This window comes from Streptomyces sp. NPDC088817 (assembly GCF_044750345.1).
Lineage (GTDB): Bacteria > Actinomycetota > Actinomycetes > Streptomycetales > Streptomycetaceae > Streptomyces.
Genome location: NZ_JBIVJN010000009.1, coordinates 1 through 57,671 on the forward strand (window position 1 = coordinate 1; position 57,671 = coordinate 57,671).

Here is a 57,671-nt window from a genome sequence, read left to right on the forward strand (position 1 = left end):
CTCAACCCTCTCGCCCGCGTCGTCCCGGCCGTCCACGGCCGCGTGAAGGCCGGCGACGTACTGGGCACCCGGCTGTTCGACCTGGAACGCGCCCAACAGGCCCCCGGCTGGGTGATGGAACTCAACGGCGACCACGTCCCCGAGACGGAGGAGTACGGGATCTCCTCGACCGTCTTCCGCGCCGAACCGCCCTTCCACCCCGGCCGGCTGTGGACGTTCGTGACCAAAGAACTCGACAGCGGCGCGTACGGGCAGATCCTGCGCTCCAAGGGGTTCTTCACGCTGGCCGGCCGCCCGCAGGTGACGGGCCTGTGGTCACAGGCCGGGTCCGTCGCACGTTTCGAACCCTCCGCCGCCCGTGACACCGACAGCCCCGACGGCCAGGAACTGGTCTTCATCGGCACGCACCTGCGTGCGGACGCACTGCACGCTGCACTGACCGACTGCCTCATGACCGACGGCGAAAGCCTGCCGCCCGTAGACCCGTTCCCCGCCTGGGACACCTACGGCATCGACGACACCTGCGAGCACGAGCATCCCGAACCCATGGCGGGCGTCTGAAGACCCCGGGTCGGGCGGCGAACGCAGCCACGGCGCCGCCCGACCCGGTACGGACACCGATCCGCCAGACCGCCAAGGCCCCACGAGCCCCGAAGAGACCGGCGCACAGCCTCCGTCGCTACTATGCGGCGCGTGCGTGGTGTCGTACGGCGAAGCGAGTGACGTGAGCGATCAGGAGTACATCGAGAGCCGGTACGGGTTCCTCGACACCGTCCGCCTCGCCGTCCGAACGCTCGTGCAGGTCGTCGTCGGCGGTGTCGCGCTCGCCACGATCGTCGCGGTCGCGCTGATCCTCGGCCCGGTGATCGCAGCCGACCTCTACACCCCACCCGTCGCCGCCTGGTGGACGGTGTTCACCGCCGTCGTCGTCCAGGGAGTTCCCTTCCTGCTGCTGGGCACGCTGGTCTCCGCCGCCATCGGCGCCTTCGTGCCCGAGCGCGTCTTCAGCCGGCTGCTGCCACGCAGGACGGCGCTCGCCGTGTCCGTCGCGGGGGCGGCCGGCGTCGTGCTGCCCGGGTGCGAGTGCGCGTCCGTACCGGTGGCCAGAAGCCTGATGCGGCGCGGGGTCGCCCCGGCCGCAGCGCTCGCGTTCCTGCTGTCCGCACCGGCGATCAACCCCGTGGTGCTGGTCGCCACGTCCATCGCCTTCCCCGGCCGGCCGCTGATGGTGGCCGCCCGGCTCGTCGCCTCCCTCGCCACCGCCGTCGTCATGGGGTGGCTGTGGGCCCGTTTCGGGCGTGAGGAGTGGCTGCGGCTGCCAACGGAGCGTATGAGGCCGCCCGGAACCTCGCGCGGGCGTGCCTTCGCGGCCGGGCTGCAGCACGACTTCCTGCATGCCGGGGGCTTCCTGGTGCTCGGCTCGGCCGCTGCGGCGACCTTCGACATCACCGTGCCGCGCTCGGTCCTGGACCTCTTCACCGGATCGCTCTGGCTGTCGGTTCTGCTGCTGGCGCTGCTCGCCGTGGCGCTGTGCGTATGCAGCGAGGCCGACGCGTTCGTTGCCGCGTCGCTGAGCGGGTTCTCTCCGATGGCACAGCTGGCGTTCATGGTGGTCGGGCCGATGGTCGACCTGAAGCTGATCGCGCTTCAGGCGGGCACGTTCGGCCGGGCCTTCACCATCCGCTTCTCGTCGGCGACCTGGGTGGTCGCCATGGTGAGCAGTGTGCTCGTGGGGTGGTGGCTGCTGTGAGGCGGTACGGGCAGGCCGTGCTGATGCTGCTGGTGGGCGCCGCCGTGCTGCGTATCTCGCTGTTCAGTGCCCTGTATCTGCGGTACGTGCAGTCCGGGCTGCGGCCGTACCTGATCGCGTCGGGGGCGCTGCTGGTGCTGCTGGGGGTGGCGGCGGGAGTGCGGGCCGCACGGGAGGTTCCCTACGAGGACGACGACAAGGACGAGGACGAGGCCGAGGACCGGCACGGGCACGGGCACACCCACACGACCGGCCCGCGCCTCGCCTGGCTGCTCACCCTTCCCGCCACCGCGCTGCTGCTCTTCCCGCCGCCCGCGCTCGGCTCCTACAGTGCGGACCGGGAGGACGCGCAGCACGCGGCCCAGGGCGTCGGAACGTTCACGCCACTGCCGTCCGGCGACCCGGTGGACCTGAGCGTCGCTGCCTTCACCTCCCGGGCGGTCTACGACAGCGATCGCTCGTTGAAGGGCCGTACGGTCCGGCTGACCGGCTTCGTCACTCACGGGGACGACGGCACGTGGTACATCACCCGGCTCCTGGTCTCATGCTGCGCAGCCGATGCGACCACGAGCAAGGTGGAGGTCCGCGGCGCGGACGCCCCGGCGACGGACACGTGGGTGACGGTCACGGGCATCTGGCACCCCAAGGGCAGGCTGGGCTCCTCGGCGGCCTGGCCCCCGCTGCTGGACGCGAAGGCGGTCAGACGGGTCGAGGAGCCGTCGGACCCGTACGAGCAGCGTTGACTCAACGCTGTCCCGGTTATCGGGAACTGTAGGGAAGGAGTGCCATCTCGCGTGCGTTCTTGACGGCCTGCGCCACCTGCCGCTGCTGCTGACGCGTCACGCGGGTCACCCGACGGCTGCGGATCTTCCCGCGGTCGGGGATGAACTTCCGCAGCAGGTCGGTGTCCTTGTAGTCGACGTACGTGATGCCGGCGGCGTCCAGCGGGTTGACGCGCTGTGGCTTGGTGGTCTGCCGCCGGGTGCTTGGGCGTCGGGGCATGGTGGGATCCTGCCTTCCCCACCGCCAGGCGGTAACTGAAAATGATAATTATTATCAGAGTTACAGTGGCGTACTACGGAGGAAGTGACAGACGATGTACGACGTGATCGTGGTCGGCGGGGGGCCTGCGGGTCTCAACGCCGCGCTGGTGTCAGGGCGTCAGCGCAGGCGGGTCCTCCTGCTGGACTCGGGCCGCCCGCGCAACGCTCCCGCGGCGCAGATGCACATGTTTCTCAGCCGTGACGGGTTCCCGCCCGCAGAACTGCGCCGCATAGGCCGGGAGCAGCTCAGCGCCTACCCGAACGTGGTCGTACGTGAGGCGACCGTCACGGCTGCCGTGTCCGAGCCGCCGGGGTTCGCCCTGACGCTGGCGGACGGCGCGGTGGAGCGGACCCGCAAACTGGTCCTCGCCACGGGGCAGGTCGACGAGCTCGACGAGCAAGTGGAAGGGCTGTCCGCGCTGTTCGGCCGGGGGGTGTACCACTGCCCGTTCTGCCACGGCTGGGAGACCAGCGGGATGAGCCTGGCCGTCCTCGGGCATGAACTGCCGCAGGTCATGCAGGCCCTGTACGTGGCCGACCGCTTCAGTGACGACGTGGTCGTGTGCACCAACGGGCACCCGGTGCCCGAACAGGCCGCGGGCAAGCTCGCCGATGCCGGTATCACCGTGGAGGAGACGGCCGTGACCCGGATCGAGGGCGAGGCAGGTGCACTCCGCCTGGTCCTCGCCGACGGCCGGGTCCTCGAACGACAAGGCGTGTACCATCGGGCGCCCACCCGCCAGCACTCCCTGCTGGCCCAGCAGTTGGGGTGCCGAATCCTGCCGGACGGCTGTGTGCGGGTGGACGAGTTCCAGCGCACGTCCGTGCCGGGTGTGTACGCGGCCGGGGACACCGCCCGTCTGGAGGCGTTGCCGGACGCCCTCACCTTCGTGATCACGGGGGCCGCCGACGGCGCCCGTGCCGCGGTCTGGCTGGACCAGGAACTCTTCCGCGAGGACGCCGGCCTGGGCGGCTGACCCCGGAGTGCGGCGGGGACGGCCTCCGCCCCCGCCGCACTCCACTCACCGTTCGTCCGGTTCCCGCAACGCGGCGGCGAGTCCCGCCACCGTCGGCTGCCGGAGGAAGCGGCGCGGTGTCACCCGTCCCAGTCCCTCCCGGGCGAGTGATGCGAGCATCCGCACGGCGAGCAGCGAGTCGCCGCCGAGCGCGAAGAAGTCGGCGGTGCGCTCGTCCACCGCACAGTCCAGCAGCTTCTGCCAGTGCGCGGCGACGGCCCGTTCCACCTCGTCCCGGGGCGGTCCCGGCTCCGCTCCGTCGGCCGCCGTCGCGGGTACGGACAGGCGTCGTCCGGGTGCCGGCCGGGTCGTCTCCGCCTGCTCACCGTCGACCGCCTCCGGCAGTTCGACCAGGGCGGACCAGCCGTCCGGCTCGACCAGCGACTTCACGGTGGCCATGAGATCGCCGAACATACGGTCGACGTCCTTGCCCGCGAACAGCTCCTCCACCAGCGAGAAGGCGACGACGAGTTCGCCACGCAGCTCGAACAGCCGGACCTCCAGGGCCACCTGAGGCGTCCGCAGCTGCTGGTGGTGGCTCGGCAGGTCGATCACTCCGAGCGGTCCGGCCTCCTGCGGCACCTCGCTGCCCAGCGCCGCGTCCACGCCCAGGGTCGACTGGAAGACGACTGGGGCCACCGGGCGGTGGGTGCCTCGCCGGCGGCCCAGTTCGCGGGAGACCTCCACCCCGGTGATCAGGTTGTGGGCGAGCGCGCCGCCGATCTCCCGCTGGGCCCGGGTGGCGAGGTCGGCGAAGACCGGGGCCGGCGGCAGGTCGACGGGCAGCAGCATGGTGGAGGAGAAGGCTCCCACCAGCCTGGACACGTCGGGATGGAGCGGGAGCCGGTTCAGCTGCAGGGTGTTGAGCAGGAAGCGGCGGTGGCCGCAGGCCCGGGCGACGGCCGCGGAGAAGGCGGCGAACATCGCCGCCGACGGGGTCACGCCGTGTTCGGTGCACAGACGGCGCAGCGCCGACCAGCACTGCGGGTCCAGCACCGCCTGCCGGGTGCCCATGAGGGCAGGGCGCACCTCCCCGGGGTCGGCCACCAGCGGCAGGGCCGGCGGCAGGGGGAAGCCGTCGAGCCGGTCCCACCACCAGTCGCGGTCCTGCTGCCACGCCTGCGTGCCGGGCAGGTCCCGCAGGGTCGTCACGTAGTCGCCGTAGTCGATGTCCAGGGGGGCAAGGACGGCGTTGTAGTCGGAGACCAGGGCGAAAAGATCGCGGTAGAAGACGCTGGAGGACCAGCCGTCGATGATGAGCAGGCTGGTGGAGGAGTGCAGCCGCGCGCGGTGGCCGGGCATCAGAGTCAGGCGCATGTCCAGGCCGCAACCCTGGGACGGGTCGGGGCCCTCGGTGCTCATCTCGTGCCGGATCTCGGCGAGCCGTGCGGCGGCCGTCTCCTCGTCGGCGTCGCGCAGGTCGGTGACCCGCAGCTGCGGTATCGCCTGCGGATCGTCCAGGGGCAGGATGTGCTGCCGGCCGTCGGGCAGGATCCGGGCCCGCAGGACGGCCTGGTGCTCGGCCAGTCTCTCCAGGGCGTCCTGCAGCGCTTCGGGGGCTTCGTCGGCGTCGATGTCCTCCAGCCCGATGTCCACGTAGTGGTGGGCGGAGCGGTAGGACAGCTCCCAGGCGTCCTGCTGGCCCACGAAGTAGCCCTGCTGGAGCGGCAGGAGCGGGAACGGGGCGTCCGGGTCCTCGCGTCGGCGCAGGTCCAGGGGCAGCGGGCGCAGCGCGCCGGTTGCGGAGCCGGTGCTGCGTTCGTGGACGAGCGCGGCGAGCTGCGCGGCACTCTGTTCGACGCGGACGTCCGCGAGGGCCAGCGGCGTGCCCAGCCGCTTGCGCAGCATCGCAGCCATGCGGACGGCCAGGACGGAGTCGCCTCCCAGACTCAGGAAGCTGGCATGGGCCGGTACGGCGGTGAGGTCGGTCTCCAGGGCGTCGGCCCAGACGGCGCGGACGGCGTCGACGAGATCGGCCGGGGCCGTCCGCGCGTCGGCGGTGAGGTCGGGGGCGGAGGAGGAGGTCAACGGGAAGCTCCAGTCGGGAGGGTGGTGCGGATGATGTCGTCCACGGCGTGGACCCGTGGGAGGGGAACGGCAGGTGGCAGCCGGTCGGCGAGCGCGGCGCGCACGCGGCCGGGGTCCGGTCTGCCGCCGTGGGCCCTGACACGACCTGCGATGACACGCTGGCCCGCGGCCGCGGCCAGGGGATGTCTTTCGTGCGGCAGGACGGGGAGCGGGTCGAAGCCCGCCGCGTCCAGTTGCCGCGTCCACTCATCGGCGGTGAGGAAGACCCGGTCCTGGTCGGCTCGCAGGTCCGTGAACCAGCCCTGCTCGTCGGGCGCGGGCGACATCAGCAGGTACATGGAGGTGAGCGCCTGGTAGTGCTCCCGGCACGACTCCACCAGGACCAGCAGTCCGTCGGGGGCCAGCAGCTCCCGCAGGGCCGCCAGGGACCGGCCGGCGTGCCGTGCGTTGTGCAGGACGTTCGCCGCCAGGACGACGTCCTGGGAGCCTGCCTCGAAGCCCTGCGGGAGCGGGTCGGCCTGGATGTCGAACAGGGCGTGCCGCAGTCCGGGGCGGTCGCCGAAGACGTCCTTGGCCGCCCGCAGGAAGAACGGGGAGACGTCCGTGAAGAGATAGTCGACGGGAGTGTCGCCGAGGGCTTCCAGGACAGTGCCGGTGGTGCCGCCCACTCCGGCTCCCGCTTCCAGGACGCGCAGAGGAGTCGGTGCCGTCGGTCGGCGGGTCTCTCGGGCGATCAGGGACGCAGCTGCGTGGTTGGCCCAGCGGCTGGGGACGCTGTCGCGGTAGTTGCCCTGCGCGGTGTTCGTCTCCCCCTCGGGGAAGAGCACCTCGTGCAGGGTCGCGCGGTCCTGGAGGAGCAGCGGCAGCCGTTCGGCCGCGGCCCGGAAGAAGCGGGTCATGGACGCCGGGTAGCCCAGGCCCCGGCAGGCGGCGTCCAGCTCGCGCAGCGCCCGGGCGTGGTCGCGGCGGTCGGGCACCTCCAGGGAGTGGTGGCGGCTCGTCGCCGCGTCCAGGTCGAGCCGGCCCTCGGCGGTCAGGGTGCGCAGCCAGCGCCGTACGATCCACGCGTGCCGGGGTGCGACCGCCAGGGCGTCGAGAACATCCCCGGTGCCGGGCCGGCCGCCGTCGCGGAACAGGCGGGTCCGGTCCAGCACCCGGCCCATTGTCAGCAGTGCCGTCTCGTCGAGCTGCCGCATCAGTGCCGGGAGAGCGGTCAGGTCGGTACCGCGTACGGCCGCGTCACCGTCGTCTGCGGCCCGGCTCGCGGCGCGGGCGTCGTCCTGGCCCGCGGATATCTCCCCCGTGGCCGGAGGCGGTCCTGCCACCAACAGGATGTCCTGCTCGTCGTCACCAAGGAGCTGCCAGTCCCTCACTCCTGGCAGCCCGGTGAGGGCGGCGTCGGTGAGCGCCTCGTTCACGAGTGGCCGTCCTCGATGCCGTCCACCACCGTGATCGCCGGCGGTGTCGCGTACGGCTCGGCTTGGCGCAGGTGGTCACGCAGCACTTCGGGCAGGCGGCGCCGTACGAACAGGGGGAACGGCTCGTGCGCGGCCGAGCCGGAAGGCACCGGGGCGTCCTCGGCCGCGGTGGGGGCGCAGTGCGCGGGTGCCGCCACGGCCAGCATGCGGGGGTCGGCGACGTCGAGCAGTACGGCGGCGTCCGCTCCGTCCAGGGCCTGGCGCAGGGCGTACGGGGTCACCGCTCCCGGCGCGTCGCGGAGCAGGGCGTTGGGGATGCCGTGGACGACGACGGGGCCGCCGTGGAGCGCGGTGCGCAGTGCTTCCCGGGTACTGCTCCCCCGGTGTTCGTCCCAGGACGTCCGGCGGACACGTTGAGCGCCTGGTCCGCCGGTGTGCGGGCCGACGTGCAGGACGACGTCGTAGCGGTAGCGGGTGAGTTCGGTGTCCTCGGCCATGGTGCGGGCGTGGACGCTCATGCGGACCGGCCGCGGCTGGCCGGCGGCCGCGGCGGCGACAGCCGCGGGGGTGAAGGACAGTTCCTCGTCCGCCTCGGCGGCGGCCGCGGCCCTGGCGGCGATCGTCGTGTCGTCCGCCTCGGGGTCGCGCGCCCGTTCCAGCCGACCGAAGTGGTCGAGCAGCAGGCCGGAGTGCCGGATGTCCCCCACGACCACGGTGCCGCCGTCCTGGACGGCGGACAGCGCCCCGTGCACAACGGCCGTCAGATAGGCCAGATCGGGGAAGCACTGGGTGACCGAGTTGAGCAGTACGCAGTCGGGGAGCACATCGGGACCGAAGATGGCGTCCATGGCGTCCCACACCTGGGAGGAGGCCGTCTCGTGGGCGGCGGCCCGGACGAACCCGGTGCGGGGCAGGCCCGCGGCGGTGAGGCGGTCCACCGCGACCTGGGCGACGTCGGTGCCCACGTACCCGTCCAGGCGCGGGTGCAGGCGGTGGGCGAGCAGGCCGGTGCCGCAGCCGAGTTCCAGCAGTCTGGTCGGGTTCTGGGACAGTACGAGGTCCACGGTGCGGTCCACCCAGTCACGCATGTGGGCCTCGGGCAGCGGCGCCCCGGTGTCGGAGGCCCGCCATCCGGACAGGTCCAGGTCGTCGGCGTGCCGACCCTCCCCCGTTTCGTACACCCATTCGTAGACTTCGGCCCATTGTTCGAGGTGCTCGCGCAGCAGGGGGCCCGGCTGGGGTGAGGCGGCCACCGCGCTCGGGTGCGGGACGACCAGGACGCCGCCGTCGGGTGCGGGGCGTGCCCGCGCAACCCAGGGGTGGGCGGCCAGCAGGTCCGCGATCCGGCCTGCGTGTTCAGCCGTGCTGTTGTCGGACACCGGGGTGCTCCGTTCGATCGTGGTGGGGATGGTCGGGGGCCACGGGCGACCCCGTGGTCAGGCGGCGCCCGGTCAGGTGCAGGACGCGATCGGCACGGGCGGCCGTGTCGGCGTCGTGGGTGACGGTCAGGACCGCCGGGCCGCTCCTGCGCAGCCGGTCCAGCAGGTCGAGGACGACGCGCGCCGATGCCGGGTCCAGGCCCGCGGTGGGCTCGTCGAGGAGCAGCACGTCGGGGCCGGCGGCGAGGGCCCGGGCGAGGACGACCCGACGGCGCTGGCCACCGGAGAGCGTCGACGGTCTGCGGTCGGACAGTTCGGCGGCGAGTCCCACGGCTTCGAGGAGTTCTCTCGCCCGTTCCCGCCCGGCGGTTCCGTTCATGCCGTGGAACACCTTCAGCGGCCGGGCCACCGACCGGCCGGCGGTGTGCGCCGGGTTGAGTTCCGTCACCGCGTCCTGTCCGGCCAGTTGGACGGCTCGCAGCATCCGCCGGCCACGCAGGCGGGTGGCCCAGGGCAGCGGGCGTCCGTGCAGCAGCAACTGTCCGCCGGCCGGTGGGCGGCGGCCTGCCAGGGCGTGCAGCAGGGTCGTCTTTCCGGTGCCCGACGCTCCCATGACGGCAAGCCAGCCGCCTGCCGGCAGTTCAAGGTCACTGGGGTCGAGCAGCGGTGTGCCGTCCGGGGTGAGCAGAGTCAGGCCGTGCGCCGACAGCACGGGGGACGGTGACGGGACGGTGGGGGGACGCGCAGGCGGGGACGGATGCCCGGTCACCGGGACCGGGGATTGGGTGGTCGGCCGGATCGGCTTCCGTACCGAACATGCCTGGGGTGCCGGGCCGGGGGCCGGCTGCGGGTCGGCGGCGAGCACCAGGGTCCGGTCGGCCAGTTCCGCGGCCAGCCGGGCCTCGTGCGTGACCAGGACGACGCCCCGGCCGGGAACACCTCGCCGGGAGCGCACCACTTCGGCGACCAGATCGGCCGTGGCGCGGTCCAGCGCCGAGGTCGGCTCGTCCAGTACCAGCAGTTCGGGGTCGGCACACAGGGCCCGGGCCAGGGCGACCCGCTGGGCCTGCCCTCCGGAGAGTTCCCCCGCGCGCAGGGAGGCGAGCCCGGGCGGAAGGCCCAGCTGGTGCATCAGGGCCTCGACCCGCTGTGCGCGGGCGGCGGCGTCGCCGGTGAACTCCTCGCCGATCAGCCGGTCCACCCGCCACAGGGGGTTCAAGGCCGCGCCGGGGTCCTGGCCCAGCACGCCGCACCGGACACGCCGCCACCGCCTGGCCGCCCGGCCCCGCGGTACCGTCGCCCCGCTCCAGCGCACTGTGCCGGCCGCGCGGTGCAGGCCGTCCGGAAGGACGTCGAGCAGGGCGCGCAGCAGGGTGGTCTTTCCCCCGCCGGATGGGCCGGTGACAGCCAGTACCTCCCCGGAGCCGACAGTCACGTCGACCGGTGACAGCATCGTCGCGCCGTCACGGGTGCGGCGGACGGTCAGCCCCTCGGCCGTCAGCAGGGGCGTACGGGCGGTTGCGTCCGACGCAGTGGGGACGTGCGCCGTCATACCGCCTCCCCCAGCCTGCGGGCGGCCGTCCGGGCGGCCGCGGCGAACACCCAGGCACAGCCCGCCAGGGGAACAGCCGGGGCCAGCAGTGCCAGGGGGTTGAGCGCGGCGCCGGGAAGATTCTCACTGAGCATCAGGGCCCAGTCAGGGGCCGGGGGTTGGGGTCCCAGACCGAGGACGGCGAGGGCGGCCGCGATCTGTAGTGCGGTGACCAGCCGGAGTCCGACGTCGGCTGCCACCAGGCGGCGCAGGGCGGGCAGCACCTCGTGGAGCAGGACGGCAGGTGTGCGCTCGCCCCGTGCGACGGCGGCGTGCACATGACCGCTGTCGCGCAGCTGCGCGCACTGGGTGGCGACGACCCGTGCGGTCAGCGGCGCACCCGCGAGCACCGCCGCCACCATGACCGCCGTGGCCCCGGGCAGCGCCGTGGCCAGCACCAGCGCCAGGAGGAGGGCGGGGACCGCAAGCAGCAGATCGCACAGGGCCCGCACGGCACGGGCGGTGCGGCCGCACGACCAGCCCGCGGCGAGGCCGAGGGCCGTGCCGCAGACGACGGCGGCGGTCGCGGCGAGCAGGGACACGGTCAGGAGCTGGGTGCCCCCGGCCAGGACCCGGGACAGCACGTCGCGTCCCAGGACGTCGGTGCCCAGCGGATGCCGTCCGCCGGGCGGCACCCAGGGCGCGGCGACCGTCCGCTCCGGCGGGTGGGGAGCGGCGTACCGGCCCAGCGGCACGCACACCAGCAGGACGACGGCCGCGGCCCCGGGCGCCGTACGGCGGGCGGCGGCCGGGAAGGACGGCACGGACCGGCCCATCACCCGCCCCCTCCCGCGGCTTCCGGCACGGGCCGCCCGGCATCCCGCGCGAGACCGGGCACCGTGGTGCGGCGGGCGGCCAGGTCGGCCAGGAGCATGCCCAGCAGCAGCACGGCGGCCGGCAGGAGGGCCGCGGCCTGGATGACGGGAACATCTCGCACCGCAACGGCCGACACCAGCAGCTGCCCGGTACCCGGATAGCCGAACACCGTCTCCGCCAGGGCGGTTCCGGCCATGAGGCCGCCGGCCAGCAGGGCCGTCACCTGAAGCGCCGGCGCGTACAGGAAGGGCAGGACGTGCCGGTACAGCACCAGCGGGGCGGGCAGGCCGCGCAGCCGCGCGTCGGCCACGTGGGGACGGCGCAGGACGTCGCCCATCGCCCCGCGCAGCAGGACGGTGGCGAACGCGGCCGAGGGCAGGGCCAGGGTGAGGGCGGGCAGCGCCAGGAGCCGCGGATCGGCCAGGGGCGAGGCGCCGGGCGGAAGCAGGGACACGGGAGGCAGCCAGCCCAGCAGCCCGGCCAGGACCGCGCCGAGCACCGCCGCGTAGACCGGCTGCGGCACGGCGGCCAGCCCGGTGGCGGCCGAGGCGCCCCGGCCGCCGCGCAGGTACGTGACGGACAGGGCCGCCACGGTCAGCAGCACGGTGCCGGCCAGCGCCACTGCGACCAGGACGGCGGTGGCGGGCAGCCGTTCCGCGAACAGCGCCGCCACCGGCCGGCCCCCCGCCAGCGAGTGTCCCAGGTCCCCCCGGATCACGCCGTACAGCCAGTCGAGGTAGCGCACCATGATGGGCTGGTCCAGCCCGAGCCGGTCGCGCTCCGCCGAGATGTCCTCCGCGGAGGCCCGGCCCGCCGCCCTCAGTTCCCCGGCGTCGCCGGGAAGCAGTTCGGTGGCCATGAAGACCACGGCCGTGACGGCGACGGCCAGGGCCGCGGCACGGCCGACCGGACGCAGGGCACGGCTGACAGTGCGCAGGGTCACTTGGCCATCCACACCTGGTCGATGAACATGCGCTGGAAGCCGGGTCCGTCGGGCAGTCCGCGCACGCCGGGCGCGGCGAGGTCCAGGCCGTCCCCGCTGCCCCAGACGACGTAGCCGCCGTCCTTCCACAGCTCACGCTGGATGCCCGAGAGCAGTTGCCTGCGCCGCGCCTCGTTCGCGGTGGACATGGCCCGGGCGAAGCCGCTGTCGAAGGTCTTGCTGCGCCAGGCCGTCTCGTTGGTCGGGGAATCGGACAGCAGCCCGACGCGGACGAGATCCGGGAAGGAGATGCCGCCGTAGTAGCCCGTGTAGAACGCCTTCTTGGCGTAGACGGCGGTCCAGTAGGTGTCGGCGGGCTCGACCTTCACCTCGGCGTGGACGCCGATGTCGGCAAGCTGCTGGGCGTAGAGGGTGGCCGCGGTGTCCATGCCGGGGTAGGAGGTGGTGGTGTGCAGGGTGACGGACAGTCCGTCGGCGTGGCCCGCTTCCGCCAGCAGCTTCCTGGCCCTCTCCACGTCACGCGCGCGCTGCGGCAGGTCCTTGGGGGCCGACGGGTCGTAGGGGGTGGGAAGGTCGTTGGCGACCTTGCCGTAGCCCAGGAACACGGTGTCGACCAGGGCCTTGCGGTCGGCCGCCAGGCGGAACGCCTCGCGGACCCTGGGATCGTCGAACGGTTTGGTGTCCAGGCGCATGATGAACGGGTACTCGGTGACCCCGTTCCGCCGGATCACCTCTGTCTTCGCCGAGGAGCCGGCGCTCTTGACCGCGGCGGGGCTTACGCTGCCGGCGACGTCGGCCTGTCCGGAGGCGACGGCGTTGGCCCGCGCCTGTGGGTCGGCGACGGCCTGGATCTCCATCCGGTCCAGGTGCGGTCGCTCGCCCCACCACTTGTCGTTGCGGACCAGGACGGTGGTCTGGGCGCTGGTCCGCTCCACCCGGTACGGACCCGAGCCGGTGACGGGGCGGGAGAAGTCCTTGGTGCCCTCGGGTACGACGAAGGTGACGGATTCCAGCGCCCGGGGCGCGTCGGCCATCGGGGCGCGCGTGGCCAGAACGACGGTGTACTCGCCGCGGGCCGTGGACTTCTCCATGTCGAAGTCGGCGAGCCGGCCGTAGTTCTCGGCGGCTTTGCTGCTGATACGCCGCAGGGAGTACAGCACGTCGGCGGCGCGTACCGGCGTGCCGTCGGTGAAGCGGGCGTCCTTGCGCAGGGTGAAGGTCCAGCGGGTCATGGCGTCGTTGGGCTTCCAGGACGTGGCGAGCCGCGGTCGGGTCCTGCCGTCCTCGCCGGGGACGGTGAGCACGTCGTACGTCAGGGCGAACCGCAGGACGTCGGACTCGTTGCCGAGACCGCCGTGCGGGTCGTCACTGGCGGTGGCGGGCGATCCGGCGAGGGCGTAGCGCAGGGTGCCGCCGTCGACCGGTGCGCCGGTGCCGGATGCCGGCGTGTCGGCGTCGGGTGCGTCGGAGCAGGCGCTCAGCAGCAGGGCGCCAATCGCCGTCAGGGCGGTGAGGGCGGATCTGCGGCGCAGGGTGGCACGGGGCGATGAGTGCTGGTGCATGGGTGCTTTCCACGAGAGCTTCGGATGTCGGGAAGAAAGGTCTGGGGGGCTTACCGGTCGGCGCGTACGGCGGCCAGGGCCCGGTCGATCAGGGCGGCGGTCCGGCGTACCGCCGGGTCGTGCAGCAGGGAGTAGTGGTGGCCCTGGACGGTGTGGGCGTCGACCGGGCCGTTGACGTGCGGCAGCCATCCCAGGGCGGGCAGGTCCCCGGCGTCGTCGACGCCCATGCCGACGCCGGCGTTGTGCGGCGAGGGGCGGGACGCGGCGATGAGCAGCAGGCGGGTGGCCGGATCGGTGAGGTGTCCGGCCCGGTGGTCCGCCAGCGCCCGCAGGTGGCGTTCGAAGACCTCCAGCCGGGTGTCGGCGGTGTCCCGGGGGCCGAGCAGGCCGGCCAGCCGCAGCCGTTCGGTGACGGCCTGGCGTACCGCCGCCGGATTCAGGGCCTTGCGGATCACCTCCGCGTCCGCGCCCAGGCCGAGATCGAGGTCGAGGAACGCCTCCAGCGAGCGCAGGTAGCGGATGGCCGCGAAGGCGGTGTCCTGGGCGCGGTCGGTGCCGCCCAACGCCCTTATGCGGTCGGGGGTGTTGGAGTCGATCAGGACGAGGAGGTCGGTTCTCTCGCCGCGCCGCTCGAGTTCGACGGCCATCTGGTGGGCGACCGTGCCGCCCATCGACCAGCCGCCCAGCAGGTAGGGGCCCTGCGGCTGGTGGGGGCGCAGCGCGGCGAGGTAGCGGTCCGTCATCTCGGCGATGGTCCGCGGTCCGGTGCCGCCGGTCAGGGCGGGGTCGGTGAGGGCGACCACGGGACGGCCGTCGGTGAGGAGACGGGCGAGTTCGCCGTAGCACAGCACGTCCCCGCCGGAGGGATGCATCAGGAACAGTGGGCGGTCGCCGTCGCCGTCGTGCAGCAGCATGGCCGCGTCGGTGTCGGGGCTCGCACCGTCCCCGGACGGTTTCCGTGTCCGGGTTGCGTCGGCAGGTACCGCCCGATCCGGCTCTCGGACCGGGGCGGCGGACGCGGAACGTGGCTCCTCGAGGTCCCACGCCTGCGGTGCGTCGGCCAGTCGGCGCACGCGCGCGGTGTAGGCGGCGAACGCCGCGTCCGCTTCCTTGGCGGGCAGGGCGCTTTCCAGTACGTCCCACTGCAGCAGGAGCGCCCCGTGCTGCTCGATCACCTGATGGTCCAGCCAGGTCTGCGGGGTGCTGCTCACGCCGTACACGGGTGTGCCCGCCCAGTCCAGGTCGTGTCCGCCGCCGAGCGGACCGGACAGGCCCAGGGCGCTGGTGAAGACCACGGGAACGGACTCGGTGCGGCCGGTGCGCGAGGACTTCTCCGCCAGCAGGTCGAGTGCGGAGAACTCCCGGTGGTCCAGGTCCTCGAAGAGGGTGCGCTGGGCCCGCACAGCTGCATCGGCGAAGCAGCGGGTGTCCGAACGATCCACCTCGTGCAGCATCAGCGAGGTGAAGTCGCCGACCACTGCGTCCGCTCCGGGAAGGTGCGTGGGCCGGTCGAAGAGGGTGAGGGTGAGGGCGAACCGGTCCTGCTCCGACCACTTGGCGAGGGCCTCCCCATAGGCCGCCAGCAGGACGGCGGTGGGGGTCAGTCCACGCCGGGCTGCCTCGGCCTTGAGGGCGTCCCAGCGGTCCGGCTCCAGACGGGCGGTGCGCCGGGCGAAGCGGGGCCGCTCACCGGGATTCTGCGTCTGCACGGGAAGCGCAGGCGCGCCGGGCAGGTCATCCAGTCCGGCGCGCCAGTAGGCGGCGGCCCGCGCGTATTCGGGGCCCTCGGAACGGCGCTCGAGCGCGGCCACGCAGTCCGCGAAGGTGGTGTCCAGTGCGGGCAGGCGAGCACCGGGATCGCGGTAGAGGGTGCGCAGTTCGCGGTCCCAGATCAGGTAGCTGGCGGTGTCGCACACCAGCACGTCCACGTTGACGAACAGACGGACGACGTCGCCGGGCAGCCGGGCCGCCCGGATGTCGACCATGGGCCAGCGGCCCGGGCGGGGTTCGCGGCGCACCATGCGTTCGCGGACGCTCTCCAGCTTCCGGGCGCGTTCGGCGTCGTCATCCTTCGTCAGATCCTGCACACGGATGCGGTAGCGGGGCACCTTGTCGAGCACCCGGTTGCGGCCTTCCGGTGAGATGACCGCGCGCAGCATGGGATGGCGGGCGATGACCGCGTTCCACGCTGCTTCGTAGCGATCGGTGTCCAGGCCGGGGCAGTCGTACTCCAGGTGGAAGGAGCACGGGACGTCGCCGAGGCGGTAGCCGCCGGATCCGCCGACCCAGTAGGCGTGCTGCACCCGCGTGAGGGGGAACTCCCGCGGGCCGTCGCCGGGTGCCTGGGGCAGGAACCCTGTGTCCCCTGCCCCTGCGGGCGTGCGCCGCGCTTCCTCGCCGGGCAGCAGCGGGGCCAGGGCCGCGATGGTCGGCCGGGCGAGCAGGTCCTGCAGTCGCAGGTCGGCTCCGTGGTCGTCGCGCAGGCGGGCGAGCATCCGGGTGGCCAGCAGGGAGTGCCCGCCAAGTGCGAAGAAGTCGGCGTCGCGGTCGGTGACGGGGAAGCCCAGCAGGTCCGACCAGACCCCGGCCAGTTGCGTCTCCGCACCGGTGGCGAACTCCGCACCGGTCTGCAGCCGTTCCATGAGCGCCCCCGAAGCGGGCATGGAGGAAGCGGGTACGACGGTGGGCGTGCCCGCGGTACGGGGCGCGAGATCGGCCGGCGATACCGCGACGGAGGCCGGGGCACGGCCCTGGGCCGACAGCGCCAGCAGCCTGTCCACGGTGCGCATGCCGCCGGCCAGGCCGATCGAGTGCCGGGAGGCCACCGTGCGCTCGCTCCGGCCGGGGCCCACCCGCCAGCCGTCCCAGGCCACACTGAGCCAACGGGGAGAACCCGGGCCCTGGGCTTGCTCGTGTTCGGCCAGCGCGTCCAGGTAGCGGTTGACGGCGGCGTACGGGGCGAGGCCGAGGCCGCCGACGAACGCCGTGGCCGAGGACATCAGCAGCACAGTGGCCGGGCGGCGGTCGGGCGGGAGGCTGTGCACGGCGGCGCGCAGCGCGAGGGCCGCGGTGACCTTGGCGTGCGCGTGCGCGTGCACGGTGTGCTCCTCGGTGGCCCGCAGCGGTGCTACGGCGGCGGAGGCGACCACGCCGGCGGCGTGCACGACCAGGTCCAACGGTCCATCACGGTCGCTTAGTTCTCGCAGCAGGTCCGTGGTGGCGGCGGTATCCGCGGCGTCCACGGCACGGACCTCGATGTCGGCGCCGGAGTCCCTCAGGAGGCGTACCGACTCCGCACGTTCGGCTGCGCTGCTGCCGGGGGCCGGGTTCGGGTCTAGCCCGGTGCGGCCGGTCACCACGACCCGTCGTCCGGAGCGGGCCAGATGCCCGGCCAGGGCCAGGCCCACGTCTCCGAGGCCGCCGAGTACCACGGCCGTGCCGGTGGCACCGTCAGCGCCGGCGGGCCCATCCGGGTCCGATGCGGGCATCGACGGCCGCCAGGGCGTGATGCCGCGCGTCCAGCGGTGTCCGCCGCGGACGGCGCACTCGGTGCCGCTCGGGCCACCGGACACCAGGTCCGCGGCCTCCGCGAGCACGGCCTCCGGATCGATGGCGTGCGGCGGTCCGGCCGGCAAGTCCAGGGCGCGCCAGCGCAGGCCCGGGAATTCCTGGGCGAGGACACGGGGCACGGCCAGGGTGGCGGCGGCGTGGGCCGCGGGGCGGTCGGAGCTCTCCACCTGCTGAGCACAGTGGCTGATGTGGAGCAGACAAGTTCGGTGCGCCCAGGACGCGATGGCTCGCGCCACCTCCGCATAGCGCAGCACGGACGCGGCGACGGATCCGGCCGGGTCAGCTACGTCGTCGGCCTGGTCCTCGCCGGTGTCGCCGTGCGGGCCGATCACTACGACGCCCTCACAGAAGGTGTGCGGGTCTCGGGCGGCCTCGTCGAGGGTGACGGCGTGAGCCCCGGAGGCAGCGAGCGCGGCGCGCACCCGCTCGGGCAGCGGTGAGTCCGACGGGCCGTCGACGAGCCAGCGGCCCCGCAGCGCCGACCGGTCCGTGTCGGCCGGGGGCGTGCGCCGCCAGACGGGCAGTTGGAGGGGTTCCGCCTCGTCAGGAGCCGTCTGCGCGGAGTGGTGCCCCTTTTCCGCCGGCGCCGCGGGCGGCCGGTCGGCCGCGGGGCCCGGGGCGGGCGGATCGATCCACAGCCTGCGGCGTTCCAGGGGCAGGCCCGGCAGGACGACCCTGCGGCGCCCCGACCGGTGCAGCGCGGCGGCGTCCAACGGAACTCCCAACGTCCACAGCTCTCCGGCGGCCGCGAGCAGCGCGGCACGCCCTCCGCGCGGCTCGTCACGGTCGGGGAAGGTGGCCAGCGTGGCCAGTGGCTGCCGGTCCCGCTGCTGCCGGGCCAACTGGAGCAGTGCGCTGCCCGGTCCCGCCTGGACGAGGACGGCCGGCCTCTCGCCCAGGGCGGCGGCCAGGGCGTCGGAGAAACGCACCGTGGAGCGCAGATGCGCCACCCAGTGGTCAGCGTCGGGAATTGTGTGCAGCAGCTTTCCGGTGAGGGTCGTGGCGAGCGGGATGCCAGGTACCCGTGGCTGGACGGTGTCGGCGGCCGCGCGCAGCTCGGGCAGGATCGGGTCGACCAGGCGGGAGTGGGCGGCCGCGTCGAGGGAGAGCCGTACGGTGCGCTCGCCGCGCGCGGCCAGAGTCCGCTCCAGTTCGGTGACGGCTCGCAAAGGTCCCGACACCACGCAGGACTGGGGGCCGTTGACCGCGGCCAGGTCCAGTTCCGGATGGTCGGCGAGCAGCGACAGGGTCTGCCGCTCGGCCAGCGGGACCGTCAGCATCGCCCCGCCGCCGGCCGCCCTGGACATGCCGCGTGAGCGGACCGCCACCAGGGCAGCGGCGTCGGGCAGGGACAGGGCTCCGGCCAGGACGGTGGCCACGTACTCGCCGAGGCTGTGGCCCACCACCGCGTCCGGTTCGACGCCCCAGGAGCGCAGGGTGCGCGCGGCGGCGAGGGAGACGGTGAACAGGGCCGGGAGGCCGTGGGCGGGGTCGCGCAGCAGCCGGCGCGCCCGGTCGTCGGACGGGTCGGCCGTGATCAGCGCGGTGAGGTCGGTACCGGTGCCGTCGTCGAACAGATCCGCGCACTCGTGCACGGTGCGGGCGAACTCCTCTTCCTCGGCGCAGAGTTCGCGGCCCATGCCCGCGTACTGCGCTCCCCCGCCGGGAAAAGCCAACACGATCCGGGGCGCAGTGGGGCCAGGACGCCGTCGGGAGGCGGTGCGCAGCGCACGGGTGTCGGCCTCCGCTGCCCCCGTGATCACCGCGGCGGCGCGGTACGGCAGTGTGGCGCGGCCGGTGTGCAGGGTGTGGGCGGCGTCGGCGGTCTCGACCGCCGTGGTGTGCAGGGCGGTCGCGGTGGCCTCGGCCAGGCGGGCGAGGGCGTCGTCGCGGTGCGCGCTGAGCAGGGCGAGTTGCGGGCGCGGGTCGGCGGGGGGTTCCGGCCGGACGGGGGCACTGCCCAGGACGACGTGGCAGTTGGTGCCGCCGATGCCGAAGGAGCTGACTCCCGCGTACCGGGGGCCGGTCCAGTCGGTGGCCTCGTGGACGACGGTGAAGGGCGAGTCGTCCAGGTGAAGGTCGGGGTTGAGGGGCAGGGCGTCCGGCGTGGGCGGCAGCAGACCGTGGTGCAGGGCGAGTACGGTCTTGGCGAATCCGGCGATGCCGGCAGCGGAGTTGGCGTGTCCGATGTTGCTCTTGACCGAGCCGAGGGCGCACCAGGCCGGCCCCGTGTCGCCGAAGACGCGGCGCAGCGCGGCGACCTCGACGACGTCGCCGAGGCGGGTGGCGGTGCCGTGGGCCTCGACGTAGCTGATGTCCCTCGGCGTGAGACCGGCCACGGCGAGCGCCTCGGAGACGACACGGGCCTGTCCGCGCGGCGAGGGGGCCGTGAAGCCCGTGCGGTCGCCGCCGTCGTTGTTCACGGCGGAGCCGTGCAGGACGGCCAGGACGGGGTCGCCGTCGGCAAGGGCGTCGCGCAGCCGTCGCAGGACGGCCACGCCGACGCCCTGGGTGTGCACGATGCCGGTGCCCTCCGCCGAGAAGGCGCGAACACGGCCGTCGGCGGAGAAGATCCCGTCGGGGACATGGAGGTAGCCCCTGCCCTGCGGAACGATCAGGGAGGCACCCCCGGCGAGGGCGGTGTCGCACTCCCCCGCCAGCAGCGACTGCGCCGCCAGGTGCACGGCGACCAGGGACGTCGAACAGGCGGTGCCGACCGCGACGGCGGGCCCTGTGAGCGCGAGGCGGTGCGCGACGTGCAGGGGAAGATAGTCGGCCACCCCCGCCAGCGCCGCTTGGAGGCTTCCGACGGGGTCGGTTGCGGAGGCGGCGTACCGGTCCGCGAGGTTACGGGCGAGGTAGTCGCTGTGGGCGGCGCCGGCGAAGACGCCCACGGCGCCCGCGCCGACGCCGCCGCCGTGCCCGGCGCTCTCCAGGGCACGCAGGCAGGCTTCCAGGAAGAGCCGCTGCTGGGGGTCCATCACCGCCGCTTCGGCATCGGTCAGGCCGAACGGCTCGGGGTCGAAATGGTCCTGTTCGTCGATGACCCCGCTGACGGGGATGTGGGCCGGGTTGGCCAGCAGGCGCGCGGGGACACCACGTTCGGCCAGCTCCCGCTCGCTGTGCCGGGTCAGTCCACTGCGGCCCTCGACCAGCAGGTTCCAGTACGCCGCCGTGTCGGGGGCTCCCGGGAACCGGCAGTCCACGGCGGTGACCGCGATCAGGTCGTCCTCCACGGCCGGTTGATCCGGCTGGGGGGCGTCCGTCATGTGTGCGCGGGGGAAGGTGGGTTCCGTCATCGCGTGGTCTCCTCGGCCAGGGCGCGTGCGGCGACGCGGGAGGTCCGGCGCGCGGGCCGTTCGGGCTGCGGGGTCGTGGGCAAGGGAACGGAGCCGGTGCCGCCGGCGCCGGGGGGTCGGGCTGTGCCCGGGGCACGTTGCGCGGTGATGCGGGCGGCCAGGGCGGCGACGGTGGGGTGCTCGAACATGTCGGCGAGTGCGAGGCGGGGGGCGATGCTCTCGCGGAGCCTGCGATGGGTGAGGACCAGGGTCAGGGAGGTCGCACCGAGGGCGTTGAAGGTGCTGTCAGGTGTCACCGGCAGGTCGGTGAAGTCGGCCAGGACGGCGGTGAGCGCTTCCAGCACGGCCGGGTCCACCGTGCCCTGGCCGCGGCCGTGGGAAGACGTACGGGGTTCGGTGACGTGCCGGTCGGAGGCGGGGGCACTGGACGCCGCTACCGGACCGGTGGCCGAGGAGGGCGTCGTGGCGGTGCTCCCGCGGAGGTGGCAGACCACCTCCACCAGTCCGCCGGCGGCCAGACGGGGTTCGGCGGCCGTGCCGTCGGTGGTCTGTGCCACCTGCCTCAGCCAGTGGGCGGCCGCCTCCAGTGCCTGGTCCGGTCGGAGCCGTCCGGGCCGGACCACGAGGGCGGCCTCCAGCCCCAGGGCGGTCGCCTCGGCGAGCGCGGCGGCGACCCATTCCTCGCCCAGAGCAGAAACGTCACCGCAGGTGGTGGCGGACCCGGCCGGGACCGTACCGGAGGGCGCGGAGGGCTCGTTCTGCTCGGCGGCGACCGTACCGGACACATCGGCAGTCGTGTGCCGGGCGTCGGCCGGTGCGGCGGTCAGCGCCGCGTGGTCGATCTTTCCGTTGGCCGTCATCGGCAGTTGGTCCAGGATCACGAACCGGCTGGGCACCATGTAGTCGGGAAGCCGTTCCCTCAGGGCGTCCGCCAGCTCCTGAGTCGTCGGCGGCTCGCTCACTCCCCGGGGAGACAGGTGCGCGACCAGCCGGGGCCGCCCGTCCGGGCCCCGCACCGACGACACCACGCACTGGCGGACCGCCGGATGGCGGGCGAGCACCGCTTCCACCTCGCCCAGTTCGATGCGGTGCCCGCGGATCTTCACCTGCCGGTCGACGCGTCCGAGGAACTCGATGGTGCCGTCGACGGTCCACCGGCCGAGGTCCCCGGTCCGATACAACCGACGGCCCAGTACGGGATGGACGGCGAACCTCTCGGCGGTCTGGACCGGATCGCCGGTGTAGCCGCGGGCCAGTCCGTCGCCGCCGATGAACAACTCTCCCGCCTCACCGACCGGGCAGGGCGCGCCGTCCTCGTCGAGGACGAAGAAGCTCTGACCGCGCAGAGCCCTGCCGTAGGGGATGCTGCGCCAGCGCGGATCGGTGCGCTCGATCGGGTAGGTGATGGACCAGATGGACGCCTCGGTGGCCCCGCCCAGGCTCATCACCCTCGCCTGCGGGGCGAGTCGGCGCAGCCGGTCGGGCAGGGACAAGGGGATCCAGTCGCCGGAGAGCATCACCAGACGCAGGGTGCGCAGCGCCGTGGCGGCCTCCTCCGGTTCCATCTCCGCGTACTCGACGAGCATTTCAAGCAGGGCGGGGGCGGTGTTCCACACGGTGACGCCATGACGGCCCGCCAGTTCGAGCCAGTGCTGCGGGTCGCGCTGCCGCGCGGGGTCGGGCAGTACCAGTGAGCCACCGGCGCCGAGGACGCCGTAGATGTCGAACACGGACAGGTCGAAGCTGAGTGCCGACAGGGCCAGCACCCGGTCCTCGGGGCCGATGGCGAACCGGTCGACGATGTCGTCGATGGTGATGCGCGCGGCCCGGTGCTGGATCTCCACGCCCTTGGGGCTGCCGGTGGAACCCGAGGTGAAGATGGTGTAGGCGAGGTCGTCGGCGCGTGGGGCTGCGGGCGATGGCACGGGTTCGGCGGGGTCTGCGACGCTGCGGGCGGGCCGACCTGCGGCGGTCAGGCGGTGCGCGGTGACGCCGTCGGGCCAGTCGGCCTTCACACCGCGGCCGGTCAGTGCATGCCGGACGCCCGCCCGCTCGCAGACAGCGGCGATCCGCGCGGCCGGCCAGGAGGGTTCGACCGGCAGGTAGCCCGCTCCACTCAGGTTGACGCCGAGTACGGCGGTGATCTGCGCGGAACCCTTCTCGCAGGCGACGGCGACCATGTCGCCGGGTCCCACTCCGTGAGAGGCCAGCAGCGCCGCGGTGACGGCGGCGTTGTCCGCGAGGCGCCCGTGGGTGACAGTGGCGGCGGAGGTGCGCAGGGCAGGCCGCTTCGGATGCCGGCGTGCCGCGTCGACGGCCGGATCGTGCAGCAGCGGGCCCGCAGTCGGGAAGGGCACGGCGTCGAGGGGCTCTTCGGGGTGGAAGGAGGGATCCCAGCCCAGCGCCGGGTCACGCCAGGCGTCGGGCCGCGTCAGGGTGCTCAGCAGACGTACGTAGGCGCAGAGCAGGGCCGGGATCCAGCCATCGGGGAAAGCTCCCTCGACGGCATCCCAGGCCAGGCGGAGCCGCCCGCCCTCGTCCCACACGATGTGGTCGAGCAGGACCTGGGGGGTCTGGGAGATGCCGTACACCTCCCGGCCGAGCCAGGCGGCCGGCGGTTCCCCGTCACCCGCGAGACCCACCCCGCTGGTGAAGACCACCGGGTGACTGGGGGCTCCCACCGTCTGCGAGGTGCGCGCCCGCAGGTCCCGGAGCACTTCGACACCGGAGACGGACCGGTGGTCCAGGTCCTCCCAGAAGCGGTGGTTGACGGCGGTGGCGTAGTCGGCGAAGCCCTTCCAGTCGGCGGGGCTGAAGCGAGGCGTGCCGACCAGGGCGGTGGTGGTGAAGTCGCCCACCACGCCTTCGGCCCCACCGCCGGATTCCGGACGGTCGAACAGGGTGGTGTTCAGGCATATCCGCTCCCCGGCGCCCCACCGGCCGAGTACGACGGCGAAGGCCGCGAGCAGGGCGGCGGTGGGTGTGACCGCGTGCTCGGCACATCGGGCGCGCAGCTCGGCCCAGGTGCCGGCGTCGAGTTCGGCAGCGGAGCGGACGAAGCGGGGCGGGGTGGTGTCGGCGGGGTCGCGCAGCAGGGGCAGGCGCGGCGACGGCGGCAGCTCGGAGGCGCGTTCGGCCCAGTAGGCACGGTCGCGTGCGCGCCGGGCCGCCCACTCGGGGTCTCCGGAGCGGGCGCGCTGGAGGTCGGCGAACTGCGCCGGCAGTTCGGGAAGCCGGTCGGCGGGGTCCTCGACGAGACGGCCCCACTGACGCATCAGCAGCATCCAGCCGGCCAGATCGGTCAGGAGCACGTCCACCCCGACGTGCAGCCGGGTCCGCCCGTCGGGCAGCAGCGTGGCGTGGATGTCGAACAGCGGCCAGGAACCGGTGGGGCGGTTCTGGTGGGAACGCTCCTGACGCAGGACCGACAACATTTCCTGCACCCGCTCGCCGAGTTCGTGACGCAGGTCGGTGACGCCGATCCGGTAGGGGCCGGGGGCTTCGGCGATGTGCTGGCGGCCTCGGTCGTCCACCGTCATGCGCAGCATCGGGTGGTGTTCGATCAGCCGGTTCCATGCGGTTTCCAGTCGGCCCACGTCCACGAGCGGGTCCGCGTCGCCGGGCGTGCGGTCGTACTCGTAGTAGTAGTAGGTGGCCACTCCCCCCAGGGGCATGCCCTCGGCCCGTCCAGCGAGGTACGAGGCTTGAATGGGCGTCAGGGGGAAGCCCTCCGCTGACGTCTCCTCACCGCGCCGGACATCACGGGTTGCCGTTCCCGCCTGTGTCTCACGGTCGAGGGGCCCGGAGCGCGGTGCGCCGTACGGCACCTGTACGGCGAGAAGGCGGTCCGCCACCGCGCGGGCCGTTGCGGCGTCACCGAGGAAGGCGGTCAACGGCAGGTTCTGACCGGTGCGTTCGCGGATCCGTCGCCTCAGCCGCACCGCGGTGAACGACTCGAGTCCCAGGGCCGCGAGCGGAGTCGTCAGCGTGACCTTCTGCGGTGGTGTGCCGAGGACTTCGGCTATGCAGTCGATGACGCGGGCAAGGATGTCGTCGCTCGGCACAGGCTGGTTCATCCGGTCTCCGTTGCAGCGGCAGGCAGGAAGGCGCTTCGCCCTTCAGGCAGGGGGAAGCAGGACACCAGTGAACCTAAATGAAAATGATTATCAGATCAACCACTGTGATGACGTTGTGCTCACACGCTCCAGAACACACAACCCCAGCACCGGATCACCGGCCCGGCGCAGCGTGAGCCCCGCCTCGGCAGCCTCGGCCGCCAGGGCGTCCTCCGTCGCGACCCACCAGCGGTACTCGGCCGAGGCCCCGGCCAGCACCTGCCCTTGACGCAGAACTTGGTAGTCCATGTGCCAGGTGATCTCGTCCGCTCCGGAGGGGCGCGCGCTCGCCCAGCCCTCGTACTCCAGTTCACCGATGACGACATGAGCCATCCGCACCCGCTCCACCTCCGTCGGGGCGAACGGCGGAGTGACGTTGAACACCAGCACTCCCCCAGGGGCGAGTTGCCGGGCGGCCCGGTTCCACAGCGCACGCCTCTGGACGGGCGGCAGATGACCGATCACGTTCAGGGCCACGACCGCGTGCACACCGTCGGGCCAGTCGGTGCTCGCGCAGTCACCGGGAACCACCGTGACCCGCTTGCGCAGTTCGCCGTCCTCGTGAACGCGGGCGAGCAGGACGGCGCGCATCGCGGCGGAGGGTTCGACGGCAAGCACCGGCACCTGCGGCAGCGCGTCGCAGATCACGCGCACACCGCGTCCGGATCCGGCCCCGAGGTCCACTACGGCCCCGGCCCCGGCCCGAACAACCGACAGAACCTCCGCCAGCGCCGGAGCCAGCGGCTCCCACGCCTCGGCGATCATGATGTCGAGGTACTCCGCAGACCGCTCGTAGGGGTCGCTCATCACTGCTCCAGGAATCCGGTGTCACACGCGTCGTCGACGAGCGGGCGCGCACGCCGGACACCTGGGTCCGCTGCCGTGGACACCGCAGACGCCGGACGGCCGAGGCACCCCTCCAGGGTCAGGGCGCGCGACGCTCGTGCCGTACATTAATCGCACATGAATACCATTACCAGAAGCAGGCTGACGCAGGGATCTTGATGGAGCGCCAGACGGACACCACGGCGAGCACCCCTCGCACGGCGGCCCTTGAAGCATCGCCGGCAGGCACGGCTGGCAAGCTGCCGGTTGTGACAGCGCATGAAACAGTTCACACACCCGGAATCACGCAGATCAGCCGGGCCCTGGACGCCACCGCGGCCATCAGGCGGGAACTCACCGACTGCTGGACGGCAGTCATCAACGACGGAGGGGCCGTCGTCCCCATGGAGTGTCCACTGCCTCCGGTGACCCCATCGATGCTCGAACCGGCGATGGAACGGATCACGCGCGAGCTCTCCCCGCAGCGGAGCAGACTCCTTCTGGCGAACCTCGACGGCGCACTCGCCGGCTGGATGCTGCTGCGCCGCGAGCAGCATCCCCTCGTGGCGCACTGCGGTGTGGTGAACCACGTCCAGACGCATGTCCGCTTCCGGGGGCTCGGCATCGGCGCCGCGCTGATGCGGCGTGCCGCGGGCATCGCACGCGAGGAGATGGGCCTGGAAAGACTGCAGCTCACCGCGAGAGCCGGTCTGGGACTGGAGGACTTCTACCGCAAGACCGGTTGGACCGAGGTCGGCCGGTGGCCGGGTGCGCTGCGGGTGGCGCCCGGCGACGACCGTGACGAGATCCTGATGAGTCTGGCCCTCTGAAGCTTTCCGTCGCAGCCCGTGCGGACTCATGGCCGGTCGCCGACAGCGGCTCCTGGCGTGCCGTCCCTGACCGCCACCAGCACGGCGCTGTCGCCGAACTGCCAGACCGGCGTGACATGGCCGAAGCCCGCCTGGTGCAGCAGCTCGGTATGGCGACCCAGCGTCAGGTGGCCGCTGTCCGCGCTTCCGCCATCGGCCGGCCGACGCCGCTCGCGCTCGTCGAACAGGTCGGCCAGTTCCGGTTCCAGGGCCGCCGCGTCCCACCAGGACCGCCAGTCCTCATGGGGGTGGCCTCCCGTCCGTTCCGCCCGCCGGCGGGCCACGTGGGCGGTGATGTCCGAGCAGGGTGCTCCGTCCGGTGGGAAGTGGTCACCGTTGACGAGGACGCCGCCGGGGCGCAGCAGTGCGGCGAGACAGCGGTACGTGCGCAGCAGCACCGGTTCGGGGAGGTAGTGCAGGGCGGTCGTCGAGACGGCGGCGTCCAGGGGGCGTTCCAGCCCCAGGGTGTCGGCCCAGCCTTCCTCCCCGATGACGGTGTCGACGTAGCGGGCGGCGTCGGCGTGATGGGTTCGCCCCAGTTCCAGCAGCAGGGGGTCCATGTCGGCGGCGACGATCTCCGCGTCCGGGAGGCGGTCGGAGAGCCGCGCGGCCAGGGAGCCGGGGCCGCAGCCGAGGTCGAGCAGGAGTGGGCGGGGCCGGCCTGCCGTGACGTGTTCGACGACATCCGCGATCACGGTGAAGCGTTCCTCGCGGTCCAGCGCGTACCGCTCCTGCTGCCGTTCCCAGCGCTCGACCCACGCCTTGGCCGTCGCCATGCTCACGCCCATTCCGCGCGCCACCTCTTCCGTCTCTCACCTGCCCGTGGACATCACGAATCTACAGGTGGAAACGGTTATCACTTGCCATTCATATCAGCGACACGAGGACGGCCAGCAGGCGGTCGACCTCCTCCGTCGTGTTGTACACGTGCAGGCTCACCCGCACCGCCCCGTCCCCTTCCTCCGCACCCGCCTGGCAGAGGCTGTCGGCCCGCACCATGAAGCCGTGGCTGTACAGGATGAAGCCCAGGTCGTCGGACGGGATGTCACGGTGCCGGAAGGTCACGATGCCGTGCCGGCGCTGGGAGGCCGGTAGCGCGGAGCCGGCGGCCAGGCTGGCGGGGCAGCCGAGGATCTCGTACGGGCCGAGGTCGCGCAGCCGGTCGGTCAGCCGGGTGGCCAGACCGGTCGTCCAGCGGGCGATCCGGTCGGGGCCGACCTCGTGCAGCCAGTCGAGTGCCGCGTGCAGGGACACGATGCCCACCGTGTTGGGCGTGCCCTGCCAGCCGCCCGGCTGGAACGACGGTCCCCGCGTGTTGCGCGCCCACACCACCCCCGTGCCGGGAAGGGCCATCGCCTTGTGTCCCGAGAAGACCACGAAGTCGACGTCGAGGGAGGGGTCGTCGAGATGGACGGGCAGATGGCCGACGCTCTGTGCGGCGTCCAGGCAGATCGGAACCCGCGGGCCGACCGCCGCGCGGATGCGGTGCACGTTCATGTCGCCGCCGTAGACGTGGTGGACATGGGTGGCGGCCACGAAGCGGGTGCGCGGGCCCACGAGTTCCCCGAGGGCACGGTGGTCGTAGTCGCCGGAGACCTCCTGGTACGGCAGTGCCCGTACGCGCACGTCGATTCCGCGCTCGGCCAGCAGCCGCACGGTTTCGAGCCAGGGATCGAGATTGGCGCGGTGGTCGGCGAACGGCACGAGGATCTCGTCTCCGTCGCTCAGGTACGGGGCGAGCCAGTCGCGGGCGATCGTGCGCAGCCCCTCGGTGGTGCCGCCGGTGAAGTGGACGGCGGAGCGCTCCGGTTCGGGATCGCGGAGGAACTCCTTGACCCGCTCCCGGGTCGATTCCACCAGTTGCGTGGTCCGGTTGGCCCAGGGGTAGGTTCCGCGGCCGGCGTTGGCGTTCGACGTCGTCAGGTAGGTCTGGACGGCGTCCAGTACGGCGCGCGGCTTCTGGGACGTCGCCGCGCTGTCCAGGTACGCCGGCTCAGGATGAGCCCCGAGGATCGGGAACTGTTCCCTCAACTCCCTTTGCCACAGCGGGTCCGGGTCCCGTTCCGTGCCGGGGAGCTGTTGCCCCGCGCTCATGCGCGCACCAGCGGGGCGCCCGCGTCCCGCCAGGCGACGATTCCGCCGGCCAGGCTCCGGACGTCCGGGTGCCCCATCCGGGTCAGCACGGCGGCGTGACGCAGTGACCTCTCACCGACGGGACAGGCCAGCAGCACGGGCGTCCGTTTGCTGAACGGCAGCCCGCCACGGAGCAGGTCCTCGAACAGTTCGTCGACGATGTTGACCGAGCCCTCGATCTGCAGGGCGGCGTAGGCGTGCGGGCTGCGCAGGTCGACGACGAGCGGCCGGGGCTCGCCCGTCGCGGTCCAGCGCAGGGCCTCGTCGACGTCGATGGCGCGGGCCGACGCGTGGACCTCGGCGTCCGTGAGGGCCGGGGTGGAGTTCCCCCGGCGCGTGAGGCCCAGGAGTTCCGGGCGGCGCCGGCGCACGTAGCTCAGGTAGCTCTCGGCCCGGTCGCACACGATGAAGACCGCCGTCCGGCGTTGCCCGGTGGCCTCCAACTCGGCGTCGGCGTGCCGGAGATGCCGTAGCGCCCCCTGGTAGGCGGCGCCTCCGGTCGGTCCCGACAGCAGCCCGCAGCGGCGGATGAGGGTGATCATCCCGTCGATGGCCTCGTCGGAGGTCACCGACTCGATGGTGTCGTAGGTCGCCGGGTCGAACAGCCCGACCTGGTGGACCTCGTCGATCGTGCGGATGCCGGGTATGAAGTCCGACTTGTGGGCGACCAGGCCGAGGACCCGCACCCGCGGGTCGTGCTCGCGCAGGACCCTGGCGACACCGGTCGACGAACCGGCCGTGCCCACGCAGGCGATGAACCAGTCCGGCACCCGCCCGTCCAGGTCCTTCACTATCTCGGGTCCGGTGCCCGCCGCGTGCGCCTCGACGTTGCGCGGGTTGAAGTACTGGTCGGTGTGCAGGTAGGTGCTGCCGGGGTCGGAGAGCGCCTGGTGGAAGTGGGTCAGCGGATCGTCGGTGTCGGTCGGGTCGAGGCACTCGCTGCGCCCGGGAAGCTCCTCGATCTCGGCGCCGAGGAGCAGGAGCAGTTCCTTGATCTCGGGGACGCGCATCCGGTTGGTGACGCTCTTGAACTTCAGCCCGTGCATGCCCGCCAGCAGGGCGAGGGCCTTGGCCGTATTGCCGCTGGAGAGTTCCACGACCGTACCGTCGCCGCCGGCCGCCGCCTCCACATGAGGCCGGGCCATGTGCCAGGCGGGCCGGTCCTTGACGGATCCGAACGGGTTGAGCATCTCCAGTTTCGCGTAGAGGTCGATGTTGCGCAGTCCGTGCACGGCGGGGTCGATGCGCACCAGCGGTGTGTTGCCGATGGCATCCGTGATGCTGTCGTACCTCATGCGGGCATTCCTCCCAGGGATGGGATCGGCCAGTAGTCCTCGTCCAGGCACCAGTGCCAGGAGTCACCTCGCCGCTCGACCGCGACCGTTCTCGCGAGCGGCTGCCGCTGCGCGCGGTGCGCGTGGAAGTCCATCGCGTAGCCGGCGGTGTTGGCGAAGGCCAGCAGATCGCCCACGCGCGGGAGTCGGGGAAGGTGGACCAGACGGCGGGTGATCAGATCGGCTTCCAGGCACAGGTTGCCGGCGAGGAAGACGCCGACCGGTCCTTCCTCGTCCTTGTCCGGCTCACCGCGCGGCAGCAGCACGGGGTCCACGAGTACGCCGTGCTCCTCCAGGCTCATGTCGCCCGCGTTCATTCCGAGGCGGACCAGGTACTGCCCGGAGTCCGAGTCCGCGGGCCGCACGTCCAGCACCCGTGCCAGCGTCATTCCGCACTGATCGACCAGGGAGCGACCGGGTTCGAGGTACAGGTCGTGGAGGTGTTCCAGGAGCAGGTTGGCCGGTGGCCGGCCGAGGACCGGTGCGGGCAGTGAGAGGAGTTCGTCGAGGTAGTCGGGACCGGCGGTGGGCCGGTGGCCGGGGTACAGCGCCGCGCTCCCGCGCACCGTGCCGCCCTCGTTGCGCAGCCCGTAGCCGTGACCGCGCCAGGTCAGCGGTGGGCGCCTGCCGAGCACCGCCTCGCTCAGCGCGGTCGTCCACCGCTCCCACTCGCCGGCCTCGGCGACGTAGCCGACTCCGAACCCGCCGCCGATGTCGACGACACGTGGTGCCAGGCCACGCGCCCGGCACTCGTCCATGAACAGCACGCACTGTTCCAGGGCCCGGACCTTCTCGTCCACGCCGGTGGTGTCCAGGTGGTAGGCGGCCCCGGTCATCCCCACGGCGTCCGCGTTCCGTTCGAGAGCCGACAGCAGCGTCTCCGTGTCCCGCAGCGGGATGCCGAAGCGGCTGCGCCGCGACAGCAGCCGTGTGCCCGCCGCTCCCCCGGGACCGGCGCCGGACTCGAATCCGGACAGGCGCACCAGTGCGGTGGCCCGGTCGAGCCCGTGCGCACGGACCAGACCGGCGAGCTGTTCCAGCTCGCCGAGCGAGTCCAGGTTCACCGTCGCCCCCACCCGGGCCGCCAGCCACAGGAACTCCGTGTCCTTGGGACCGGTGGCCATGATCCGGTCACCGGTGAATCCGCAGCTCAGAGCGTGCCGTAGTTCCTCCAGCGAGGCGACGTCGACACCGACGGCGGCCACGTCCTCCGCCGCCAGTCTCCGCACCAGCGCGCTGGAACGATTCGCCTTGTGCGCGAAGTACACACGCCCGGCGAGATGGTGCCGGCGGTGCACGGCACGGAAGCGCGCGGCGTTCTCGGCGACGACCTCGGGGAGCAGCACGTTGAGCGGAGACCCCAGCGCGTCGACGAGCGAGCGCAGCAACGGTGCGGCCCCCAGCAGCGAGGCGAGCGGCGGATCCACCCGCGGCCTGAGATACAAGGGCGCGTCCATGTGAGGCCCCTCCCCTTTCGGCCGACCGTCGCCGCGACAACCGTTCGGGAATAGTCGTTTCCACCTACACCCGCCCTTAAGCCTCACCCGGCCACGGCCGGAACGGCGCCCCGAGGGCCGTTCCTGGCAAGGGCACGGCGGGGAGGCAGGCGTCACAATCCCGGGGAGGGCAAGATCACAGCCGTGTTCTATGCATCTCCCTAGCCCCTGTGTCCTAGCATCCGAGCATGACGGTCCTGTCCGACGACGGCCTTGAACTGGCCGGCGAGTTCCCAGATGTTCCCCACGAGCAGTGGCAGCGCCTTGTGGCGGGTGTCCTGCGCAAGTCGGGCAAGGACGTCGAGGGCTTCGCAGCCGAGGAAGCCCTGTCCACGACCCTTGAGGACGGGTTGCGCACCCGGCCCCTCTACACCGCGCGCGACGCCGCTCCCGAGCCCGGCCTGCCCGGGTTCGCACCTTTCGTCCGCGGCGGCCGGGCCGAGGGGAACACGGTCGGCGGCTGGGACATCCGGCAGCGGCACACGGCGGCCGACGGCGGCGCGGTGCTCGCGGACCTGGAGAACGGCGTCACCTCCCTCTGGCTGACCCTCGGGGAGCGCGGCATCTCCGTGTCGGCGCTCAGCAGCGTCCTCGACGGCGTCTACCTCGACCTGGCACCCGTCGTCCTGGACGCGGGAGCGGACGTCGAGCCCGCCGCACGGGCCCTGCTGGGGCTCTACGAGGAGCGTGGCGTCGCCAAGGACGCGGCGCGCGGCAATCTCGGCGCGGATCCGCTCGGCCACGAGGCGCGCACCGGGCAGCGGTCCGACTTCTCGACGGCGGCGGAACTGGCGCGGCTGTGCGCGGAGCGGTACCCCGGACTGCGGGCGCTGACCGTGGACGCGCTGCCGTACCACGAGGCCGGTGGCTCGGCCGCCCAGGAGCTGGGCTGCTCGCTGGCCACCGCGGTGGCGTACCTGCGGGCGCTGACGGATGCCGGGCTGAGCGTCGAACAGGCTTGTGGCCAGATCGAGTTCCGGTACGCGGCGACCGCCGACCAGTTCCTGACGATCGCCAAGCTGCGGGCCGCGCGCCGCCTGTGGGCGAAGGTGGCCGAGGTCTGCGGAGCCCCGCGCGCGGGCGCGCAGCTGCAGCACGTGGTGACCTCGTCGGTGATGATGACGCGCCGCGACCCGTGGGTGAACATGCTGCGCACGACGATCGCCACGCTGGCCGCCGGGGTCGGCGGGGCCGACTCGGTCACCGTGCTGCCCTTCGACCACGCGCTCGGCATGCCGGACGCGTTCTCGCGACGCATCGCCCGCAACACGTCGACGATCCTCGTCGAGGAGTCGCATCTGTCCCGGGTGATCGACCCGGCGGGCGGTTCCTGGTACGTGGAACGGCTCACCGACGAACTCGCGCACGCGGGCTGGGAGCACTTCCGGTCCATCGAGCGGGCCGGCGGGCAGGCGGCCGCCCTCCGTTCGGGAAGCCTGGGGCAGGAGCTGGCCGCCACCTGGCAGGCGCGCACCGACAAGCTGGCCAGGCGGCGCGAACCCATCACCGGTGTCAGCGAGTTCCCGCACCTCGCGGAGAAGCCGGTCGTCCGCGGGAGCGCACCCGAGCCCCCAGCGGGCGGTCTGCCGCGGGTACGCCGCGACGAGGCGTACGAGGCGCTGAGGGCCCGTTCCGACGCCCACCTCGCCGCGACCGGCTCCCGGCCCCGGATCTTCCTCGCCGCGATCGGCCCGGCCGCCGCCCACACGGCGCGGCTCACCTTCGCCTCGAACCTCTTCCAGGCCGGCGGCATCGAACCGGTCACCGACGGCACCTTCGCGGACAGCGGAGCCACGGAGGTCTGCCTCTGCTCCAGCGACGCCCTCTACGAGGAGCAGGCGCCGCAGCTGGCGGCGGAGCTGAAAGCCTCGGGCGCGTCGCACGTGTTCCTCGCCGGGCGCCCCGCGCAGTACCCCGGTGTCGACGCGTACGTCTTCGCCGGCTGCGATGCCGTGGCCGTGCTGTCCTCCACCCTCGACCGCATGGGAGTGTCGTGATGGGAATCCCGGACTTCTCCAGGATCGAGCTGGGGACCCCGGCCCGCGACGGCGGCGACGGCGAGTGGCACACGGCGCTCAAGAGGGCGACCGGCGGGGACGACCTGCTCTGGAGGACCCCCGAGGGCATCCCGGTCAAGCCGCTCTACACCGGCCGCGACCTGGAGGGCCTGGACTTCCTGGGCACCTATCCGGGGGCCGCGCCGTACCTGCGCGGCCCGTACCCGACGATGTACGTCAACCAGCCGTGGACGATCCGCCAGTACGCCGGCTTCTCCACCGCCGAGGAGTCCAACGCCTTCTACCGGCGCAACCTGGCAGCCGGCCAGAAGGGCCTGTCGGTCGCCTTCGACCTGCCCACGCACCGCGGCTACGACAGCGACCACCCGCGGGTGACCGGTGACGTCGGCATGGCGGGCGTCGCCATCGACTCCATCTACGACATGCGTCAGCTCTTCGACGGCATCCCGCTGGACCGGATGACGGTGTCGATGACCATGAACGGCGCCGTGCTGCCGGTCCTCGCCCTGTACATCGTGGCGGCGGAGGAACAGGGCGTGCCGCCCGAGAAGCTGGCCGGGACCATTCAGAACGACATCCTCAAGGAGTTCATGGTCCGCAACACCTACATCTATCCGCCGAAGCCGTCGATGCGGATCATCTCCGACATCTTCGCGTACACCTCGCAGCGGATGCCCCGCTACAACTCCATCTCCATCTCCGGCTACCACATACAGGAAGCGGGCGCCACGGCCGACCTGGAGCTGGCGTACACCCTCGCCGACGGTGTGGAGTACATCCGGGCCGGCCGGGACGCGGGCCTGGACGTGGACGCGTTCGCGCCCCGGCTGTCGTTCTTCTGGGCGATCGGCATGAACTTCTTCATGGAGATCGCCAAGCTGCGGGCGGCGCGGCTGCTGTGGGCGAAGCTGGTCAGGCAGTTCGACCCGCAGAACGCCAAGTCCCTGTCGCTGCGCACCCATTCGCAGACCTCGGGCTGGTCGCTGACCGCGCAGGACGTGTTCAACAACGTCATGCGCACCTGTGTGGAGGCTATGGCGGCGACGCAGGGCCACACCCAGTCGCTGCACACCAACGCCCTCGACGAGGCCCTCGCGCTGCCCACCGACTTCTCGGCCCGTATCGCCCGCAACACCCAGCTGCTGATCCAGCAGGAGTCCGGCACCACCCGGGTCATCGACCCGTGGGGCGGCAGCGCCTACGTGGAGAAGCTGACCTACGACCTCGCCCGCCGGGCCTGGCAGCACATCCAGGAGGTCGAGCAGGCGGGCGGCATGGCGCAGGCCATCGACGCGGGCATCCCGAAGCTGCGGGTGGAGGAGGCCGCGGCCCGCACCCAGGCCCGGATCGACTCCGGGCGCCAGCCGGTCATCGGCGTCAACAAGTACCGCGTCGACAGCGACGAGCAGATCGAGGTCCTCAAGGTCGACAACTCCTCCGTACGCGCCCAGCAGATCGCGAAGCTGCGGCGGCTGCGCGAGGAGCGCGACGAGGCCGTGTGCCAGGACGCGCTGGACGCGCTCACGCGGGCGGCCGCGGGCTCCGGCAACCTGCTGGAGCTGGCCGTGCACGCGGCCCGTGCCAAGGCGACCGTCGGAGAGATCTCCGACGCCCTGGAGAAGGTGTACGGCCGGCACGCGGGCCAGATCCGTACGATCTCCGGTGTGTACCGCAACGAAGCCGGCGAGTCCCCGTCCGTGGACCGCACGCGCACCCTGGTGTCGTCCTTCGAGGAGGCCGAGGGCCGCCGTCCGCGCATCCTGGTCGCCAAGATGGGCCAGGACGGCCACGACCGCGGCCAGAAGGTGATCGCCACCGCCTTCGCCGACCTCGGCTTCGACGTGGACGTCGGTCCGCTGTTCCAGACGCCGGCCGAGGTGGCCCGCCAGGCCGTCGAGGCGGACGTGCACATCGTCGGCGTCTCCTCGCTGGCCGCCGGTCATCTCACCCTCGTACCGGCGCTGCGCGAGCAGCTCGCCGAGGAAGGGCGGGAGGACATCGTGATCGTGGTCGGCGGGGTGATTCCGCCGCAGGACGTGCCCACGCTGCTGGAGATGGGCGCGACGGCCGTCTTCCCGCCCGGCACGGTGATCCCGGACGCCGCGTACGACCTGGTGAAACGGTTGTCGGCCGACCTCGGGCACGACCTTTGACGACCATGGCCATCAACTTCGACACCTATGTGAAGGGCGTCCTCGACGGGAAGCGCGCCATCGTCGCGCGTGCCATCACGCTCGTCGAGTCCACCCGTCCCCAGCACCGGGTGCTGGCCCAGGAACTGCTGACCGAGCTGCTCCCGCACAGCGGCAGGGCCCGGCGGATCGGCGTCAGCGGGGTGCCCGGCGTGGGCAAGTCGACGTTCATCGACGCGTTCGGCACCATGCTGACCTCGCTCGGGCACCGGGTGGCCGTACTCGCCGTGGACCCCTCCTCCACCCGTACGGGCGGCTCCATCCTCGGTGACAAGACCCGCATGGAGCGGCTGGCCGTGGACCCGGCGGCCTTCGTCCGCCCCTCCCCCAGCGCGGGCACGCTGGGTGGGGTCGCGAAGGCGACCCGGGAGTCGATGGTGGTGATGGAGGCGGCCGGCTACGACGTGATCCTGGTGGAGACTGTGGGCGTCGGCCAGTCCGAGACCGCGGTCGCGAACATGGTCGACTCCTTCCTGCTGCTCACCCTGGCCCGCACCGGCGACCAGTTGCAGGGCATCAAGAAGGGCGTCCTGGAACTGGCCGACGTGATCGCCGTCAACAAGGCGGACGGCCCGCACGAACGTGACGCCCGCGCCGCCGCACGGGAGTTGGCGGGCGCGCTGCGGCTGATGCACGGCAAGGACGCGGTCTGGACCCCGCCCGTGCTGAGCTGCAGCGCCCGGGAGTCGAGCGGCCTGGACGTGGTCTGGGAGCGCCTGGAGAAGCACCGCACCCTGCTGGACTCGACCGGACGTCTCGCCGCCAAGCGCCGTGACCAGCAGGTCGACTGGACCTGGAACATGGTCCGCGACGAACTCCTCAGCCGTCTGTACGCCGACCCGGCGGTACGAGCTCTCGCACCTTCCCTCGAACAGCGGGTCAGGGACGGCGAGTTGACACCCACTCTGGCCGCCGAACGCATTCTGGGAGCACTGGGAAGCTCCGGAACAGCCACCCCCTGAAGACCCGGACACCGTTCTGCTCGCCCGCCGGAGCACCAACGCGCCGTTTGCTGAGCGCTCCAAGAAGGAATTGACCATGCCCCAACCAGTTCCTGCCAGTACCTCGGAGCGCGTCACGGCGCAGTCCGGCGTCGTCGCAGTCCCGACGTGGAAGAACCACCGCCCCTTACGCGCGGGGTTCCACTGGCAGCCCACGTGGAGTCTGTCTCCGTACTGCGTCCACGCTCCGAGCCCGTACTCCGGGTTCGCCGATTGCGCGGATCCGGGATTCGAGAAGACCGTCGCACGGCTGGGCCGTGACGGCCGCCGGCCCGTCGAGCACCTGGACATCCTTCTCAGCCCTGACCGCCTTCACCGGCCGTCCGCCTTGACGCTCAGCCTGCCCACGGGGGAACTCCTGGCAAGCGCTCAAGCCGACTGGCGGGCACCCCAACTGCACGGCTGCACTCCCCACACCGGCGAACTCTCCGTCGAAGGAACCGCCGACAGCCGCCGGATCACATGGACGCCGAGCGCCCTCCTCCTCATTGAGGACATCCCCCGTACATCGCTCGACTCGCTGCCCGCGGACTCCTACAGCATCGTCCGCTCCGGCGACAGCGACCCCGCCGACGCGCTGCGCCGTCAGGCGTTCGCCCTCCTCGGCACCCGGTATCACGGTGACATTCCCCCCGCACCCGATGACGCCGTTCCCGCCGAGCCGGGATGGGAGAACTCCCAGGCATTCAGGCATGTGGCGACCGACTACCCGGGATTCTCCAGTGCCGCTGAGGTGTTCGTGGACGCACAGCGGTCAACCCTGATCGTTCGTCGTTTCGGATACGACGGCCGGGGCACCGAGTACGCCCTCTCCCTCACCCGCGAGCGCGCCGACGTGGTCGACCACATGGCTGAGGAGTACGGGCGCTCCCTCACCGCCTACGCAAGCGTCGGCGCCGGTCAGGACGCCGCGCGAGCGCTCCTGTCCACTTCCTGGACTCCCGCGGCCCTGCGGCGGCTGCTCCTCGTTCTGCGTGTCGAAGACGCAAACGACGCCGCTCACCTGACCGTGCGTACCCCCGAGGAGTGGCTCCGGGACGGCTGGGATCTGCGGGCGACGGACGACCCGCAGGTGTTGCTCCAGAATGCCGATCCCCGGCAGAGCTGGCGGGCTTCGGAGGCGGCGGCGCTCGCCGCGGCGGGAATCCCGGCCGACCGGGCCCGCGAACTGCGGTCGACGGGCTGCCGCTCGGTCGAGGCGGCCGTCGCCGCTCATGCGCGTCGTCCGACCGCCGCGGCAAGGCAGGCACGGGAGTTGGTGGAGTCCTCACAGACTCCGGTGCCGGAAGAGATCAGTGCACGGCTCGCCGAGGCACTGGAACACCAGGTGCGTGAGGTCGAGACATGGCGCCGTGATCACCGGCGAAGCTGCGGTCCCGAGGGCTGGGGAGTGTGGGCGAGCCTGACACACCACACCTTCGGTCTGAGAGACGGCTCCGTGCGCTCGCTCTGGGACGTCGCGAACGGATGGTGGGCCATCAGCGACGAAGGCGAGGAAGGGCAGAGCCGCTGCCTCTTCACCGACGAACACCGGGCAAGGGATTCCTGGCAGTCGACGCTCTCGGCTCTTCAGGAGTACGAGCAGCAGATGCTCCGGGAGCAGCTCGTGCTCCTGCCCGCGCCGGACGACGACGGGCCTGCGCGCGAGGGCTTCGAGGACGGCACGACACCGGCGCGGTAGTCACCTCCGAGCGGGTGGCCCGGTCACCGGTGCCACCCGCGGTCCCGTCGGCGCGGTCATCGGCAAGCGCGCCGACGGGGGTAATGCCATCAGGCCAGGCGGAGTTGACCGATGGTCTGCTCGGTGGACCACACGGCGCTGGCCAGGTAGCGGAAGTTGATCAGAGCGGCCAGGTATCCGTCACCCTCGGGCAGCCGGGGTCCGGCGGTGGCGTCACGGACGACGACGACCTCGAATCCCTGCTCGAGCAGCTCCCGGAGGTGCCCCTCGGTGCAGAGGTTGGCCGCCATCCCGGCAAGGATCACCTGCGAGATGCCGCGCTTGCGCAGCTGGAGGACGAGGTCGTTCGACTCCGGCCCCACGATCTTGTGCGGGGAGGCGATGACGGTCCTCCCGTCCAGGATGAACTCCTTGTACTCCGGCAGGAAGTCCGCGCCGGAGTCGTTGAAGCCGTCGAGGGTGAGCGGACCGGTGCGGCTGAACATGCCGACGCCGTGCATGAACTGCTCGATCGGGTCGTTGAACTGCCACTGCTGGTCGGTGGGATAGAAGTAGTGCGGCGATACGGCGACCGTGATGCCCGCCTCCTTCGCGGAGGCGAGGAGCCGGCCGATGTGGCCGACGGTGCCGTTCTCGGTGATGCTGTCGCCGAAGACGGACCAGGTAGCGCCCTTCGGGCTCAGAAAGTCGATCTGCGGGTCGGTCACGACCAGCGCCGCACGCGCGGGGTCAAGTGTGAACCCGCTTCCGGGAAGTGCGGGGTCCGCGGGCTCGGCGTAGATGCTGCTGTCGGACATGGGAGGGAGTGCTCCTCACGAGGGGGTGGCTGACGACCCGATAATAAGTGACCGGTCGTCTTTTCATAAAGCCAGAGCACTCCACCACTGGCCCAACAGACGCCTGTTACTTCACTGAAGGAGCCGGCATCCCGAGCAGACGCGGCAAGGCCACCGTCACGAACCTGTCGTACGCGTCGCGCCGCTGCCCGATGCGTCCTTGCAGGACAGCCCCCTCCCACGCCTCGACGACGACGAAAGCGAGTTCCTCCGGGGACACGTCACCGGGGAGGTCTCCGTCGGCCCGGGCCTCTCGGAGGCACGCGGCGATCAAGCCGGTCCACCGGTCCATGATGTGGTCCAGCTTCTCCCTGACCTCCGCGCTGTGGTCGGCCAGTTCGAGAGACATGTTGCCGACGAGGCAGCCCAGCGCGAAGTCGCGCCGCGCGTTGTGGTCCGTCATGGCCAGGAAGAAGGCGGTGACGCGTTCGACGGGAGGCCGGGACGCGTCGCGCAGATGGAAGCCGAAGTCCCGGTCGATGGACGCCCAGTAGTGCTCGAGCACCGCGACCGCGAAGTCCTCCTTGCTGGCGAAGTAGCTGTAGAACGACCCCTTGGGCACACCGGCGCTGTCGGTGATCTCCTTGATGCCACACCCGTTGAAGCCGTTCGTGTGGATGAGCTCGAGCCCCGCGGCAAGGAGGCGTTCACGGACGAGTGGATTGGCTGGTCGCGGCATCCTTCGACAATAACCGAACGGTCGGCTGGCGCAGCCTGACGCACTTACCCGGCGGCAGCCCTCTCCGGCGCCGGAGTCCCATGTGCGTCCATCAGCTCGTCCACGGCCGCCGCGACCGCCTCCGGGTTGGAGATCATCGTCAGATGCCGGGCGTCCGGGATGAGCGTCGGCGGTGGTGCGCCGATGCGTCGGGCGGTCTGGTACGGCGTCTGCCGGGTGAACACGTCGTCCTGCGCCCCGAACACCACCGCCTTGGGGAGGTCGAGCCCGGCGAGCCGCGCCACCCGGCCGGCAGGCAGACCCGGCACTCCTTCGGCCAGCATGCTCCACAGGGCGCCCTCCGCGCCCGGCACCTGGAGCGGGCGTCGCCATTGATCCAGACCGGCGGCGTCCAGGGGCGGGCAGGTCGGCCCGCACTGCGCGTCGTACAGGCCGCGGATCACGGCGTCGATACCGAGCCCGAGGCGCAACAGGCTGGTGCGGTAGGGGTCGATGAGCACGTGTTTGAAGGCCGACGGCGGACCGGCGCCCGTGTCGAGGGCGTCGCCGTCGAGCAGCATCACGCCCCCCGTCCGGTCGGGTGCGCGCAGCGCGGTCTCGGCGACGACTGCGGCTCCGCTGGAGTGCCCTACCAGCAGCGGCCGTTCGCCGGGGCCGCCGAGGTGCATGGCGTCGAGGAACCCGAGCAACTGCCGGGTGAAGTGGTCGACGGTGTACGGGCCGCGACGTTCGCTGTATCCGTCGCCCGTCAGGTCGAGCGCGTACACCCGGTGGTCGCGGGCGAGCAGCGGGGCCAGGCGCGACCAGGTGTCCACGGACTCGAAGGCGCCGTGCACCAGGACGACCGGTGAGCCCGCCGTGCCCCAGGTCTCGTAGCGCGTCCGGACGTCGGCGGCCTGCGCGTACCTGAGCCCCGGTGGGGGCGTGGCACGCCCGGCGGTGAAGCCGTTGTAGGTGAACGAGGCCACGGTGACGGCCACCAGAACGATGGCGGAGCCCAGCGCGAAGCGCCGCGTCCACCGCCGCAGCCGTGAACGGCGCGGCCGGGGCGTGCGATCGGCAGGGGGCGTCGGCGCGGTGGCCGGAACGGCGTCGCCACCTCTGTGGAGATCAGCTGTCACACGCCACAGGATTGCCCACCGGCAAGGCCGTGGTCGTCGTGCGGAAGGAGTCATTGTGACTACTCCGCCGGTTGTAGGCTGCTCGGTCGGCAAGCTGCGCGGTGGCCCGGTCGGTCCATGCGCCGGCCGGGCCGTTCACACGGCCACCGGGGCGGCGGCCCCGGCCTACCGGTAGAAGACGGCCACGCCTCCGTGGTGCGAGCAGGCGCCCTGATGGTGGGCGGCATAGGAGTAGGTGCCGTCGTTGCACTGAGCGGTGGCGCCGTTTCCGGCACTGCCGGACCCGCCCGAGGAACTCGAGCCGCCGCTCCCCGACGAGCCGCCGGACGAACCGCCGCTGCTGCCCGAACCTGCCGCCGCGGCCCGCGCGGTGACGGTCACCTTCACCTCGACGGTCTCCGTCGCCGTCGCCGTCACGGTCGGTGCCGGCGACGGGGTCGCGGTCTCCGTGGCGGTGGCTGTCGCGGTGACGGTGGCCGTCGGACGCACCTTCGCGGCGACCGGCTTCGCGGTCTCGCTGTCCTGCCCGCCCGCGCCCAGCCCGATGAAGAAGGCGAGGCCCATCGCGGGCAGGACGTAGCGCTTCCGTGCCCACTTGGGGGCAGGCCGGGCAGCGGGGTACGGCGGAATGGTGTACGGATTGGTCATAGGTCCCCCAGAACGCGTTGGCAGCGCAGGCCGTGGCGGCGGCCGTGTCGTGTGGCGTGCTGCTCGGTGCGGCAGTCGCCCGTTCGTCACGTCGGCCGTGAGCCGTCGAGGGCTCTGCCGACGTGACGCAGCGAGGTCAGATCATGCCACAACTGCACCATGGAATATGCACACTTCGTTCACATACTCCATGCGGCTGCCGCTTCACCCGGTGAAGAGCTGCTTGGCCTTCAGGACGAGTTCGTAGAGGCCGTAGCACAGGGGGGCGCCCACCCACAGCCAGGAGAGGAGGATCAGCGCGCGCCGGTCAGGCGTGCTGCTCGTGTCGGCCATCGGCGGCCTCCTTCGGTGCGGTGATGTGGTGGCGGGGGTGGACGGGCCGTACGAACTCGTTGGCGACGAACCCGACGACGAGCAGCCCGATCATGATCATGAAGGAGAGGCCGTAGAGGGACGACCCGTGCTTGCCCGCCTCCTCCTGGCGGTCGGCCATCCAGTTCACGATCAGCGGGCCGAGGACTCCGGCGGTCGACCAGGCGGTGAGCAGCCGGCCGTGGATCGCGCCGACCTCGTGGGTCCCGAACAGGTCCTTCAGATAGGCGGGGATCGTCGCGAATCCGCCGCCGTAGAAGGAGAGGATCACGAGCGCGCACACGATGAACAGCGGCTTGGACGAGTCGCCGAACGACGCGATGAGCAGGTACATGAGCGCGCCGACGCCCAGGTAGACGCGGTAGATGTTCTTGCGTCCGATCAGGTCCGAGGTCGAGGACCAGCCGATGCGGCCCGCCATGTTGGCCGCCGACAGCAGAGCGACGAAGCCGGCGGCCGCGGAGGCGGACACCGGGGTGGAGGTGTCCGCGAAGAAGTCCGCGATCATCGGGGCGGCCTTCTCCAGGATGCCGATGCCGGCGGTCACGTTCATGCAGAGTACGAGCCACAGGCACCAGAACTGCGGGGTGCGCACGGCACTGCGGGCGGAGACCTGGGCGCCGGCGAAGGCGCTCGGCCCGCTCTCGACGGGTTTCCCGGCCCGCGGCACCCGCACCAGCAGGACCCCCAGGGACATGAAGACGGCGTACGACAGTCCGTGCACGAGGAAGGCGAGGGCGATCCCCGAGTGGTCGGTGCCGAAGGAGTCCAGCATCTGCACCGACCAGGGCGAGGCGATCAGCGCGCCGCCGCCGAAGCCCATGATGGCGATGCCGGTGGCCATGCCGGGCCGGTCCGGGAACCATTTGATCAGAGTGGAGACGGGCGAGATGTAGCCGATGCCCAGCCCGATGCCGCCGACGAATCCGTAGCCGAGGACGATCAGCCAGTACTGCTCAGTCTGCGCGCCCAGCGCGGCAAGCAGGAATCCGGAGGAGAAGCAGACCAGGGCGACGGTCATCGCCCAGCGCGGTCCGTTGCGCTCCACGAGCGTGCCCCCGAACGCGGCGGACAGCCCGAGCACCACGATCGCCAGCTGGAACGGCAGCGCGCTCCGCGTGCCGTCGAGGTGGAGCGCCGACTCCAGGGGCGGTTTGAACACGCTCCAGGCGTAGGCCTGGCCGATGGACAGGTGGACCGACAGAGCGGCGGGCGGAATCAGCCAGCGGCTCCATCCCGGGGGAGCAACAGGAGCACTCATGATCCCGGACGGTACGAATCCCGCACCTTGCTGAACACCGGTCGGTCGATCGTCTGCGGTAAGCGGTATCCCTCGTGCGACGAACGGTCGCAGCCGCCGCCTCTCCCGGCCGAGGCCGCCACTCCCTCAGTTCGGGGAGCCGGGGCCGGGCGGGATGTGAACGGTCATGATCAGGTGGCAGGTGCCGGTGCCCGCGCCGCGGTAGGTGTGGGCGGTGTCGCCGTCGAAGGTGGCGGTCTGTCCGGCTTCGAGGGGATGCTCGGTGCCGTCGACGACCAGTGTCATCCGGCCGGACGTGACGCTGACGGTTTCCACGACGCCGGCCTGGTGGGGGTGGCTGGGGTACTCCTCGCCGGGCTCCAGTCTCCAGCGCCAGACCTCGACCGGAGCCGGTCCCGAGGTGGTCAGCATGAGCCGGGCCTCGCCGCCCTGCTCCCCGGCCCACAGGGGCATCACGGCGTCGGCGGACACCACGCGGACCCGGCCTTCGGCCGGCCCCTCCATCAGCGCGGACACCGAGATGCCGAGGGTGTCGGCGAGGCGGACCAGGGTGGCGAAGTTCGGGTTTCCCTGGGCCTTCTCCAGCCCGACCAGGGCACCCTTGCTGACCTTGGCCCGGCGGCCCAGCTCGTCCAGGGACAGGCCCGCGCGCGTGCGTGCGGCTCTGACGTTGTGCGCGAGCGTGCGCAGGGCTTCTTCGGCCTCGGGCACCGGATCACCGTCCTGACGAGTGGATCACTTCAATGAACCGTCCGGTCATTTGGTTGACAGGAGGCGGTCGTTTTATTGTACGGTCGGGTCGTTCCAATGTGAAAGTTAGGGAAGTGCCGTGCTCGCTCTGCTGCTGGCCCTGGGCAGCTCTCTCGCCTATGGCTGCGCCGATTTCCTCGGAGGCCTCGGCGCCCGCAAGGCGCATGTGCTGCGCACCGTGCTGGTCGCGGCCCCCGCCAGTCTCGCCGTCGAACTGCTGCTGTGGCCCGTCCTGGGCGCCTCGTTCACCTGGGCGAGCGTGGCATGGGGCGCGGCCTCCGGGGTGGCGTCGGCCGCCGCGTTCGCCCTGCTGTACAAGACCCTCGCGATCGGCCCGATGAACGTGCTCTCGCCGCTCACGGCGCTGGTGTCCGCCGCGCTGCCGGTCGCGGTCGGGCTGCTCCAGGGCGAACGCCTCGGAGCGGCGGCCCTCGCGGGTCTGCCGCTGGCGCTGGTGGCCGTGATCCTGGTGAGCGCCGGGCACGGGGCACGCTCGTCGCGCCCGTCGCGGACGGCTCTGCTGCTGGCCTTCGGGGCGGGTGCCGCCATCGCCCTTCAGCTCGTCTTCCTGCACCAGGCGCCCTCCGACAGCGGCGTGGCCCCACTGATCATCGGCAGAGGGGTCTCCTCGGCCGTCACCCTGGCCGCGGCCGCGGCGATGCGCCGCCGGCTGGGCCCGGAGAGGCCCGCCTACGCGATCTCCGCGACCGCGGGCGTCCTGGACTCGCTCGCGAACCTGCTGTTCCTGCTCGCCGCCCGCAGCGGCGATCTCACCGTCGTCGCGGTGATCACCGCGCTGTATCCGGCCGGCACGGTCCTGCTCGCCCGCGGTGTGCTCGGCGAACGCGTCCACCGCGGCCAGCTCGTCGGCCTGGGCACCGCCGCCGTCGCGGTCGGCCTCCTCGCCCTCACCTGACCAACTGCCCTCCCCCTCAAGGAGAACCGCATGTTCATCCAGCCCTGGGACGCCTCCCTGGACGACGCCGAATGGCAGACCTGGATCGCCGACGGCCACGACTTCGGCCAGCTCGGTGTCAACGGCCTGCCCGGCCAGGCACCCGTCGTCGTGCCCACCCACTTCACCACCGACAACGGCCGATTGCTGGTCCACCTCGCCCGTCCCAACCCGGTCTGGAAGGCCATCGAGCACGACCCGAACGTCACCTTCACCGTCATCGGCGACTACGCCTTCGTGCCCGGCCCCTGGCGCGCCAAGCCAGGTATCCCGCCCACCGACGGCGTCCCCACCAGCTACTACGCGGCCGTCCAGTTCACCTGCCGCGCCCACATCGTCGACGATCCCGAGGCCAAGGCCGATCTGCTGCGCCGCCAGATGGCCCACTTCCAGCCCGACGGCGACCACGCCCCCATCGACGTCGACCGGCCGCCGTACGGGCGGATGCTGCCCGGCATCCGCGGACTGCGCCTGGAAGTCACCGACGTGCGGGCCAAGTTCAAGTACGACGACCACAAGCCCGTCGAGCACCGCACCGCCGTCGCGGGCCACCTCACCGAGCGCGGCCAGGCCCTGGACGTGCCCACCGCGCGCCAGCAGTTGCGCCGCCTGGACCGTATCGGCCCCTGGACTCCCTGACCCCCGGCGCCCGTACGCGCACAAGACAGGACCTCGCCCATGACCGCCTTCCGCATCAGCCCCGTCGTCGCCGAAGCCTTCCCGGACACCCTCATCGCCCTGGTCACGGCCACCGGCCTGCGCGGCCGAGAACCCTGGCCCGACACGAGCACCGCTGTCGAGGACCTGGAGCAGCAACTCGCCCTCGGCATATGGCGGCCGGCCGACGAGAGCGACCCCCGCGTCGAGGCATGGCACACCGCCTACCGCTCCTTCGGCACCAATCCCCGCCGTATCCGCCCCAGTGTCGACGCCCTCGGCCGGCGCATGGCCAAGTCCGGCACGCTGCCACGCATCAACCCGGCGGTCGACTCCTACAACTCGGTCTCCGTCCGCCACGGGCTGCCCGCCGGCGCCTTCGACCTCGGCCACGTCACCGGCGACGTCGACATCCGACGCGCCGGCGGAGGCGAGGAGTTCACCCCGCTCGGCGAACCCGGAACCGTCGAACACCCAAGGCCCGGCGAGATCATCTACGCCGACCGCGAAGGCGTCCTCACCCGCCACTGGAATCATCGCGACGCCCACCGCACCCGCGTCACCGAGGACTCCACCCACGTCGCCTTCGTCCTGGAGACCCTCCACTCCCCCCGCGACGGGGACATCCTCAAGGTGGCGGCGGACGAACTCCAGGGTCTGCTCGCCCCGCACGCCGAGCAGACCGCGGCGCACTACCTGAGCCCCGACCATCCCGGCGCCGTGAGCTGACGCTCCCTGTCAGGGGAAGTTGTAGGTGACCACGGCGCGGGCCGGGAAGCGGAAGGCATCGCCGACCGTGGGTGAGCGCTCGACCATGACGCTGACGCCGACACCGTCGTCGTTCGTGGAGTGGTAGACCCAGAGGGGCTCCCGCAGAGCGGCGCCGCACAGGTCGTCGGGGCGTGCGATCCCGTCGTCGACCTTCTCGCCGTACTTGGTGTCGAACAGCGGTTTGCTCTCGGGGAGGATGCCCGCGCGGTGGAGATAGTCCGGTATCCGGCCGCTCACGAAGGCGACTTCGGCCCTGCCGTTCCGGGTCAGGTAGTGGATGTCGGAGGCGCCGGCGGGGATCGGCGCGCCCCCGGCGCTGATCACGTCGGGCAGCTTCACGTCGCTTCCCGCGCATGCCCGATCGTCGCCGAACGGGTGGAGGAGTTCGTCACGGAGCAGCCAGACGATCCCTCCGGCCACCACCGCGAGGACGACCACGACGACTCCCAGGCAGGACAGTAGCCGCCGCACACCACCCCCGTCGCCGGGCTCACCACTCACGTTCTCCCCCTCGCAGTGCGGTGGGTACCAGCACGCGGAGCATATGCCAGTGATCAGCCGGCCCAGGTGGCGGTCTCCGCCCTGCCAGGTATGTACCGCCGCAGAAGTGAAGAGGGAGGGCCGGACAGTCCCGCCCTCCCTCTGCCCTTGTGTGGAACGGGAGTTACTCGGTGACGCCGTGGTCGTGGCCGTCGTGCAGGCCACCCCCGCTGCCCGCCGAGCCCGTGGTGTTCTGCGGCGTCACCGGCTTGCTCAGGATGCTGGTGTCCCAGGCGTACTGGCCCACCGCATTGGCGATGACATCGATGTTGACGTCGAACGCCTTCATGTTGATGTTCTTCAGGTCGTCGCAGGCCGCGTGGTAACAGGCGTCGTAGGCGACTCCGGCCTTACCGCCGTACACCTTCGCCTGCCCGGCCGTCTTGATGCCCTCCGCGCCGGTGAACGTGCCGCCCGAGGGGATGCCCACCTCGATGAACGGCCCGTAGTCGGAGCGGCCGGTGAAGTCGGTGCCCTCGTGCGGGATGCGCCTGCTGTCCAGGTAGTCGGTGATCTGCCGCTCGAGCTGCGCCGAGCCCTCCGGGCCGGGGCCGGCACCGACCTGGTCGGAGTCGTCGCCGTCGTAGACGAACTGGGCGTAGTTCGGCGAGGCGATCATGTCGAAGTTCAGGTACAGCTTGACCTTCGCGCGGTCCGCCGCCGAGAGGCCGTCGACGTACGCCTCCGAGCCCAGCAGGCCGAACTCCTCGGCCGACCACCAGGCGAAACGCACCTTGTTCTTGACCTTCTCGTGGGCGAGGTTCAGGGCCACGTCGAGGATGCCGGCGGAGCCGGAGCCGTTGTCGTTGATGCCCGGTCCGGCCTCCACCGAGTCCAGGTGGGCGCCGAACATCACCACGTTGTCGGTGCTGCCGGTCTTCGTCTCGGCGATCACGTTGTAGGTGTGCCGGGTCTCCGCGAGGGTGCGGATCTCCAGGTTGACGGTGACCGCGCCGGCAGCGGCCTTCGCCGCGAGTGCCTCGCCGTCCGCCTTGGTGACGCCGCCGGACGGGATCCTGGCGACGGACGGGTCGCCCAGGGTGCCGTTCAGCGTGCCCTCGGTGTTGTTGTAGATGATCGCCCCGACCGCGCCCGCACCGGCGGCGGCCGCCTGCTTCTCGGCGAAGGTGCAGCCGCCGCGCTTGATCAGCGCGATCTTGCCGGTGAACGTCCCGGAGGCGTAGTCCCCCGGCTCGCAGCCGGTGGTGTCGTCGACCGGCACCACCGCGACCGGGGCGGTGATGCCGCCGACCGGGCTGCTCGCGGAGTACGTCATGGCGATCAGCGGAATGTCCTGCTGCTGCGGCGACACCGTCCGAAGGCTCTGCGCCAGCGTCTTCGTGAAGGGGTAGTCGAACTCGTTCCGGCTCACCGAGTACCCGGCCTTCCGCAGCAGGCCCTCGACGTACTCGGCCGACTGCCGGTGCCCCTCCGACCCGGCCACCCGGGTGTTGCCGTTCTTGTCGGCGATCCGCTGGAACTTCTTCAGATGCTCGTAGGCATCCTCGGCGTTGCTCTTCTTGACGAGCTTCTTCGCGAGCTGGACAGCCTCCTTGGCAGGGTCGCTGTGAGCGGAGGCGGTGCCCGAGCCGATCAGCAGCAGCGGCGCTATGAGCCCTGCGGCGGATACGGCGGCTACCGTGGTACGGCGGTTCCGAGCGTTCAAGACGCTTCCTTCCGGCAGTCCATCAGAAATGGGCGTGATGGCCGAGAAACAGGCCGAGGGGACGTGCGGCGGCGCTCCGGGGCAGGGGGAAACGACCGGATCGCACGGCTCCCCTGCCACCGGCAAGGAGAAAGGTATCCGCTCAGTAAACGCTTGGTAATGGGTCGACAAGAATCTTCGACGCCGGCACCGCGGTACGGGTGTCCCGCCGGGCGGTGAACCGCCCGGCGGGTAGGTGGCGTTGTGCCGGCAGCCCTGTCCGGGTCAGTCGAAGTAGTCAGGCTGGGTCTGGACGTTCAGCTGGTCCAGGTGGATCTTCCGGGCCGGGTCGGTGCGCCGGTCGTTCAGCTTGAGCACATCGAAGCCCTTGGCGATGTCGTTCGAGTAGATGTAGCCGTTGTAGTAGTACGCGGACCAGGAGCCGCCGATGGTCAGCCGGTCCGTGCTCAGCGGGCCGCGCTCGAAGTAGCCGATCTCCTTCGGCTGCGTCGAGTCGGTGAAGTCCCAGACCGAGACGCCGCCCTGGTACCAGGCCTGGACCATGAGGTCGCGGCCCTTGACCGGGATCAGCGAGCCGTTGTGGGCGACGCAGTTCTCGGTGTCCGCCTGGTGGCGCGGGATCTTGAAGTAACCGCGGAACACGAGCTTGCGCTGGTCGCCCTTGCCGACGATGTCGTAGATGCCGTCGGCTCCGCGGTTCGGGCCGATGGCCGCGTTGCAGGTCGCGGCTCCTCCGCCGCCGAGTTCGTCGGTGAAGACGACCTTCTTCGCGGTCTGGTTGAAGGTCGCCGAGTGCCAGAACGCGAAGTTGACGTTGTCCTGGACCTGGTCGATGACCTTCGGGTGCTCCGGGTCCTTGATGGACATCAGGATGCCGTCGCCCATGCAGGCACCGGCGGCCAGGTCCTTCGACGGCAGCACGGTGATGTCGTGGCAGCCGGTCGTCTTGGAGACACCCGGGTTGGTGGGCGCGCCGGGGTTGCCGCCACCGTCGGGGCCGTCACCCGGGAAGAGGACGGCGAAGTTGACGACCGCGGCCTTCTGGGGAGCGTCGCGCGGCACCTTGACGATCGAGATGCCGTCGTGCGGGGGCTGGCAGTCGGGGAACGACGGGCTCGGGGAGTACGAGGACACGTAGATGTAGACGTTGCGGCCGTGCGGAACGAGGGAGTGTGTGTGCGAGCCGCAGTTGGTCTCCACGGCCGTGACGTACTTGGGGTTCTTCTTGTCGCTGATGTCGAAGATCTTCATGCCCTCCCACGATGACTTCTCGGTCGCGGGCTGCGACGTGCTCGAGCAGGAGTTGTCGCTGCGTGAGGAGTCGGTCGACAGGAACAGCAGGTTCCCGTAGACGGACACGTCGTTCTGCGATCCCGGGCAGAGCACCTGGGAGACCGTCCTGGGCGCCTTCGGGTTGCTGATGTCGAAGATGCGGAAGCCGTCGTAGTTTCCGGCGAACACGTACTTGCCCTGGAAGGCGAGGTCCGAGTTCAGGTCCGTCAGTGCGTCCTTGGGGACGTTGACGAGGTGCTCGATGTTGTCGGAGTGGACGATCTCGTCCTGCGCGGGTATCTCGCCGTCGGCGATGGCCGTTCTGGTCTCGGCCGCCTGGTTCTTCGACACTCGCTGGGGTGTGCTCGTGGCGTCGCCGGGGTCGGGCGTCGCCATGGCCGGAGCCGCGGTGAGCAGCGCCGCCAGCAGACCGGTGGCTGCTGCCACAACCCCCAGGCGCCTGGGCCGTGTTCGGGGACTGTTCAACAGGTTCACTGTTTCCTCCCTGGTGTCCGTTCGCAAGGGAACGGTTCACGGACAGCCGCAGTATCGTACTTTTCATGTACAGATCAAAAGATGGCAATGCGCCCGCCGGGAAAGTCTTTGATCGTGTCAGATGGCGGACAATCGCCGCTCTCACCCTTGTCGCTCTCACCGTCGGCGCCTGCGACTCGGGCACGGACGCTCCGGAGAAGAGGAGCGCGCCCGGCCCCTCGGTGATCGCTCCCGGCAGGCCCGGTGAGCCCGCCCGGACCCTGTCCGCCGAGGACGCCGCCAAGGAGCTTCCCGACGACTCCCCCAACGGGGCGGACTTCGAGTACGTCCAGATGATGATCGTCCACCACGGCCAGGCGCTGGAGATGACCGAACTGGCCCCGCACCGGGCGAAGTCGGCCGACGTGAAGCGGATGGCCTCCCGCATCGCCGCGGGCCAGGGGCCTGAAATCGACGCCATGAAGGGGTGGTTGAAGAATCACGGCGGGAAGCGGCGCACGAGTGGCGGAGCGGGCTCGTCACACCGACACGACCACGCCACGATGCCCGGCATGGCCACCGAGGCCCAACTGACGCAGCTCCGCGCGGCGCGCGGGGCGGCCTTCGACGAGCTGTTCCTGAAACTCATGACCGCGCACCACTACGGGGCGATCACCATGGCCACCTCAGTGCTCTCGGACGGCCGCAACGTACAGGTCGAGGAGATGGCGAACGAAGTGATCGCCCAGCAGACCAGCGAGATCAGCCGGATGCGCGGGATGCCCTGACGCTCGGGTGACAGCGGCCCGAAGCGATGCCGCCGTACTGCGTGCGGCGGCGCCTCGGCGTGATGCCGCGGTGGCGGGAACGCGGCGATGAGCTATGTTCCCGCCATGCACACCGTCGCCGTCCTGGCGCTGGACCAGGTGATTCCCTTCGACCTGTCCACGCCGATCGAGGTCTTCTCCCGTACTCGTCTCCCCGACGGAGGCCCCGGCTACCAGGTCCGCGTGTGCGCCGAGCGACCCGAGATCGACACCGGCAGCTTCACCCTCCGCGCGCACCACGCGCTCGACGGCCTCAAGGGTGCGGACACGGTCATCGTGCCGGGCACGGCCGCCCCCACCGCCCCGCTCACGCCCGAGGTCCGCGAGGCGCTGCTGGCGGCCGCCGCGGACGGCGCCCGGATCGCGTCCATCTGCACGGGCACCTTCCCGCTGGCCGCCACGGGACTCCTCGACGGACTGCGTGCCACGACGCACTGGATGGCGGCGGACCTGCTCGCCGCGCTGCATCCGAAGGTGACGGTCGACCCCGACGTGCTGTACGTCGACAACGGCCGGCTCCTCACCTCCGCGGGCGCCGCCGCAGGCCTCGACCTGTGTCTGCACATGATCCGCGGCGACCACGGTTCGGCGGTGGCCGCCGATACCGCCCGGCTCTCCGTCATGCCGCTCGAACGGGAGGGCGGGCAGGCGCAGTTCATCGTCCATGACCGCGCGCCCGCGCCGCAGGGTTCCTCCTTCGAACCCCTGCTCACCTGGCTCCAGGACAACCTGGAGCGGAACCTGACCGTCGCCGACGTGGCCGCGCACGCCGGCGTCAGCACCCGCACCCTCATGCGCCGCTTCCGTGAGCAGACCGGGACCAGCCCGCTGCAATGGCTGCACCGGGCGCGCGTCCGGCAGGCCCAGCACCTGCTGGAGACCACCCGGCATCCGGTGGAGCGGATCGCGGTTCAGGTCGGGTTCGGCTCACCGACGGCGTTCCGCGACCGCTTCAAGCGGACTACGGGCGTCAGCCCGCAGGCGTACCGCCGCACATTCAGTTGAGGCCGGACAGGAATAGCCGCGGCCCCGCAGCGTGTTCCCGCGCACATGACGACGAACGCGCCGCGGCCCGAGGTGCTGCGCTACACCGCCTTCTCCAGCGACCCCGACGGCGGAAACCCCGCCGGTGTCGTTCTGGACGCCGCCGCCCTGGACGACAGCGACATGCTGGCCATCGCCGCCGGCCTCGGGTACTCGGAGTCCGCGTTCCTGACCGCGCCCCCGGAGGGCCTCGACGACCCGGAGGGGCGGGCGTACAGCATCCGTTACTTCAGCCCCAAGGCCGAGGTGCCGTTCTGCGGGCACGCCACCGTCGCGACCGCCGTCGCCCTCGCCGAGCGGACAGGCCCCGGCAGGCTTGTGTTCGCGACGCGCGCCGGCACCGTGCCGATCGAGGTGGCCGTCGAGGGCGGGACGGTGAGGGCCACACTCACCAGCGTCGAGCCGCACATCGAGGAGATCGCATCCGCCGACCTCGCGGAGGCGCTCGCCGCGCTCGGCTGGCCGGCCGCCGACCTCGACCCCGCCTTCCCGCCCCGCATCGCGTTCGCCGGTGCGCAACATCTCGTGCTCGCGGCGGCGACTCGCGCGCGCCTCGCGGATCTCGCGTACGACTTCCCGCGCCTCGAAGCCCTGATGCACCGCCTGGACCTGACCACGCTCCAGTTGGTGTGGCGGGAGTCGCCCACCGTCTTCCATGTGCGTGACCCGTTCCCCGTCGGCGGCGTCGTCGAGGACCCGGCGACCGGCGCCGCGGCCGCCGCGTTCGGCGCGTACGCCCGTGAGCTGGGCCTGGTCCCCGAGGACGCCGTCCTCACCCTGCGTCAGGGCGAGGACCTGGGCCGCCCCGGCGAACTCACGGTGACGCTGCGCGCGGGTGACCCGCGCGTCCGTGTGGGCGGCGCGGGGGTACGCATCGGCTAGGGCCTTTCAGGAGCTGGTGACGGTGGTGCGGGCCGACTCGTCGACGTGGAGGGTGAACACGTCGGGGCGCGCGTAGTGGCCGGTGGGGTCGAAGTCGAAGCGGGCGCGTGCGAGGTCGTCGAGGTCGAGTTCGGCGGTCAGGATGCCCTCGCTGCCGCGCAGCGGGCCGGCGAGGACCTCGCCCAGCGGGGAGACGATGACGGAGCCGCCGCCGATCAGGACGGTGTCGGGCGCGTCGCCCTGGACGGGGTGGAGGTCGGCGGGCAGGGCTTCGCGGCGCAGGTACTGGCTGGCGCTGAGGACGAAGCAGCGGCCCTCCAGGGCGATGTGCCGCATGCTCGCCTGCCAGGCGTCGCGGTCGTCCACCGTCGGCGCGCACCACAGGTCGACGCCCTTGGCGTACATGGCCGTGCGGAACAGCGGCATGTAGTTCTCCCAGCAGATGGCCGCGCCGAGGCGGGCGGTGCCGGTGTCGACGACCGGGAGGGTGGAACCGTCGCCCTGGCCCCACAGGTAGCGTTCGGCGGCGGTCGGCATGAGCTTGCGGTGCAGGCCCAGGTAGCCCTCGGGGCCGAAGAACAGGGCGACGCAGTAGAGGGTGCCGCCCTGGCGTTCGACGGCGCCGACGACGGCGTGGCAGCCGAGTTCCCGGGTGAGGGCGGCCAGGCTGTCCGTCTCGGGGCCGGGGACGTCGATGGCGGCGGCGTGGTAGCGGCGGAAGAGTTCACGGCCGGCCGGGGTACGGCTGCCCACGGTGATGCCGAAGTCCAGGCCCTTGGGATAGCCGCCGAGGAACGCCTCGGGCAGGACGACGACCTCCGCGCCCCGGTCGCCGACGGCCTCCCGGATGAGTTCCTCGGCTCGTTTCAGCGCCGCCTGTGTGTCGAACAGCGGGGCGGCCGCCTGGACGACGGCGGCGGTCACGGTACGGCGGGACTCGAGGGCCGCGGCGGTGGCGGAGGGCGGGGTAGTCATGGCACCGAGACTAGGACGACGCACTCCGGCGGCGCTCCCCCGAAGCGGCGTGCGGACCTGGCAACTCCTGTTGTCAGTGGGCTGGTGCATGATCGGCGGACCAGTCGTTCTACAGGGAAGGGATCGCTGTGCCGATCACGAATCAGCAGGTGGCGGGGCACGCGTTTCTGCGGCCGTTGTACGAGGACGCGTACTTCCCCGATCACGTCGTCGACAAGGGCCGGGCGATCCTGTTGCGGCTGTGCGAGCGGGTCGAGGCCGAGCGGCCGTCGGATCTGGCGGCCCTGTATCCGCTCACCCAGGCCGCGACGGAGGAGTTCAACCTGCTGGAGGCGGAGTTCGAGGCGGCCGGAAGCGAGATCGAGACGGTCGCACGGGAGGAGATCGCCGAGGACTTCTGGTTCGTAGCGTCGGCCTACGGCTTCACGGACGCGGACGTGGAGGAGCTGATCGCCACCCGGGACTGGTGAGTGACGCACGCGGTGTGGGCCGGACCGATGGGCGGGCTTCACCCGTTCGGCCCATCAGCCTGCTGCCGCCTCCCTCGCCGCGAGCTCTCCCGTGGGCCCGCCAGGGCATGACCGAGCGCGTCCGCTACGGCGGTGACGGCGGCCTTCCTCCGCCGTTGTCGCCGCACGACGGCACGCCATACTGGGATGAACGGGGTGAATCATCCGTCGAGCTCGCGGAGGTGCAGGGATGCACGACGACGCCGAGAACGACGAGGGTCCCGTCGAGGACCCCGAGGGGTACGACGAGGAGGAGGCCGAGGACTCCGACGAGTACGCCGAGCCCGGGTTGTACGACGAGGAAGAGGGCGATGAGGCGGAGTACGTCGGTGACGAGGACGCCTTCGTCCCCGGTGGCGGGGCCGATTCGGCGCCCGACGTCTTCCTCGACGTTCCGCTGCTGAAGGTCGACGAGATCGACCTGGACGTGGAGAACCTGCGGGCCCACGTCTCGCTCCAGGCCGAGGTCCTGGACCTGCTGAAGCTGAACGTAGGTGCCGACGTCGCCCTCGGGCGGGTCCACCTGGCCATCACAGGCGTGGAGGCGCAGGCCCAGCTCAAGGTGAGGCTCGACAACGTCGCAATGATCATCAACCGAGTGCTCACCACCCTCGACCGCAACCCGCAGATCCTGGAGGAGCTGGCCCGGGGCGTCGGGTCGGCGGTGCAGGACGTCGGCGGCGGCGCCCGGCAGGCCGTAGGCGAACTGGGCAGCGGCGCGGGGAGGGCCGTCGAGGACGTGGGCCGGGGGGCGGGGTCGGCGGTGGAGGATGTCGGCCAGGGCGCCGGGTCCGCCGTCCAGGACGTCGGACGCGGAGCAGGCGGCGCCGTCGAGGACGTGGGGCGGGGTGCGGGCACAGCTGTGGAGGGCGTCGGCCAGGGAGCGGGCGCGGGGGTGGAAGGCGTCGGTCGGGGAATGGGCGGCGCCGTTGAGAACGTGGGCCGGGGCGCGGGCGCGGCGGTGGAGGACGTCGGCCAGGGAGCCGAGTCCGTCGTGGAGGACGTCGGACGCGGAGCGGGCGGCGCCGTCAAAGACGTGGGCCGGGGAGCAGGCTCAGCCGTGGAAGGCGTCGGCCGGGGAGCGGGTGACGCCGTTGAGGACGTGGGCGGCGAGGCTGGACGCGCCGTCGGGGATGTCGGCGGCCAGGCGGGCCGGGCCGTGGGCGACGTTGGCGAGGACGTCGGTGGCGCGGTTCGGGAGAGCGGCCGGGCCGCCAGGCGTACCGCGTCGAAGGCGGAGGCCACCACTGGTGAGGCGGTCGGCACGGCGGGCGAGGCGGCCGACAAAACCGCCGACACCGTAGGCGAGGCAGCTGACCAGAGGGCGGGTGACACGGCACAGCGGCTCGCCGAGACCACAGACGAGGCGACCCACCAGCCCACGCGTGGCACGACGCGACGGACCACCGACACCGCAGGCGAGGCAGCATCCCAGGCCACGCGCGGCACGGCACGACGGACCACCGACACCGCACACGAGGCGGCCGACCGGTCTACACGTAGCCCTGCGCGGCGACCCGCCGACACCGCCGAGGACTCCGCGGAGGGCGCCCCGGCCGCAGCGCGCCGCGCCGCGCGCGGTGCTGTGGCGGCCGGGCGCGGTGCGGTCCGGCGGGCGGCCGGGCCCGCGCGGAGGGCCGCCGGTGGAAGCGGCGGCACCGAGCGGGGCCGGACAGCCCAGGCGCGCCGTCCCCGCCATGACGGCGGCGATGGCGACGGCCATGAGGAGAAGCCCGCTCCGCCCGCCCGCCGCCGCGCCCCGGAGCGTCGGGAAGAACCACCTTGAACGGCGGGCAGCCGAGGGCCCGGCGACACCGCTGCCACCGAGCCGGCGAGTCACTCCCCCGCCGGGCACGGCTCCCGCGGGGGATCCCCGGAACCGGACCTCTCGTTCGAGGCGACGGTCCACGGTGACCGTCTCCGCTTCGAGGAGGAACCCCGGACGGCCGTCCGTTTCCCCGGGTCCGGCGAACGGGAGTCGTCGTCCCGCAGCGAGCGGACCAACCTCCCCGACAGGGTCACACCCGGCCGGGAGTACCGCGACGTCCTCGTCGACTACCGGCTCGCCACCCGTCTGACCCGCGGGACGCAGCGCGACCCGGACGACGGGGCCGACGACGAGGACGCGCCCAGCCGCTGATCGGAAGGCCGGCCGGGATCGCGCGGGCACGGGTCCGAAGCCGTCCGGCAACACTCTCGGACAGCCCTCGCACAAACGGTGCGACCTGATTCTGGGCGCACGCCGACGTCAGACGGTCAGCCTTTGTTTCCGGCCGAGTTCGGGGCGCCGCTCCTCGTACCTCCGCGGCCGCCGCTCGCCAACGCGTCGGACTATAGACGCGCGCCGAAAGGACGGGCAAGGTCGACTGCCCCTGGCCGCCTGCGTACAGGCGCCCGGCGCACCGGACGTGCCTCAACTCGCCCGTGCCGCCGAAAAGGCAGATGATCACAATGCGGCAGCAACAAGCCACAATAGGTCGCGGATCACTTGACTACCGGAGGTCGCACACGGTTGGCTCCGGCTCAACGAGAGCCAACCGCCCGTTCGTACGTCCGCAGGCCCTCCGCCCCGTCCAGCCCCCGTTTGCTCCATGCTCGGCCGCACAGTGAGGTGCCGCACCCTCATGAACACCCCTCCCCCGCACACCTACCGCAGATCCGTCCCCGGCACCGCCGTGACGGCCGCGGTCGCCGTCTGTCTGCTCCTGGCCGGCTGCTCCGGCTCCGGCGGCTCCGACGACGGGCCGGGCAAGCGGGGGTCCGGCGGGGCCGGGCTCAAGGTCGCCATGGTCACCCACGAGGCCGAGGGGGACGCCTTCTGGCAACTGGTCCGCAGGGGCGCCGAGGTGGCCGCCGCGAAGGACGGCATCGAGCTGACGTACGTGAGCGACCCCGATGCCGCCCGGCAGGCGGAGCTGGTGCGGGACGCGATCCGTGACGGGGTCGACGGCATCGCGCTGACCCTGGCCAAGCCGGACGCGATGAAGGGGCCGATCGCGGAGGCCAAGGCGGCGGGCATCCCCGTGGTCGGCATCAACTCGGGTATCGGCGCCTGGCGTTCCAGTGGTGTGCTGCAGTACTTCGGCCAGGACGAGAGCGTCGCGGGCCGGGCCGTCGGGGACAAGCTGGACGACATGGGGGCCAAGCACGCCCTGTGCGTCATCCACGAGCGGGGCAACATCGCGCTGGAGGCGCGCTGCGCCGGCGTGAAGAAGGCCTTCGACGGCCGGACCGACCTGCTCTACAGCGACGGCACCGACATGGACGCGCTGACCGAATCGGTCGCGGCCCGACTGCGGTTGGACCCCGACATCGACGAAGTGGTCACCAACGGCGCACAGTTCGCCCTGGCC

The 57,671-nt window shown here is 71.9% G+C and carries 44 protein-coding genes (1 of these 44 running past the window's edge); 18 read left to right on the top strand and 26 right to left on the bottom strand.

Annotation, left to right across the window (positions count from 1 at the left end; genetic code table 11):
- From ACIP4X_RS18270 to ACIP4X_RS18280, 3 genes are all read left to right on the top strand, one after another.
- Positions 1–561, top strand: a 561-nt coding sequence (locus tag ACIP4X_RS18270; protein WP_401349337.1) for a GTP-binding protein, incomplete at its 5' end; no start/stop codon positions are given.
- A gap of 163 nt (positions 562–724) precedes the next feature.
- A complete protein-coding gene (locus ACIP4X_RS18275) occupies positions 725–1,750 on the top strand; it encodes a permease (RefSeq protein WP_358734343.1) in 1,026 nt (341 codons plus the stop codon).
- A complete protein-coding gene (locus ACIP4X_RS18280) occupies positions 1,747–2,493 on the top strand; it encodes a TIGR03943 family putative permease subunit (RefSeq protein WP_401349340.1) in 747 nt (248 codons plus the stop codon). The genes ACIP4X_RS18275 and ACIP4X_RS18280 overlap by 4 nt, the downstream gene beginning before the upstream one ends.
- Before the next feature lie 16 nt (positions 2,494–2,509).
- On the opposite strand, the gene rpsR is transcribed toward ACIP4X_RS18280, so the two are convergent.
- Entirely contained in the window at positions 2,510–2,752 is a 243-nt protein-coding gene (gene rpsR, locus ACIP4X_RS18285; RefSeq protein WP_391455713.1) for a 30S ribosomal protein S18, read from the bottom strand.
- A 94-nt stretch (positions 2,753–2,846) separates the two neighbouring features.
- On the opposite strand from rpsR, the gene ACIP4X_RS18290 reads away from it, so the two are divergent.
- Positions 2,847–3,770: an NAD(P)/FAD-dependent oxidoreductase gene (locus ACIP4X_RS18290; RefSeq protein WP_358734339.1), complete on the top strand. Its 924-nt coding sequence runs from the start codon at positions 2,847–2,849 to the stop codon at positions 3,768–3,770.
- 45 nt (positions 3,771–3,815) lie between these two features.
- On the opposite strand, the gene ACIP4X_RS18295 is transcribed toward ACIP4X_RS18290, so the two are convergent.
- The 10 genes from ACIP4X_RS18295 to ACIP4X_RS18340 all read right to left on the bottom strand — a co-directional run bounded on the left by ACIP4X_RS18295 (position 3,816) and on the right by ACIP4X_RS18340 (position 25,337).
- A complete protein-coding gene (locus tag ACIP4X_RS18295; RefSeq protein ID WP_401349345.1) occupies positions 3,816–5,837 on the bottom strand; it encodes a condensation domain-containing protein in 2,022 nt (673 codons plus the stop codon).
- Entirely contained in the window at positions 5,834–7,255 is a 1,422-nt protein-coding gene (locus ACIP4X_RS18300) for a methyltransferase (protein ID WP_401349348.1), read from the bottom strand. The genes ACIP4X_RS18295 and ACIP4X_RS18300 overlap by 4 nt, the downstream gene beginning before the upstream one ends.
- Positions 7,252–8,634, bottom strand: a complete 1,383-nt coding sequence (locus tag ACIP4X_RS18305; RefSeq protein WP_401349351.1) for a class I SAM-dependent methyltransferase — start codon at positions 8,632–8,634, stop codon at positions 7,252–7,254. Before ACIP4X_RS18305 ends, ACIP4X_RS18300 begins: the two co-directional genes overlap by 4 nt.
- Positions 8,612–10,186, bottom strand: coding sequence for an ABC transporter ATP-binding protein (locus ACIP4X_RS18310; protein ID WP_401349354.1), 1,575 nt, complete (start codon positions 10,184–10,186; stop codon positions 8,612–8,614). The genes ACIP4X_RS18305 and ACIP4X_RS18310 overlap by 23 nt, the downstream gene beginning before the upstream one ends.
- A complete protein-coding gene (locus tag ACIP4X_RS18315; RefSeq protein WP_401349357.1) occupies positions 10,183–11,001 on the bottom strand; it encodes an ABC transporter permease in 819 nt (272 codons plus the stop codon). Before ACIP4X_RS18315 ends, ACIP4X_RS18310 begins: the two co-directional genes overlap by 4 nt.
- Positions 11,001–11,984 (bottom strand): ABC transporter permease, encoded by a 984-nt coding sequence (locus ACIP4X_RS18320; protein WP_401349360.1) that lies wholly within the window; start codon positions 11,982–11,984, stop codon positions 11,001–11,003. The genes ACIP4X_RS18315 and ACIP4X_RS18320 overlap by 1 nt, the downstream gene beginning before the upstream one ends.
- Positions 11,981–13,546: an ABC transporter substrate-binding protein gene (locus tag ACIP4X_RS18325; RefSeq protein ID WP_358734326.1), complete on the bottom strand. Its 1,566-nt coding sequence runs from the start codon at positions 13,544–13,546 to the stop codon at positions 11,981–11,983. Before ACIP4X_RS18325 ends, ACIP4X_RS18320 begins: the two co-directional genes overlap by 4 nt.
- 50 nt (positions 13,547–13,596) lie before the next feature.
- Positions 13,597–20,415, bottom strand: a complete 6,819-nt coding sequence (locus ACIP4X_RS18330) for an SDR family NAD(P)-dependent oxidoreductase (RefSeq protein WP_401349364.1) — start codon at positions 20,413–20,415, stop codon at positions 13,597–13,599.
- Positions 20,412–24,491: an amino acid adenylation domain-containing protein gene (locus ACIP4X_RS18335; protein WP_401349367.1), complete on the bottom strand. Its 4,080-nt coding sequence runs from the start codon at positions 24,489–24,491 to the stop codon at positions 20,412–20,414. The genes ACIP4X_RS18330 and ACIP4X_RS18335 overlap by 4 nt, the downstream gene beginning before the upstream one ends.
- Before the next feature lie 90 nt (positions 24,492–24,581).
- Positions 24,582–25,337, bottom strand: coding sequence for a class I SAM-dependent methyltransferase (locus ACIP4X_RS18340; RefSeq protein ID WP_401349370.1), 756 nt, complete (start codon positions 25,335–25,337; stop codon positions 24,582–24,584).
- A 287-nt stretch (positions 25,338–25,624) separates the two neighbouring features.
- Here ACIP4X_RS18340 and ACIP4X_RS18345 point away from each other — a divergent pair, with 287 nt between their 5' ends.
- Positions 25,625–26,185, top strand: coding sequence for a GNAT family N-acetyltransferase (locus ACIP4X_RS18345; RefSeq protein ID WP_401349372.1), 561 nt, complete (start codon positions 25,625–25,627; stop codon positions 26,183–26,185).
- Positions 26,186–26,211: 26 nt separating this feature from the next.
- On the opposite strand, the gene ACIP4X_RS18350 is transcribed toward ACIP4X_RS18345, so the two are convergent.
- From ACIP4X_RS18350 to ACIP4X_RS18365, 4 genes are all read right to left on the bottom strand, one after another.
- Positions 26,212–27,012 carry a class I SAM-dependent methyltransferase gene (locus ACIP4X_RS18350; RefSeq protein ID WP_401349375.1) on the bottom strand — a complete coding sequence of 267 codons (801 nt, stop codon included), beginning with the start codon at positions 27,010–27,012 and terminating at the stop codon, positions 26,212–26,214.
- A gap of 79 nt (positions 27,013–27,091) precedes the next feature.
- Positions 27,092–28,318, bottom strand: coding sequence for an aminotransferase class V-fold PLP-dependent enzyme (locus ACIP4X_RS18355; protein WP_401349377.1), 1,227 nt, complete (start codon positions 28,316–28,318; stop codon positions 27,092–27,094).
- On the bottom strand, positions 28,315–29,652 hold the full coding sequence (locus ACIP4X_RS18360; RefSeq protein ID WP_358734317.1) for a pyridoxal-phosphate dependent enzyme: 1,338 nt from the start codon (positions 29,650–29,652) through the stop codon (positions 28,315–28,317). Before ACIP4X_RS18360 ends, ACIP4X_RS18355 begins: the two co-directional genes overlap by 4 nt.
- Entirely contained in the window at positions 29,649–31,148 is a 1,500-nt protein-coding gene (locus ACIP4X_RS18365) for a Y4yA family PLP-dependent enzyme (RefSeq protein ID WP_358734316.1), read from the bottom strand. The genes ACIP4X_RS18360 and ACIP4X_RS18365 overlap by 4 nt, the downstream gene beginning before the upstream one ends.
- Before the next feature lie 227 nt (positions 31,149–31,375).
- On the opposite strand from ACIP4X_RS18365, the gene ACIP4X_RS18370 reads away from it, so the two are divergent.
- From ACIP4X_RS18370 to ACIP4X_RS18385, 4 genes are all read left to right on the top strand, one after another.
- A complete protein-coding gene (locus ACIP4X_RS18370) occupies positions 31,376–33,184 on the top strand; it encodes a methylmalonyl-CoA mutase subunit beta (protein WP_358734315.1) in 1,809 nt (602 codons plus the stop codon).
- Positions 33,184–35,358 carry a methylmalonyl-CoA mutase gene (gene scpA / locus ACIP4X_RS18375; RefSeq protein WP_358734314.1) on the top strand — a complete coding sequence of 725 codons (2,175 nt, stop codon included), beginning with the start codon at positions 33,184–33,186 and terminating at the stop codon, positions 35,356–35,358. The genes ACIP4X_RS18370 and scpA overlap by 1 nt, the downstream gene beginning before the upstream one ends.
- Positions 35,359–35,363: 5 nt before the next feature.
- Positions 35,364–36,359, top strand: a complete 996-nt coding sequence (gene meaB / locus ACIP4X_RS18380) for a methylmalonyl Co-A mutase-associated GTPase MeaB (protein ID WP_358734313.1) — start codon at positions 35,364–35,366, stop codon at positions 36,357–36,359.
- Positions 36,360–36,435: 76 nt separating this feature from the next.
- Positions 36,436–38,079: a hypothetical protein gene (locus ACIP4X_RS18385; protein WP_401349382.1), complete on the top strand. Its 1,644-nt coding sequence runs from the start codon at positions 36,436–36,438 to the stop codon at positions 38,077–38,079.
- 89 nt (positions 38,080–38,168) lie between these two features.
- On the opposite strand, the gene ACIP4X_RS18390 is transcribed toward ACIP4X_RS18385, so the two are convergent.
- The 7 genes from ACIP4X_RS18390 to ACIP4X_RS18420 form a co-directional block, all read right to left on the bottom strand.
- Positions 38,169–38,876 (bottom strand): cysteine hydrolase, encoded by a 708-nt coding sequence (locus ACIP4X_RS18390; protein WP_358734309.1) that lies wholly within the window; start codon positions 38,874–38,876, stop codon positions 38,169–38,171.
- 106 nt (positions 38,877–38,982) lie between these two features.
- On the bottom strand, positions 38,983–39,594 hold the full coding sequence (locus tag ACIP4X_RS18395; protein ID WP_358734307.1) for a TetR family transcriptional regulator C-terminal domain-containing protein: 612 nt from the start codon (positions 39,592–39,594) through the stop codon (positions 38,983–38,985).
- A gap of 44 nt (positions 39,595–39,638) precedes the next feature.
- Complete coding sequence (locus tag ACIP4X_RS18400) at positions 39,639–40,715, bottom strand: alpha/beta fold hydrolase (protein ID WP_401349385.1); 1,077 nt, start codon at positions 40,713–40,715, stop codon at positions 39,639–39,641.
- Between the two features lie 165 nt (positions 40,716–40,880).
- A complete protein-coding gene (locus ACIP4X_RS18405; protein WP_358734304.1) occupies positions 40,881–41,363 on the bottom strand; it encodes a DUF3761 domain-containing protein in 483 nt (160 codons plus the stop codon).
- A gap of 204 nt (positions 41,364–41,567) precedes the next feature.
- Positions 41,568–41,696, bottom strand: coding sequence for a hypothetical protein (locus tag ACIP4X_RS18410; protein WP_358734302.1), 129 nt, complete (start codon positions 41,694–41,696; stop codon positions 41,568–41,570).
- Complete coding sequence (locus ACIP4X_RS18415; protein WP_401349389.1) at positions 41,671–42,996, bottom strand: OFA family MFS transporter; 1,326 nt, start codon at positions 42,994–42,996, stop codon at positions 41,671–41,673. The genes ACIP4X_RS18410 and ACIP4X_RS18415 overlap by 26 nt, the downstream gene beginning before the upstream one ends.
- Before the next feature lie 126 nt (positions 42,997–43,122).
- A complete protein-coding gene (locus ACIP4X_RS18420; RefSeq protein ID WP_358734298.1) occupies positions 43,123–43,707 on the bottom strand; it encodes an XRE family transcriptional regulator in 585 nt (194 codons plus the stop codon).
- A 118-nt stretch (positions 43,708–43,825) separates the two neighbouring features.
- Here ACIP4X_RS18420 and ACIP4X_RS18425 point away from each other — a divergent pair, with 118 nt between their 5' ends.
- From ACIP4X_RS18425 to ACIP4X_RS18435, 3 genes are read left to right on the top strand one after another with little or no spacing between them, the layout of a single operon-like run.
- Positions 43,826–44,662, top strand: a complete 837-nt coding sequence (locus tag ACIP4X_RS18425; RefSeq protein WP_401349391.1) for an EamA family transporter — start codon at positions 43,826–43,828, stop codon at positions 44,660–44,662.
- A gap of 30 nt (positions 44,663–44,692) precedes the next feature.
- The gene (locus tag ACIP4X_RS18430; RefSeq protein ID WP_358734294.1) at positions 44,693–45,340 is read left to right on the top strand and encodes an FMN-binding negative transcriptional regulator; all 648 of its coding nucleotides are present in this window, start codon (positions 44,693–44,695) and stop codon (positions 45,338–45,340) included.
- 39 nt (positions 45,341–45,379) lie between these two features.
- Positions 45,380–46,087 carry a B3/4 domain-containing protein gene (locus tag ACIP4X_RS18435; protein ID WP_401349394.1) on the top strand — a complete coding sequence of 236 codons (708 nt, stop codon included), beginning with the start codon at positions 45,380–45,382 and terminating at the stop codon, positions 46,085–46,087.
- Positions 46,088–46,096: 9 nt separating this feature from the next.
- Here ACIP4X_RS18435 and ACIP4X_RS18440 read toward each other — a convergent pair whose 3' ends face one another.
- The 3 genes from ACIP4X_RS18440 to ACIP4X_RS18450 form a co-directional block, all read right to left on the bottom strand.
- Complete coding sequence (locus ACIP4X_RS18440) at positions 46,097–46,630, bottom strand: hypothetical protein (RefSeq protein WP_391455681.1); 534 nt, start codon at positions 46,628–46,630, stop codon at positions 46,097–46,099.
- Between the two features lie 163 nt (positions 46,631–46,793).
- A complete protein-coding gene (locus ACIP4X_RS18445; RefSeq protein WP_401349399.1) occupies positions 46,794–48,335 on the bottom strand; it encodes a M28 family metallopeptidase in 1,542 nt (513 codons plus the stop codon).
- A gap of 264 nt (positions 48,336–48,599) precedes the next feature.
- Positions 48,600–50,102 (bottom strand): LVIVD repeat-containing protein, encoded by a 1,503-nt coding sequence (locus tag ACIP4X_RS18450; protein ID WP_401349401.1) that lies wholly within the window; start codon positions 50,100–50,102, stop codon positions 48,600–48,602.
- Positions 50,103–50,167: 65 nt separating this feature from the next.
- Here ACIP4X_RS18450 and ACIP4X_RS18455 point away from each other — a divergent pair, with 65 nt between their 5' ends.
- From ACIP4X_RS18455 to ACIP4X_RS18465, 3 genes are all read left to right on the top strand, one after another.
- Positions 50,168–50,869 carry a DUF305 domain-containing protein gene (locus tag ACIP4X_RS18455; protein WP_391455678.1) on the top strand — a complete coding sequence of 234 codons (702 nt, stop codon included), beginning with the start codon at positions 50,168–50,170 and terminating at the stop codon, positions 50,867–50,869.
- Between the two features lie 105 nt (positions 50,870–50,974).
- Positions 50,975–51,913: a helix-turn-helix domain-containing protein gene (locus ACIP4X_RS18460; RefSeq protein WP_358734355.1), complete on the top strand. Its 939-nt coding sequence runs from the start codon at positions 50,975–50,977 to the stop codon at positions 51,911–51,913.
- A gap of 45 nt (positions 51,914–51,958) precedes the next feature.
- A complete protein-coding gene (locus ACIP4X_RS18465; RefSeq protein WP_358734284.1) occupies positions 51,959–52,834 on the top strand; it encodes a PhzF family phenazine biosynthesis isomerase in 876 nt (291 codons plus the stop codon).
- 6 nt (positions 52,835–52,840) lie between these two features.
- On the opposite strand, the gene ACIP4X_RS18470 is transcribed toward ACIP4X_RS18465, so the two are convergent.
- Positions 52,841–53,809 (bottom strand): nitrilase-related carbon-nitrogen hydrolase, encoded by a 969-nt coding sequence (locus tag ACIP4X_RS18470; RefSeq protein WP_401349405.1) that lies wholly within the window; start codon positions 53,807–53,809, stop codon positions 52,841–52,843.
- A 128-nt stretch (positions 53,810–53,937) separates the two neighbouring features.
- Between ACIP4X_RS18470 and ACIP4X_RS18475 the strand changes: the two genes are divergently transcribed.
- The 3 genes from ACIP4X_RS18475 to ACIP4X_RS18485 all read left to right on the top strand — a co-directional run.
- A complete protein-coding gene (locus ACIP4X_RS18475; protein WP_391455674.1) occupies positions 53,938–54,279 on the top strand; it encodes a DUF5713 family protein in 342 nt (113 codons plus the stop codon).
- A gap of 229 nt (positions 54,280–54,508) precedes the next feature.
- The gene (locus ACIP4X_RS18480; RefSeq protein WP_401349408.1) at positions 54,509–56,104 is read left to right on the top strand and encodes a hypothetical protein; all 1,596 of its coding nucleotides are present in this window, start codon (positions 54,509–54,511) and stop codon (positions 56,102–56,104) included.
- 838 nt (positions 56,105–56,942) lie between these two features.
- Positions 56,943–57,671: the 5' portion of a substrate-binding domain-containing protein gene (locus tag ACIP4X_RS18485; RefSeq protein ID WP_401349411.1), read on the top strand. The gene runs 279 nt beyond the window's last position; 729 of the gene's 1,008 nt are visible here — the first part of the coding sequence; the start codon lies at positions 56,943–56,945; its stop codon lies off the right edge, out of view.

What these genes read in the sequence shown, in the direction of transcription:
- rpsR (WP_391455713.1), bottom strand. Translation starts at nt 2,752, where the DNA reads ATGCCCCGACGCCCAAGCACCCGGCGGCAGACCACCAAGCCACAGCGC.
- ACIP4X_RS18290 (WP_358734339.1), top strand. Translation starts at nt 2,847, where the DNA reads ATGTACGACGTGATCGTGGTCGGCGGGGGGCCTGCGGGTCTCAACGCC.
- ACIP4X_RS18310 (WP_401349354.1), bottom strand. Translation starts at nt 10,186, where the DNA reads ATGACGGCGCACGTCCCCACTGCGTCGGACGCAACCGCCCGTACGCCC.
- ACIP4X_RS18315 (WP_401349357.1), bottom strand. Translation starts at nt 11,001, where the DNA reads ATGGGCCGGTCCGTGCCGTCCTTCCCGGCCGCCGCCCGCCGTACGGCG.
- ACIP4X_RS18325 (WP_358734326.1), bottom strand. Translation starts at nt 13,546, where the DNA reads ATGCACCAGCACTCATCGCCCCGTGCCACCCTGCGCCGCAGATCCGCC.
- ACIP4X_RS18330 (WP_401349364.1), bottom strand. Translation starts at nt 20,415, where the DNA reads ATGACGGAACCCACCTTCCCCCGCGCACACATGACGGACGCCCCCCAG.
- ACIP4X_RS18335 (WP_401349367.1), bottom strand. Translation starts at nt 24,491, where the DNA reads ATGAACCAGCCTGTGCCGAGCGACGACATCCTTGCCCGCGTCATCGAC.
- ACIP4X_RS18340 (WP_401349370.1), bottom strand. Translation starts at nt 25,337, where the DNA reads ATGAGCGACCCCTACGAGCGGTCTGCGGAGTACCTCGACATCATGATC.
- ACIP4X_RS18350 (WP_401349375.1), bottom strand. Translation starts at nt 27,012, where the DNA reads ATGGGCGTGAGCATGGCGACGGCCAAGGCGTGGGTCGAGCGCTGGGAA.
- ACIP4X_RS18355 (WP_401349377.1), bottom strand. Translation starts at nt 28,318, where the DNA reads ATGAGCGCGGGGCAACAGCTCCCCGGCACGGAACGGGACCCGGACCCG.
- ACIP4X_RS18360 (WP_358734317.1), bottom strand. Translation starts at nt 29,652, where the DNA reads ATGAGGTACGACAGCATCACGGATGCCATCGGCAACACACCGCTGGTG.
- ACIP4X_RS18365 (WP_358734316.1), bottom strand. Translation starts at nt 31,148, where the DNA reads ATGGACGCGCCCTTGTATCTCAGGCCGCGGGTGGATCCGCCGCTCGCC.
- ACIP4X_RS18370 (WP_358734315.1), top strand. Translation starts at nt 31,376, where the DNA reads ATGACGGTCCTGTCCGACGACGGCCTTGAACTGGCCGGCGAGTTCCCA.
- scpA (WP_358734314.1), top strand. Translation starts at nt 33,184, where the DNA reads ATGGGAATCCCGGACTTCTCCAGGATCGAGCTGGGGACCCCGGCCCGC.
- meaB (WP_358734313.1), top strand. Translation starts at nt 35,364, where the DNA reads ATGGCCATCAACTTCGACACCTATGTGAAGGGCGTCCTCGACGGGAAG.
- ACIP4X_RS18385 (WP_401349382.1), top strand. Translation starts at nt 36,436, where the DNA reads ATGCCCCAACCAGTTCCTGCCAGTACCTCGGAGCGCGTCACGGCGCAG.
- ACIP4X_RS18390 (WP_358734309.1), bottom strand. Translation starts at nt 38,876, where the DNA reads ATGTCCGACAGCAGCATCTACGCCGAGCCCGCGGACCCCGCACTTCCC.
- ACIP4X_RS18395 (WP_358734307.1), bottom strand. Translation starts at nt 39,594, where the DNA reads ATGCCGCGACCAGCCAATCCACTCGTCCGTGAACGCCTCCTTGCCGCG.
- ACIP4X_RS18405 (WP_358734304.1), bottom strand. Translation starts at nt 41,363, where the DNA reads ATGACCAATCCGTACACCATTCCGCCGTACCCCGCTGCCCGGCCTGCC.
- ACIP4X_RS18410 (WP_358734302.1), bottom strand. Translation starts at nt 41,696, where the DNA reads ATGGCCGACACGAGCAGCACGCCTGACCGGCGCGCGCTGATCCTCCTC.
- ACIP4X_RS18415 (WP_401349389.1), bottom strand. Translation starts at nt 42,996, where the DNA reads ATGAGTGCTCCTGTTGCTCCCCCGGGATGGAGCCGCTGGCTGATTCCG.
- ACIP4X_RS18430 (WP_358734294.1), top strand. Translation starts at nt 44,693, where the DNA reads ATGTTCATCCAGCCCTGGGACGCCTCCCTGGACGACGCCGAATGGCAG.
- ACIP4X_RS18435 (WP_401349394.1), top strand. Translation starts at nt 45,380, where the DNA reads ATGACCGCCTTCCGCATCAGCCCCGTCGTCGCCGAAGCCTTCCCGGAC.
- ACIP4X_RS18455 (WP_391455678.1), top strand. Translation starts at nt 50,168, where the DNA reads ATGTACAGATCAAAAGATGGCAATGCGCCCGCCGGGAAAGTCTTTGAT.
- ACIP4X_RS18460 (WP_358734355.1), top strand. Translation starts at nt 50,975, where the DNA reads ATGCACACCGTCGCCGTCCTGGCGCTGGACCAGGTGATTCCCTTCGAC.
- ACIP4X_RS18465 (WP_358734284.1), top strand. Translation starts at nt 51,959, where the DNA reads ATGACGACGAACGCGCCGCGGCCCGAGGTGCTGCGCTACACCGCCTTC.
- ACIP4X_RS18470 (WP_401349405.1), bottom strand. Translation starts at nt 53,809, where the DNA reads ATGACTACCCCGCCCTCCGCCACCGCCGCGGCCCTCGAGTCCCGCCGT.
- ACIP4X_RS18480 (WP_401349408.1), top strand. Translation starts at nt 54,509, where the DNA reads ATGCACGACGACGCCGAGAACGACGAGGGTCCCGTCGAGGACCCCGAG.